General features: G+C 37.0%; 54 protein-coding genes, 2 tRNA genes, 1 other RNA gene and 1 riboswitch (2 of these 58 running past the window's edge). Of the genes, 14 read left to right on the forward strand and 43 right to left on the reverse strand.

From position 1 onward, the window contains the following. The 7 genes from AMET_RS15355 to AMET_RS15385 all read right to left on the reverse strand — a co-directional run. Positions 1–6, reverse strand: the 5' portion of a protein-coding gene (locus tag AMET_RS15355) for a peptide ABC transporter substrate-binding protein (RefSeq protein ID WP_012064227.1). Its footprint begins 1,620 nt before the window's first position; only the first 6 of its 1,626 coding nucleotides appear in the window; the start codon lies at positions 4–6; the stop codon falls past the left edge of the window. 161 nt (positions 7–167) lie between these two features. Next, positions 168–737 carry a lytic transglycosylase domain-containing protein gene (locus AMET_RS15360; protein ID WP_012064228.1) on the reverse strand — a complete coding sequence of 190 codons (570 nt, stop codon included), beginning with the start codon at positions 735–737 and terminating at the stop codon, positions 168–170. Positions 738–758: 21 nt separating this feature from the next. Next, the gene (coaE, locus tag AMET_RS15365; RefSeq protein WP_041720891.1) at positions 759–1,355 is read right to left on the reverse strand and encodes a dephospho-CoA kinase; all 597 of its coding nucleotides are present in this window, start codon (positions 1,353–1,355) and stop codon (positions 759–761) included. A gap of 14 nt (positions 1,356–1,369) precedes the next feature. After that, positions 1,370–4,063: a DNA polymerase I gene (polA, locus tag AMET_RS15370; RefSeq protein WP_012064230.1), complete on the reverse strand. Its 2,694-nt coding sequence runs from the start codon at positions 4,061–4,063 to the stop codon at positions 1,370–1,372. 218 nt (positions 4,064–4,281) lie between these two features. After that, positions 4,282–5,526, reverse strand: coding sequence for a DUF4349 domain-containing protein (locus AMET_RS15375; RefSeq protein ID WP_012064231.1), 1,245 nt, complete (start codon positions 5,524–5,526; stop codon positions 4,282–4,284). Next, positions 5,516–6,121 (reverse strand): RNA polymerase sigma factor, encoded by a 606-nt coding sequence (locus AMET_RS15380; protein ID WP_012064232.1) that lies wholly within the window; start codon positions 6,119–6,121, stop codon positions 5,516–5,518. The genes AMET_RS15375 and AMET_RS15380 overlap by 11 nt, the downstream gene beginning before the upstream one ends. A gap of 130 nt (positions 6,122–6,251) precedes the next feature. Further along, a complete protein-coding gene (locus AMET_RS15385; RefSeq protein WP_012064233.1) occupies positions 6,252–7,217 on the reverse strand; it encodes a metal-dependent hydrolase in 966 nt (321 codons plus the stop codon). Positions 7,218–7,365: 148 nt separating this feature from the next. On the opposite strand from AMET_RS15385, the gene AMET_RS15390 reads away from it, so the two are divergent. After that, positions 7,366–7,452: transfer RNA gene (locus tag AMET_RS15390), tRNA-Leu, on the forward strand. Between the two features lie 328 nt (positions 7,453–7,780). Here AMET_RS15390 and AMET_RS15395 read toward each other — a convergent pair. Then, entirely contained in the window at positions 7,781–9,163 is a 1,383-nt protein-coding gene (locus tag AMET_RS15395) for a hypothetical protein (protein ID WP_041720895.1), read from the reverse strand. Between AMET_RS15395 and AMET_RS15400 the strand changes: the two genes are divergently transcribed. Further along, on the forward strand, positions 9,142–10,713 hold the full coding sequence (locus AMET_RS15400; protein WP_012064235.1) for an IS1634 family transposase: 1,572 nt from the start codon (positions 9,142–9,144) through the stop codon (positions 10,711–10,713). The genes AMET_RS15395 and AMET_RS15400 overlap by 22 nt on opposite strands. A 13-nt stretch (positions 10,714–10,726) precedes the next feature. Here the strand turns inward: AMET_RS15400 and AMET_RS15405 are convergent, their stop codons facing one another. From AMET_RS15405 to AMET_RS15430, 6 genes are all read right to left on the reverse strand, one after another. Further along, complete coding sequence (locus AMET_RS15405) at positions 10,727–11,143, reverse strand: hypothetical protein (RefSeq protein ID WP_012064236.1); 417 nt, start codon at positions 11,141–11,143, stop codon at positions 10,727–10,729. Positions 11,144–11,571: 428 nt separating this feature from the next. After that, positions 11,572–12,021, reverse strand: a complete 450-nt coding sequence (locus AMET_RS15410; protein ID WP_012064237.1) for a hypothetical protein — start codon at positions 12,019–12,021, stop codon at positions 11,572–11,574. Beyond that, positions 12,021–12,416 (reverse strand): helix-turn-helix domain-containing protein, encoded by a 396-nt coding sequence (locus AMET_RS15415; protein ID WP_012064238.1) that lies wholly within the window; start codon positions 12,414–12,416, stop codon positions 12,021–12,023. The genes AMET_RS15410 and AMET_RS15415 overlap by 1 nt, the downstream gene beginning before the upstream one ends. Positions 12,417–12,445: 29 nt before the next feature. Further along, positions 12,446–12,859, reverse strand: coding sequence for a hypothetical protein (locus tag AMET_RS15420; RefSeq protein WP_012064239.1), 414 nt, complete (start codon positions 12,857–12,859; stop codon positions 12,446–12,448). Positions 12,860–13,586: 727 nt separating this feature from the next. Continuing rightward, the gene (locus tag AMET_RS15425; protein WP_157047268.1) at positions 13,587–13,832 is read right to left on the reverse strand and encodes a hypothetical protein; all 246 of its coding nucleotides are present in this window, start codon (positions 13,830–13,832) and stop codon (positions 13,587–13,589) included. 372 nt (positions 13,833–14,204) lie between these two features. After that, positions 14,205–14,654 (reverse strand): hypothetical protein, encoded by a 450-nt coding sequence (locus tag AMET_RS15430; protein WP_012064241.1) that lies wholly within the window; start codon positions 14,652–14,654, stop codon positions 14,205–14,207. Between the two features lie 108 nt (positions 14,655–14,762). On the opposite strand from AMET_RS15430, the gene AMET_RS15435 reads away from it, so the two are divergent. Further along, positions 14,763–15,653 (forward strand): cation diffusion facilitator family transporter, encoded by an 891-nt coding sequence (locus AMET_RS15435; RefSeq protein WP_012064242.1) that lies wholly within the window; start codon positions 14,763–14,765, stop codon positions 15,651–15,653. 71 nt (positions 15,654–15,724) lie between these two features. After that, complete coding sequence (locus AMET_RS15440; protein ID WP_012064243.1) at positions 15,725–16,627, forward strand: selenium metabolism-associated LysR family transcriptional regulator; 903 nt, start codon at positions 15,725–15,727, stop codon at positions 16,625–16,627. Positions 16,628–16,746: 119 nt separating this feature from the next. Here the strand turns inward: AMET_RS15440 and AMET_RS15445 are convergent, their stop codons facing one another. From AMET_RS15445 to AMET_RS15475, 8 genes are all read right to left on the reverse strand, one after another. Further along, positions 16,747–17,580: a DegV family protein gene (locus AMET_RS15445; protein ID WP_012064244.1), complete on the reverse strand. Its 834-nt coding sequence runs from the start codon at positions 17,578–17,580 to the stop codon at positions 16,747–16,749. Between the two features lie 88 nt (positions 17,581–17,668). Continuing rightward, positions 17,669–19,102, reverse strand: a complete 1,434-nt coding sequence (locus AMET_RS15450; protein WP_012064245.1) for an aminopeptidase — start codon at positions 19,100–19,102, stop codon at positions 17,669–17,671. A 104-nt stretch (positions 19,103–19,206) separates the two neighbouring features. Next, a complete protein-coding gene (locus AMET_RS15455; protein ID WP_012064246.1) occupies positions 19,207–19,860 on the reverse strand; it encodes a response regulator in 654 nt (217 codons plus the stop codon). After that, positions 19,860–21,023 (reverse strand): sensor histidine kinase, encoded by a 1,164-nt coding sequence (locus AMET_RS15460; RefSeq protein ID WP_041720902.1) that lies wholly within the window; start codon positions 21,021–21,023, stop codon positions 19,860–19,862. The genes AMET_RS15455 and AMET_RS15460 overlap by 1 nt, the downstream gene beginning before the upstream one ends. Positions 21,024–21,285: 262 nt before the next feature. Next, entirely contained in the window at positions 21,286–21,759 is a 474-nt protein-coding gene (locus AMET_RS15465; RefSeq protein WP_012064248.1) for a hypothetical protein, read from the reverse strand. Between the two features lie 227 nt (positions 21,760–21,986). Beyond that, entirely contained in the window at positions 21,987–22,436 is a 450-nt protein-coding gene (locus tag AMET_RS15470; RefSeq protein ID WP_012064249.1) for a chemotaxis protein CheW, read from the reverse strand. 132 nt (positions 22,437–22,568) lie between these two features. After that, a complete protein-coding gene (locus tag AMET_RS25100) occupies positions 22,569–22,739 on the reverse strand; it encodes a DUF896 domain-containing protein (RefSeq protein WP_157047269.1) in 171 nt (56 codons plus the stop codon). 94 nt (positions 22,740–22,833) lie between these two features. Further along, positions 22,834–23,625 carry a hypothetical protein gene (locus AMET_RS15475; RefSeq protein ID WP_012064251.1) on the reverse strand — a complete coding sequence of 264 codons (792 nt, stop codon included), beginning with the start codon at positions 23,623–23,625 and terminating at the stop codon, positions 22,834–22,836. A 190-nt stretch (positions 23,626–23,815) separates the two neighbouring features. Here AMET_RS15475 and AMET_RS15480 point away from each other — a divergent pair, with 190 nt between their 5' ends. Further along, positions 23,816–24,115, forward strand: coding sequence for a hypothetical protein (locus AMET_RS15480; RefSeq protein WP_012064252.1), 300 nt, complete (start codon positions 23,816–23,818; stop codon positions 24,113–24,115). Between the two features lie 52 nt (positions 24,116–24,167). Here the strand turns inward: AMET_RS15480 and hutI are convergent, their stop codons facing one another. The 4 genes from hutI to AMET_RS15500 all read right to left on the reverse strand — a co-directional run bounded on the left by hutI (position 24,168) and on the right by AMET_RS15500 (position 28,165). Next, on the reverse strand, positions 24,168–25,436 hold the full coding sequence (hutI, locus tag AMET_RS15485; protein WP_012064253.1) for an imidazolonepropionase: 1,269 nt from the start codon (positions 25,434–25,436) through the stop codon (positions 24,168–24,170). Between the two features lie 117 nt (positions 25,437–25,553). Then, positions 25,554–27,077 carry a histidine ammonia-lyase gene (gene hutH, locus AMET_RS15490; protein ID WP_012064254.1) on the reverse strand — a complete coding sequence of 508 codons (1,524 nt, stop codon included), beginning with the start codon at positions 27,075–27,077 and terminating at the stop codon, positions 25,554–25,556. A 278-nt stretch (positions 27,078–27,355) separates the two neighbouring features. Next, on the reverse strand, positions 27,356–27,601 hold the full coding sequence (locus tag AMET_RS15495; RefSeq protein WP_012064255.1) for a YkuS family protein: 246 nt from the start codon (positions 27,599–27,601) through the stop codon (positions 27,356–27,358). 105 nt (positions 27,602–27,706) lie between these two features. Further along, positions 27,707–28,165 (reverse strand): MarR family winged helix-turn-helix transcriptional regulator, encoded by a 459-nt coding sequence (locus AMET_RS15500; RefSeq protein WP_041720905.1) that lies wholly within the window; start codon positions 28,163–28,165, stop codon positions 27,707–27,709. Between the two features lie 226 nt (positions 28,166–28,391). On the opposite strand from AMET_RS15500, the gene AMET_RS15505 reads away from it, so the two are divergent. Beyond that, the gene (locus AMET_RS15505) at positions 28,392–29,315 is read left to right on the forward strand and encodes a M23 family metallopeptidase (RefSeq protein ID WP_012064257.1); all 924 of its coding nucleotides are present in this window, start codon (positions 28,392–28,394) and stop codon (positions 29,313–29,315) included. Positions 29,316–29,350: 35 nt separating this feature from the next. Then, positions 29,351–29,731: a bactofilin family protein gene (locus AMET_RS15510; RefSeq protein ID WP_012064258.1), complete on the forward strand. Its 381-nt coding sequence runs from the start codon at positions 29,351–29,353 to the stop codon at positions 29,729–29,731. Between the two features lie 49 nt (positions 29,732–29,780). Here AMET_RS15510 and AMET_RS15515 read toward each other — a convergent pair whose 3' ends face one another. The 5 genes from AMET_RS15515 to AMET_RS15535 form a co-directional block, all read right to left on the reverse strand. Next, positions 29,781–30,686 (reverse strand): diacylglycerol/lipid kinase family protein, encoded by a 906-nt coding sequence (locus AMET_RS15515; RefSeq protein ID WP_012064259.1) that lies wholly within the window; start codon positions 30,684–30,686, stop codon positions 29,781–29,783. Between the two features lie 28 nt (positions 30,687–30,714). Further along, the gene (pdxR, locus tag AMET_RS15520) at positions 30,715–32,199 is read right to left on the reverse strand and encodes a MocR-like pyridoxine biosynthesis transcription factor PdxR (protein ID WP_012064260.1); all 1,485 of its coding nucleotides are present in this window, start codon (positions 32,197–32,199) and stop codon (positions 30,715–30,717) included. Positions 32,200–32,427: 228 nt separating this feature from the next. Next, entirely contained in the window at positions 32,428–32,619 is a 192-nt protein-coding gene (locus tag AMET_RS15525) for a hypothetical protein (RefSeq protein ID WP_012064261.1), read from the reverse strand. Between the two features lie 27 nt (positions 32,620–32,646). Continuing rightward, positions 32,647–34,398: an aldehyde ferredoxin oxidoreductase N-terminal domain-containing protein gene (locus AMET_RS15530; RefSeq protein ID WP_012064262.1), complete on the reverse strand. Its 1,752-nt coding sequence runs from the start codon at positions 34,396–34,398 to the stop codon at positions 32,647–32,649. Next, entirely contained in the window at positions 34,395–34,826 is a 432-nt protein-coding gene (locus AMET_RS15535) for a 4Fe-4S dicluster domain-containing protein (RefSeq protein ID WP_012064263.1), read from the reverse strand. Before AMET_RS15535 ends, AMET_RS15530 begins: the two co-directional genes overlap by 4 nt. Positions 34,827–35,157: 331 nt before the next feature. Between AMET_RS15535 and AMET_RS15540 the strand changes: the two genes are divergently transcribed. The 4 genes from AMET_RS15540 to AMET_RS15555 all read left to right on the forward strand — a co-directional run bounded on the left by AMET_RS15540 (position 35,158) and on the right by AMET_RS15555 (position 41,790). Further along, positions 35,158–36,849 (forward strand): ABC transporter ATP-binding protein, encoded by a 1,692-nt coding sequence (locus tag AMET_RS15540; protein ID WP_242661307.1) that lies wholly within the window; start codon positions 35,158–35,160, stop codon positions 36,847–36,849. Between the two features lie 17 nt (positions 36,850–36,866). Beyond that, positions 36,867–38,942, forward strand: a complete 2,076-nt coding sequence (locus AMET_RS15545; protein WP_012064265.1) for an ABC transporter ATP-binding protein — start codon at positions 36,867–36,869, stop codon at positions 38,940–38,942. A 732-nt stretch (positions 38,943–39,674) separates the two neighbouring features. Further along, entirely contained in the window at positions 39,675–40,898 is a 1,224-nt protein-coding gene (gene arcA / locus AMET_RS15550; protein WP_012064266.1) for an arginine deiminase, read from the forward strand. Positions 40,899–40,983: 85 nt separating this feature from the next. Continuing rightward, positions 40,984–41,790: a histidinol-phosphatase HisJ family protein gene (locus tag AMET_RS15555; RefSeq protein WP_049765292.1), complete on the forward strand. Its 807-nt coding sequence runs from the start codon at positions 40,984–40,986 to the stop codon at positions 41,788–41,790. A gap of 129 nt (positions 41,791–41,919) precedes the next feature. Here the strand turns inward: AMET_RS15555 and AMET_RS15560 are convergent, their stop codons facing one another. Both AMET_RS15560 and AMET_RS15565 read right to left on the reverse strand, forming a co-directional pair. Continuing rightward, on the reverse strand, positions 41,920–42,162 hold the full coding sequence (locus AMET_RS15560) for a hypothetical protein (protein WP_041720907.1): 243 nt from the start codon (positions 42,160–42,162) through the stop codon (positions 41,920–41,922). A gap of 175 nt (positions 42,163–42,337) precedes the next feature. Next, a complete protein-coding gene (locus AMET_RS15565) occupies positions 42,338–42,973 on the reverse strand; it encodes a GGDEF domain-containing protein (RefSeq protein ID WP_012064269.1) in 636 nt (211 codons plus the stop codon). A gap of 342 nt (positions 42,974–43,315) precedes the next feature. Between AMET_RS15565 and AMET_RS15570 the strand changes: the two genes are divergently transcribed. Then, positions 43,316–44,860: a putative polysaccharide biosynthesis protein gene (locus AMET_RS15570; RefSeq protein WP_041720909.1), complete on the forward strand. Its 1,545-nt coding sequence runs from the start codon at positions 43,316–43,318 to the stop codon at positions 44,858–44,860. 21 nt (positions 44,861–44,881) lie between these two features. Here the strand turns inward: AMET_RS15570 and polX are convergent, their stop codons facing one another. The 8 genes from polX to AMET_RS15605 form a co-directional block, all read right to left on the reverse strand. Then, positions 44,882–46,609, reverse strand: a complete 1,728-nt coding sequence (gene polX, locus AMET_RS15575; RefSeq protein ID WP_012064271.1) for a DNA polymerase/3'-5' exonuclease PolX — start codon at positions 46,607–46,609, stop codon at positions 44,882–44,884. 113 nt (positions 46,610–46,722) lie between these two features. Then, positions 46,723–47,166, reverse strand: coding sequence for an MOSC domain-containing protein (locus AMET_RS15580; protein WP_012064272.1), 444 nt, complete (start codon positions 47,164–47,166; stop codon positions 46,723–46,725). 16 nt (positions 47,167–47,182) lie between these two features. After that, on the reverse strand, positions 47,183–49,108 hold the full coding sequence (locus AMET_RS15585; RefSeq protein WP_012064273.1) for a molybdopterin biosynthesis protein: 1,926 nt from the start codon (positions 49,106–49,108) through the stop codon (positions 47,183–47,185). A 48-nt stretch (positions 49,109–49,156) separates the two neighbouring features. Then, a complete protein-coding gene (locus AMET_RS15590) occupies positions 49,157–50,386 on the reverse strand; it encodes a molybdopterin molybdotransferase MoeA (RefSeq protein WP_012064274.1) in 1,230 nt (409 codons plus the stop codon). Positions 50,387–50,509: 123 nt separating this feature from the next. Continuing rightward, positions 50,510–50,626: riboswitch (molybdenum cofactor riboswitch) on the reverse strand. Positions 50,627–50,712: 86 nt separating this feature from the next. Next, positions 50,713–50,892: non-coding RNA, 6S RNA (gene ssrS / locus AMET_RS25105), on the reverse strand. Between the two features lie 165 nt (positions 50,893–51,057). Beyond that, on the reverse strand, positions 51,058–52,830 hold the full coding sequence (locus AMET_RS15595; protein ID WP_012064275.1) for an ATP-dependent metallopeptidase FtsH/Yme1/Tma family protein: 1,773 nt from the start codon (positions 52,828–52,830) through the stop codon (positions 51,058–51,060). A 247-nt stretch (positions 52,831–53,077) separates the two neighbouring features. After that, positions 53,078–54,115: a nucleoid-associated protein gene (locus AMET_RS15600; RefSeq protein ID WP_012064276.1), complete on the reverse strand. Its 1,038-nt coding sequence runs from the start codon at positions 54,113–54,115 to the stop codon at positions 53,078–53,080. A gap of 200 nt (positions 54,116–54,315) precedes the next feature. Continuing rightward, a complete protein-coding gene (locus AMET_RS15605; RefSeq protein WP_012064277.1) occupies positions 54,316–54,507 on the reverse strand; it encodes a hypothetical protein in 192 nt (63 codons plus the stop codon). Positions 54,508–54,793: 286 nt separating this feature from the next. Here AMET_RS15605 and AMET_RS15610 point away from each other — a divergent pair. After that, positions 54,794–54,869 (forward strand) — tRNA-Ala (locus tag AMET_RS15610). Positions 54,870–54,888: 19 nt separating this feature from the next. On the opposite strand, the gene AMET_RS15615 is transcribed toward AMET_RS15610, so the two are convergent. Continuing rightward, complete coding sequence (locus AMET_RS15615) at positions 54,889–55,845, reverse strand: RluA family pseudouridine synthase (protein ID WP_242661308.1); 957 nt, start codon at positions 55,843–55,845, stop codon at positions 54,889–54,891. 247 nt (positions 55,846–56,092) lie between these two features. Here AMET_RS15615 and AMET_RS15620 point away from each other — a divergent pair, with 247 nt between their 5' ends. Continuing rightward, on the forward strand, positions 56,093–56,899 hold the full coding sequence (locus tag AMET_RS15620; RefSeq protein WP_012064279.1) for an NAD(+)/NADH kinase: 807 nt from the start codon (positions 56,093–56,095) through the stop codon (positions 56,897–56,899). A 180-nt stretch (positions 56,900–57,079) separates the two neighbouring features. Here the strand turns inward: AMET_RS15620 and AMET_RS15625 are convergent, their stop codons facing one another. Continuing rightward, positions 57,080–57,671: the end of a dicarboxylate/amino acid:cation symporter gene (locus AMET_RS15625; RefSeq protein ID WP_330368602.1), read on the reverse strand. 644 nt of this gene lie beyond the right edge of the window; the window shows 592 of its 1,236 coding nt (coding positions 645–1,236); its start codon lies beyond the right edge, outside the window — the gene reads right to left on this strand; it ends in the stop codon at positions 57,080–57,082.

The raw sequence follows: 57,671 nt of genomic DNA on the forward strand, positions 1-57,671 counted from the left end.
AAACATTTTATGTCCCCCTCAAAATCTGCATTTTAGAAGTTTTTTTCCTCATTATTTTATTATAAACGATTTCAGTGATTCTTTGAACTATAAATCTAAATTTCAAGAAAAAGGTAGAATACTTTGATCCTTTTCTCATGGATAAAACCTTTATAAAGTCTTAGGCCCTACCGATAGATTCTTTTATAGATTTTGTAATCTCTCAGCACTTTTTTTGAGTAAAACCTTGTTTCTCCAAAGGGAATGTATTCTAGTGTCTCTCCATCTGGACTATACTCAGGGTTCCCTAGCCACTTAGTCACATTTCCATTACCAGCATTATATGCCGCCACAATTAATTCTAGTTTATCATCAAATTCTTTGTGTAAAATATTTAAATACCATGTACCCATTTGAATATTCAAATCTGGTTCAAAAAGCATCTCCTCTGTGTAGTTTTCGATTTCCAACCTTTCTGAAGCCCACTGCCCGGTAATAGGGGCAATTTGCATTAAACCCTTGGCATCTGCTCGTGAAATTGCTTCAGGATTAAATCGACTTTCATTGCGCATGATGGACACAACCAAATGGGGATCCACACCATAGTGGTCTGCATGCTTCTCTATTAATTCTTGATAATGAAAGGGGTAGGCAATCCGAAGAATCCAGTTGATACTGAGTACAGAAACCACTGCCATGATACAAATTAGTAGAATAACTAACAATACACGTAATTTTCTTGTAGCAATAAAAATCAATCGTAACCCCTCCGCATTAAATCATTTCATTTGATCCCATAACACTTTAACTTGTTTTTTTAAGTCATCTTGATTTCCAGAGTTGTCTATCACTTGATCAGCATGAGTCATTTTTTCTTCTATTGACATCTGCATTTCAATACGATTGATAGCAGCTCCTTCAGTTAAGTCATTTCTCTTCATTAAACGTTTTTTTTGTATTTCCTTTGAAACCGCAACGACCCACACCTCGTCTACCATCTCTGTTAGCCGAAGCTCAATGAGTAATGCTGCATCAATGATTATAACATAATTTTTCCTATTATTTTTATACCAATTTAATGCTTTTTTAATCTCTTCTATAATTTTAGGGTGTATCATTTCATTTAATTGCTGCATCGCTTGGTGATTATTAAACACCAGTGCCCCCAGTTTTTTGCGGTCTAGGGTTCCGTCCTTTAGAATCATTTCTGTTCCAAAGACCCTTTGAATTTCTTGAAGCACCGGTTCACCCTTTTCAGCCACTTGACGGGCAACAGTGTCTGCATCGATAATAATTGCTCCTAAATTTTTCAATATTTGTGAAACCGTACTTTTTCCAGTGGCAATCCCACCGGTTAATCCGATGATTTTTTTCATGCTCATTTAACCCCTTACTTCGCATCATACCAATTATTGGCATAGGCTAAATCTACTTTCAGCTGTACCTTTAGATTCATTGCTTCTTCCATAGATTCTCTTACTATTTTAATGGCTACCTCTACTTCATTGTCTGGCGCCTCTACAATTAATTCATCATGTACCTGTAAAATTAATTTTGATGTTAATCCCTGCTCCTTTAGCCTACGATACACATTGACCATGGCAATTTTAATAATATCAGCCGCACTTCCTTGAATCGGTGTATTCATGGCCATTCGCTCACCAAAGGATCTAATGTTGAAATTTCTGGATTTCAACTCTGGAAGATATCTTCTTCTATTAAATAATGTAACAACATAGCCCTGCTGGTGAGCCTGCTCTACAATCTCGTCCATATACCTTTTCACCGAAGGATATTTATCCAAATAGTTGTCAATATACTTTTTAGCTTTCACTCTGGTAATATTTAGATTTTGAGATAGTCCATAATCACTGATACCATAGACAATCCCAAAATTAACGGCCTTGGCACTGCTCCTCATGGAGTCAGTAACTTCCTCCATGGGTACATCAAAAATTTCAGCTGCAGTTCTTGTATGGATATCCTGATTTTTAAGAAAGGCATCCAGTAGATTCTCATCTTCACAAATATGGGCTAAGACTCTCAATTCAACCTGTGAGTAGTCTGCATCAATAAACTGATGATTTTCATTAGCCACAAACACCTTTCTGAGTCTTCTACCCATTTCTAGCTTGATAGGAATATTTTGTAAATTAGGCTCTGTACTAGAGATTCGCCCTGTTGTTGTAACCGTTTGATTGAAGTTGGAATGAATACGCCCTGTCTCAGGATTAATAATATTTAGTAATCCATCGACATAGGTACTCTTTAGTTTTGTGACTTGACGATATTCTAAAATCTTAGGAATAATATCATGTTGATCTTGTAACTTTTCCAACACTTCTGCATTAGTAGAATAACCGGTTTTTGTCTTTTTTATTGGGGGTAGTTCCAACTTTTCAAATAGCACTTCGCCTAATTGCTTAGGAGAATTAATATTAAAATTCGTTTCTGCCAGTTCATGGATTGCCTTCGTCAATAAATCGATTTGTTCACCAAACTCTATTTCTAATATTTCTAACATACTTCGGTCCACTTTGATTCCCTTATATTCCATGGCAGCTAACACCTCTACCAAGGGTAATTCCACTTCGTAGTACAGTTTCTCTAATTCAAGTTCTTGCATCTTGGCTTTAATTTCAGGATAGATTTTACCAATAACGCTGACTCTCTGGCACAGATATTTCATTAAGTCTTCCTTAGGGGCTTCTCCAATGGATATTAGATTTTTACCCTTTCCTCTAAGTTCTTCCTCTGACATCACCTCTTGCCCGATATACTGGGCTGCTAAATCCTTTAGGGCATAGCTAGATTTAGCAGGATCAATCAAGTATTCTCCTATCATGGTATCAAATGTGACATTTTTCATTTCGATGTCATGCACATAAAAGTGACGAATTTCATGCTTAATGTCGTGTCCAATTTTATGGATCTCCTCATCCTCTAATACCTCTTTAATTTGTATCAATAGAGCCTCTTTATCTGAAAAGTCCCGTACATCTATGTAATATAGTTTTTCACCATTAACACTAAAGGTAATGGCTAGGATATGATCTAGTACAATGTTTTCTTCTTCTGTTTTTGTTTGGAGTATCATCTGCTTGCCAGCTCTTACTTCATCGAAGGCCTTTTTAAGCTCATCTATATTGGTAATTTGGGCAATCTCATTGGTCATTTTTTCTTGTTTAACAACTACTTCACCGTCAACCTCTTCTTTGCGAGCGATGACTCTGCCAATCAAAGTATTAAACTCGAATTTTTTAAAGAGAGCTAATACCTTTTCTTCATCAATTGCGATCTTTTTTAGTTTTTCTAGCTCAATTTCCACAGGTACATTGGTCATAATCGTTGCTAAGCGTTTACTCATCATGGCTTGCTCTGTGTTATTCTCTACCTTCTCCCGAAGTTTTTGCGCTGAAATTTCTCCCGCATTTTGAATTAAATTCTCTACGGTGCCAAACTGCTTCAGCAATTTAATGGCCGTTTTCTCCCCCACACCAGGAATTCCAGGAATGTTATCAGAATTATCCCCCATCAGTCCCTTTAGATCAATAAATTGTTCAGGAGTCACTTCATATTGCTCCATAATCTTTTGGGGATCATATATCTCCAGGCTAGAAATCCCTTTTTTTGTAAAAAGGATTTTCACCTTTTCTGAAGCCAGCTGCAGCGCATCCTTATCACCCGTTACAATTAAACACTCAATGTCTTGTTCCTCGGCATATTTCGATAGGGTACCAATTAAGTCGTCGGCTTCAAATCCATCAATCTCAACGCGGTAAATATGAAATGCATCTAGTACTTCCTTTAGAGGTTCTAGCTGCTCTGCTAATTCCGGAGGCATTTTTTTTCGGCCTGCCTTGTACCCTTCGAAGCTCTTATGTCTAAAGGTGGGTGCTTTACGGTCAAAAGCCACACTAATATACTGTGGATCGTAGTCGTCCATTACCTTCAGCAGCATTGTCATGAAGCCATAAATGGCATTGGTATGTTGGCCTTCTTTATTGGTCAAAGGTGGTAGTGCATAAAAAGCGCGGTTAATGAGACTGTTCCCATCGATAATCACCATACGTTTTAAGTTCATGGTTGATCTTCCCTTCTATTTCAATATTAGTGTATCAATATTTTAACATGTCTTTCCTTTGTGGTAAAATAATTGCTTTCTTATTAGTATAAACCATTTCACCTTGGATTAACACCTATTTAAATAAGTAAAGCGCTCAAAATGAGCGCTTTTAGACTTTCCAACAGTCTTTCTTTTGTTCACTTTTCATCCTTCTTCAAATACTCAAAATGAGCACATTACTGATTTCTATTCTTTCTTTTTTTCAGTAATACCATTGCAACTGGTCCACCAATTAGACTTATGAAGAGTAAGGGGGGCAGTAACCCCATTAGTCCCACAAGGGTTACTTCAATAAAGCGTATTAATTGGTTTGTTGATCTCACTAATCGATTACTCATTTGAGACCAAAGTCCTTCATCTATGGATTGAATGTTTATTCTTTGGGAGTCAATCTCTGTGAGTGTCAAATCAATGGTTGCGAAATTAACACGTTGGTCATAGCTTTTTAACTGACTCCTCAACTGATTAATTTGCAGTCTTATTCTTGCTAACTCATTTTCAATCCTCATTAAATCCTCTATTTTCTCAGCCTTCTCAAAGAGTTTTCTTAATTGTGTCTCTTGAACCTGTAGGTTCTCTGCTTCTGCTTCAACATTTCTGTATCTATCCGTAATGTCCTCTTCATTGAATCCCTGTTCTTTGACCGCTCCCATGGTCTTTAATTCTTCGAAAACTGAGTCAAAGGTTACACTAGGAATTCTAAGTGTCATGTAGGTCTGCTGTTTCATATCTTCGTCCCTAGGTCCAGTTGAATAATAATGGGTGTTGGTATTCTCTACATATCCCTGGGTTGCCCTCACCTTTGCTAAAACCATTTCATAAACAACTTCCATCTTTTCTACTTCGATGGTTAGGTGTCCTCGTTGAATCCGCATTCGTTGCCCTATTTGTTGGTCAGTTGCATCAGAGACCTCATCTCTCATGACTTCCTCCTGGGCAGATTCAGTAGCAATTCCGTCACTAGGGGCTATCGCATTCTCCTGACCAGAGGTTAAGTTTATATCATTACCCGAACTACGATTATCCATGGCCCCATACGCCATATCTTCTGAGGAGCGAGTGCTCTTTTGTTGAAAGGAAAGGGGATTTTGATTGAGTGCAGTGATTGAGACTACCGCAACTGCCAATGCTGCCGCTAAGCCCATTATGATTTTCTGATTCTTAGTCCTTAACTTTAACTGTCGACTAACCTTTGGCACTTTTTCTTCCTTTAATCTGTCCCTAAAGGTTTCAGTAAAATTTTCTGGTAAATCGATTTCTTCAATCTCGTTAATGCTTTCTACTACTATCTTTAAGTTCTCAAAAACAACATTACATTGACTACAATTCTCTAAATGCAGTTCAAAGTTGCTTTTTTCTTCAGTTGTTAATGTCTCATCAATATAGCCAGATGCATATAAGTGAAAGTCTTTACAGTTCATGGTACCCCTCCTTTCCACGTATTTTTTCAGTAATGAGATTTTTTAGGTTACTCCGTGCTCGATTAATTCTTGATTTAATGGTTCCTTCAGCACAATCTAAAATTTCTGCAATCTCTCGGTAAGAAAAGCCCTCTATATCTCTTAAAATAATAACCTTTCTTTGTTCATAATTTAATAAATTAATCGCGTCATGTATGAGTCGTTGTACTTCTTTTTTCTCTAGCAACTCCTCAGGACCATTTTCATCATCATATACTTCTCTCTTGTATTGTCCCTCTTCTCCTTCATATTCCCGATCTAAGTAAACGACTTTGGTTTTTCTGTTTTTCCGAATGAAATCAACGCATGTATTGGTGACTATGGTGTAAAGCCATGTTGAAAAGCTACTCTTCTCCTGGAATCGATTGATGGCCCTATAGGCCTTCAGTAGCGCCTCCTGGGTGACATCATTGGCATCCTCTAAGTTCCCCAGCATACGATATGCAATGTTAAATGCCTTTTTTTGATGTTGCAAAATCAGCTTTTCAAAGCTTTCAGAATCTCCGTCCTTACTCTTTTCTATTAAAGTTGCCTCCTGTTGATTCAAAGTTTTCACTCCCTTCTCCCACACTCTCCTAATTAATTAGACGAAAAAATATCATTTCAGTTCCATTTTAGTTCCATTTCAATCTATTTTTTTCTCTTACTTTCATATTAGCACATCTACTTACTATACCCGAAAAAAATCAGTGAGCATCCACTGATTTCTTTGAATAAATCTCTATTGTGTTTTCTAGCTTAAAGGGATGAAAAATACTTCTCATGAGTTCATGATGCTCATCGTAGTAAAAGCTAACATGATGTTTAAACTCTTCTTTTACACGATATCTTAAATCCACCATTCTAACGATCACATCTCTGCTTTCCTCAATCAAGTCTATATGAAAGAAAGGCGTAAACCCTTTGAAGTAATCTGCTAATTCATCCTCAAGAGCCTTATTAATAATTGCATTTTGAATTTTTCTAAGTTTTTTAGGCGTATCGATTTTACCTGTTGATGGATTGACATCCCCTACAATATGATGGGAGCTGGTGTTGATAATATAATGCCATTTTAGTGGGTGCCATTCTCCTGGCATAACATCAACGCTTTTGATCCTATATCCTGCTTCATAATGCTGAGAGATGATTTGTTTGGCTTGTTTTCGATCCCAGCTCTTATAAAGAAGGTAGACCAACATAATACTTCCTAAGCCTCCATATTCTCCTATGCTCCTTGGTCTGAACATGATAATGTAGAAATTTAATATCGTCAGCACTGGATCATAAATCATCAATAGATTTAGAGAGTATTTTTTCCGTGTGAGGGGATAAAGTATCGAAGCCCCATAAGAATTGAAAATATCCAACACAATATGGGATAAGGAGCCCAGTAAGGTCCAAAAAAATACTTGATAGAAATAGAATTCACTAAAAAATAGTGAAAGTCCTGCAGTAATTACCAAGGTGGAAAATAATATTCCGGGAATCGAGTGACTTTCCACACGATGATGCTTTAAATAAACATAATCGCCTTTAATCCTTGTCATAATATCAAAATCTGGTGCGATTGCCCCAATGACTGCTCCTAGACATGCTGGATTGCTCAAACTAGGACTATACTTCAAGCTAAATGCAGCCAACCCCATTAACCCATGTGATAGTGGGTCCATCTACTTCACCCCTTCAATTTTCCAAGATACAACGCATTCATTATATCAAATTTATACGTAAGAAAGGACTTGTATATTTTTCAAACTCTTTTAGGTTGACTTTCATTTTCAAATATGATATTATAACTCTCGTAGCCTAAATATTCCTGCCGCGGTGGCGGAACTGGCAGACGCAGCAGACTCAAAATCTGCCGATGGTAACATCGTGGGGGTTCGATTCCCTTCCGCGGCACCAAATGTACGTACACAAAGAGTGCTTATCGACAAAAAATAGACCATTGAATGGTCTATTTTTTTTGTATATAGCTATTTCAAAATAATACATTTATTTCATCGGTTTATTTTATCATCCATATGTATATCATATTATATTATTCAATACTCTTAAAACATTAAAATATGGGGAACTAAAGATTGTATAATAGCTTTCTATTCTTTTCTATAGTTTCCTATAACTTTTGGATGGGTGGTAAGCGGGTGGCAGTGCCACCCATTTATTTTAGTTCATGTAACATAATAATTCTATTTGCCTTATTGGCGTTATTAAATTATTTAGAAATCAATTATCTCTCTAAAATTTGTCTACTCAGTCGATGTATTGAGCCAATTCTCTTTTCAAACATTAAGTCCCAGATATCTAAGCATTGTTGAGTAATATTATCATCCTCATAATTTAAACTCTCATCATATAAAGCTGAAATTAATTTTGAAATTTCATCATCTATACCCATATAATGATGATCTTCATCATCTAAAGGCCTCTGTAAAATATTATTGCTCATCTGAATAATAACATCACTAAAATCTATTACCGACATTGCATTTTCTTCTAAATAACTAATAAATGCATGTATAATTCTTTTACTCAATTTGGACTGCACCATTTCCAGAAGAAATTCTATATCTCTATCCAAATCAATACGATTATCATAAAACAATCTTACAAATGGAAACTCTAAATCTTGATCGCTTGAAAAAAAGCATCTTAGTAAACTTTTTACTTTTTTTGAATACTGATCTTTACTAAAGTATAAAATGGCCATTTCTATTATTGATTTAGCTTGATCTTCATCCATATTCTTAACATCTTCAACTTCTTGAGAAAACTCATCATATAGGATGTACATTTTTGATAAGCAATGTGCACCTATAGTTATCAATTCCTCATCATCTGAGTAATAACATCTCCTAATTACATCTAACACATCCTGTTTATAGTTGGAGTATAAGAGAAATAGAAATTGTTTTGACTCTGGATGCCCAGAAATTCTATAATCTTCTTTCAATAGGCAAATGACTTTTGGGGATGCCCAGTCCCTATCGATATTATATATTGGACACAAACATTCAATAGTCGCCATTTTAACTGCTGGATTAATGTCATTTATAAGATTGTCTACGACATCTTTAAATTGTACATATAATTCAGACCTGTCCCATAATAAAGCAGCAATTGCTGATGCAGCCTTTCCTCTAACACAATTTAATGAATTGCTAGACAGCATATCAAATGTTTTCATTTCTTTATCCACGGAAGACGAAACATCAACCTTTCCCTCTTCTGGATCTTTATGATTGAGCGCTATATCTTTCAAAACACTCATAATAGCTTCAGACCACTTATCGTCTTTTCTTTTCTCAATAATATCGCATATATATCTAGCTCTATATGACTTATTATCACCTGGATATTTTAACAATATTATCTCTATCAATTCAAATGGAACTTCAGGAAGCTTTTCGCTGTATGCTAATCCACTAAACAGAGAATCAATGTATACTTCATTAATTTCATCTCCTATATCCAGGACTAATAGAATAAATTTCTCAGGCTCTTTTGAAACTGCTGAATTAAAGTTTCGTGAAAATTCCTCTATAGCCTGTATTCCCGCGTGAATTATAACGTGGAATGGGGGCAAACTCAATGGGTCTAGTATATGTACCAAACAAAACGAATGGCACTACTTATGTGTATGATTCAACCAACTATTGGGATAAAGAAAAAAAGCAGTCTCGTAGTAAGCGTGTGTGTGTTGGCAAATTGGATGAGAACGGTAATTTTATTCCTTCAAAGAGATTGATGAATCCTGTCGTACCTCAACAAGCAAAACAAGGGCCAGTACCTTCAACAACGGTTAAACATAGCTACTATGGAGCCACCTATCTATTCGATGCTATTGGTGAATCCCTTGGCATTACAGCCGATTTGAAACGCTGCTTCCCGGAGATCTATAAGCAAATTTTGTCCATAGCCTATTTTTTGATATTAGAAGACCGCAATTCTCTGAGCCGTTTCCCCAAGTGGGATAAAACACATCGCCATCCTTTTGGTAATTGTATCCCTTCGCAAAGAAGCAGCGACATTTTTCATTCCATTACTGAAGAAGCTAAAGAACGCTTTTTTCATTTGCAGGGCAAGCGGCGCATGGAGAACGAATACTGGGCTTACGATACAACAAGTATTTCATCCTACTCAGAATCGCTTAAGCAGGTCAAATATGGTGTTAACAAAGAGCATGACCCACTGCGGCAGATTAACCTGGCTTTGTTATTTGGTCAAGAATCCGGATTGCCGTTCTATTACCGAAAACTTGCAGGTAACATTAGCGATGTCAAGACCGTTAAGAATCTACTTGCTGATATCGACCTTCTAGGTTTAGGCAAGGTAAAACTCGTTATGGACAGAGGCTTCTATAGCGAGAAGAACATCAATGCACTCTATCAAAATCATGTAAAGTTTTTAATGGCTACAAAAGTATCACTCAAATTTGTGCAGCAAGAGCTGAACAAGGTAAGGGACAACATCCGGACACGTGCCAATTACAACGCAACCTATCAACTCTATAGTCATACAACAACGACAGCATGGGATTATTCACAAGAACGACCCTATAAAGGAGATGTTATTAAAGACACGCGGCGGATGTACTTACACATCTATTTTAATGGAGAGAAAGCTCTCGAACATGAAAATCGTTTTAATGCCATGCTTGATATATTGGAGTCGGAACTCATATCTGGCAAGCGAAACTCAGAGCATGAAAAGCAGTATGCCAAATATTTTGAGATAGCGACAACACCGGTACGAGGAACCACAGTAACCGCTAAACAGGACATTATTAGTAAGGCAGAAAAAGACTATGGTTTTTTTGCTTTGATCAGTAATGAGATTAAAGACCCAATCATAGCGTTGGAAACCTATCGGAACAAAGACTTGGTTGAGAAAGCCTTCGGTAATCTTAAGGAGAGACTTAACCTGCGCCGTACAGCAGTGTCTTCTGAAAGTTCGCTTGAAGGAAAGCTATTCGTACAATTTGTAGCACTTATTTACCTTTCGCACATAAAGAAGAAAATGTCAGAAAAAGAATTGTACCAGAGCTATACCATGCAAGAATTACTGGATGAACTGGATGTCATCGAGGCATTCGAAAATCCCGGAAATGCATTGCGTGTTGGTGAGGTTACCAAAAAGCAAGAAGGCCTATATACATCTTAGGGAGTTGCATCAATCACCACGTTATAATTTTTTGGGAATTCAGGTTGTATATTTCTCTTTTGTTGCCAATAAGAAGAAAATGAATTTTATCAAGTATCTGTTCTTTTTGTTCTTTAGAGTCCGGAAATTGATGATAATCTGTTCTCTGTAAAAAATCTATAATCTTAATTAAATCATCAGAGTTTTCATAATCTAGCTCTAGTTCTTCACAATAGCTATAAAAAAAGTCTCTTAATTCTTTCCCAGAATCTCTTTGAATTTGATATTTTAAAAAATCATCTGGGTTTTCACTCGTATTTTTAGCCATTTTAATTAAGTCTTGTAACATGGTACAGGAAATAGGAGAAACTAATGAAAATTTATGATTACAGTTTCTTTCTAGCTGTATTTTGCTCTTCTTAATAATCCCTCTAGATTTTAAAGAAGACATATCCCAATATTCTTTACTGGCATTTCTTCCTTTACACTGTTGGGCTTCTCTGTATCCATCTTTCGCATTTATCCAAATGTCTACTCCTTCTTCATCATTTCCGATTGGTTCTATAATTACACTATCTATCTATCTCTTCATTAATAACTTTTAATAGTTGATGAATTACCCAGGCATTCTCATATCTATTTCCATACTTATCAGCCCTGCCACCCTTTGGATACGGCACATATATCCCCCCACATCTACTTGTATTTCTACACTATATCGCTCTCTTCAAGAGTAATTTAGAATTCATAGTTAATAAGTGTAATCTCTAATTCATGCATATCTTGCGGACTCTCAATAGCTATTTAAGACATTGTAAATTATTTTGAAAAGAAAGATATCAATAATTAAGCTTGATATCTTTCTTTTCTATGAGGCCCTTATTTTTCATTTTTCTTATCTTTTAGCTCCCGTAGCTTATGAACATTTATCATTGGCAATTTAACAGGGGGATTTAACCCAGACAAAGAAGATACAGATATTATATAAGATCGACTTAAGTGAGATAATGTAGCAATTCCATTTAACTCTAGCATATCTTCAAAGTGTTCTAGAGTTAATTTTTTAGGATTACCTATAAAAATACCTTCCATCTTAAGATTAATCTTAAATAATATTGAATTCTTAATTTTAGCTTTCACTATAATTATAAATTCAAGTAATCCAACATATCTTTCTTCATCTTCAATAATTTCTAGTATGTTATAATCAATATCATAATTCAGGTCAACTGTATTACTTCTAGTATCTAACGACTTTGTTTCTATTGAAAAATTAGATACCCTATTCCCAGCTAACTGAAAATCTGCTAGTACCTTTTTAGAATCCATTATGCACCCTCCGCAATTTGATCAATAATACCTTCATCGCTCATTTCTTCATTACCAGATTCTATTTTAGCATTGTCTGTATTCCATACTTGAGCTTCCACTCTTTCCTTCATTAGCACTTCAAATGTCCATCCTAACTTTTTTGAAATCTTCCACAATTGTCCAATAGTCGGATTATATTCGCCACTTTCTAATTTAGAAATCATAGCTTGTGATACTTTTAGCTTCTCAGCTAACTGTTTTTGAGTAATTTCTTGATCTATTCTATAATTAATAATCTTTAACGAGATATCTACCAAGATGTCATCTAATTCAAACTCTTCTTTAGTTTCTTCATCGGCCATTTCTTCAATTAATGTCCAAGGATTTTCTAACAACTTTCTATTAATATCCATTCTTATTCCTCCTTTTAAAAACTTCGTGTCTATCTCTTTAAACATGATATTCTTTCTTCTACTATGCCTATAGCATTATTATAGCTAGTTTTACTATTGTTTTTATTATCCTTTTCCTGAAATGCATATAATAATACTGCTATGTCACGATTGTTCAACTGTACGAAGGTAAATAGTATTCTTATGTTTTTTTGTCCAATTAACCTCATGGAAAATATATCCTTTGCATCAGTAAGCTTTTCAAATGTTTTATGTTTAGTACAGTTTTCTCTTAAATCCTCTAGCATCCTAAGACTTCTTCTATATTTTTTAATAAAATCTTTCTTATATCCACTTTCCTCTATCAACTCTCGTAATTCTTCATTTAATGTATTATAAACATAAATATATTTCGTCTTAAATAATTCAGGATATATAATATTAGATATTTTATCTATACTCATTATCTAGTATCTCCTTCTTAATGACATTATATAACTTATAGGTAATATATTCAACCTTTTTTCTTGTTTTTATTACTTATAAGTTATTTACTTATCTGTAAATTTTCTTATGTTTTATTTCTACATGATTTGATAAAAACCTCTTATTATTTTAATTTAAACCAGCATAAATCAAAATAGTAAGCTTTTCGAGAAATCACTTAAGATCTTGCGATTATAATGAACTTGAGTTCATATTCTACTTTGAAATTAATTTAATCATATTGGCTCGATATTTAAATCTTTCACCCCCCAACTATTCACTAACACTTAGTGAATAGTTGGGGGGTGTCTGTCTTACGGGTCTATAAATATCTAGCACAGGTCTATCTCCGTGGTTCAATTGGTTGGGCAGCTCCCTGCCCTACTTACATTGTGGATATGATGGACAGCCCTTTTCAGTTGTTTTTTTAGTAGGCTGACCACATCCCTATCGTGGTCTAGCTTTAGGGTCTTGTCTTGTCCAGCACCTCTACTCTTTCCACAGACTTCCCTTACTTATTGTCTATCTTCAGGGTGGTAAGACTGTTTTCAATGTCCTCAGTTTTATTGAGTATTAAAAAAGCAAGAGAAGAAAATCACTTCCCTTGCAGACATACAACCATTGTTTGTAGAGTTACATCGATTGCCCGTGTAGCTATTTTTTTCTATAATTTCATCTTTTATGTAGTATGGTTTATTGGTATCATTATAAAACCATTATAGCGAATTGGATAATATTTGTGACTGCTGCTGTTAATTCAACCGCTCCTGCTATTTTGGGAGATACACCTTGTAACCCATTAATAGCTGTTCTAACAAATCCCTTTCTAGGATTCTCTCTTTTTAGTTCTTCTTGAAGTACTTCAATATTATCATTGATGATTAATAAAGGGAAGTACCACCCTTTCTCCAAAACCTTTAACCATATCTTGATACTTATTAGAACGTGCATAAGACATCCCAATAGAAGTAACAGAAATTTTTTCACATTATAAAACCCTTCTCCATTAAGAGAAGGGTTCACGTTCGATAGATTACTTGGTGGGGTGACCCTCCCACATCTCTTTTAAGACCACCATAGGTAGCGTGACGGCTGCCTGTTCCGTCCTCAAATAATCCATCACTATTTACTATACATAAATGGTATTATTTTCATTCCTTTTTGTCAACTTTGTTAATCATTTTTTGGTATTCTATTAATGTTCCCGCTTCCGCGGCACCAAACGTACGCACACAAAGACATTATTTTTTTAACCATAAAATCCACTCACTAGTGAGTGGGTTTTATGCTATAATTATAACTTGAATGGAAATACTTGTGAGATTATATAAACTCAATTTTTTGAGGAATGATCCTGAGTAGATTTTCAAACCCTCTTTCAATGGTAATTTCCATTTCGGCTTCAAAATACTTTGCTTTGTTTTCTCCACAGTATTCTGGCTCTAAGGTTTTAAGAATTTCAATGAGGGTATTCTTAAACAATAGTCTATTTTCTACATTTTGAAGCTGAACACTTTGTGGAAAAAAATCTTTTAAATCACTGTTGTAAATCAATACGGTTGTAATAAAGGTAATAATGGGTATTCTAAAGAAGTCCACATGAGCTGCATCCATTCGGTAGCGTTGGCAGAGCTCAATAAAGGCTTCATCAAAATCAACCAGGGTATGATCTAGCTGATAATCTAAGTTTTCATTAAAGAACTGGTATAATCGAACAAAAAATTGTTTTTGTTTGATAGACCGATATTCATTAATATCGACTATTTGTGCCATACTAATAAGCCTCCTAATTTGTGAGTTTGTAAAAGTATTTACATATGAAGTAAAATGTATTCAAATAATATATAAGAGCAATGACCCCCAAGAAAAGGAAGGTGTCTCATGAACGATCGCGAACGCTATCGAGAAGCTCAAAAGGCTTCTATTATTAGTTTAATTGTTAATATTGTCCTGACAGGTTTAAAGATCATGGTTGGTTTAGCAGCAGGCAGTGCAGCTTTAGTAGCTGATGGATTTCACTCTGCTTCAGATTTAATTGGTACTCTTGTTGTGATGCAAGGGATTAAAATTGCCCATCAACCGGCGGACGAATCTCATCCATACGGTCATTACCGGGCCGAAACCATAACATCAAAAATATTAGCTATCATTTTAATTTTAACTGCCATGGGTTTAGGATATGAGGGGTTACAAGTCTTACGCAGTCCTGAACTCTCCCCTCCAGAAATGCTTGCCCTTTATATTGCCTTGTTTTCTGTCATTGCTAAGGAAGGCATTTATCAATATAACATTCGAATAGGCAAGCGTATTAAGAGCTCTGCCATTATTGCCGATGCCTGGCATGCTCGCTCCGATGCCTTTTCTTCCATTGCTGCATCAATTGGTATTGTCGGTTCTATTCTCGGCTATCCAATTATGGATCCCCTGGCTGCCATTTTCGTAGCTTTTCTGATTCTTAAAACCGGTGTTTCAATCTATGTTGATTCGATTAAAACACTAATGGATACAGCACCACCTAAGGAAATATTAGACATGATCGAAACAGCTGCTTTAGCAGCTGAAGGTGTTGAAGATGTTCATGATATCAAGGTGAGACAATATGGCTCTAAGTATCTGATCGATATTAAAATTTGTGTTAACCCATATATTACTGTGGAGGAAGGCCATGGGGCAGCTGCCAGGGCTAAATTGAGTATCATGAATGAGGTAGATGATGTCCAAGATGTCTTAATACATGTTAATCCCTGCTACAGTCGCCATAAAAGAGATTGAATATATCTCCCTATCATGGTAATATTGGGATATAAAATGAGACTTAATGATAACATTTCGGGGGGATTAGCATGGACTTCAGACAATTAGAATCTTTTATCGCCATTTCAAAATTCAAAAGTTTTTCCAAAGCAGCTGATAGTCTTTATTTAACCCAACCCACAATTAGCAGCCATATTGCTAACCTTGAAACAGAGTTAAATACGATTTTAATAGACCGCTCTAATAAGAAAATTTCCTTAACCAAGGCCGGCATCATCCTATTTGATTACGCTTTGAATATGATTAATATTCGAGACATAGCGAAATTCAAACTAGGCGAATTCAAAGGAAAAATTGTTGGCAACATTGAACTGGCATCTAGTACAATTCCAGAACAATATATCATTCCAGAGCTTATCTCTGTTTTTCATGATTCCTATCCAGATGTGACTTTTAGTGTCCGTCATTATGACTCTGCACAAGTGGTGGAGGGAATATTAAAGGGCGAAATTGATTTTGGTATGGTTGGGGCTAAACTACCCAATAACCAGCTACACTATATTGAACTTTTGACAGATGAGGTTGTCTTGGCAATGCCTTATGACCATCCCTATGGCGATCCTTCGATACCTCTTGATCTTAAAAAGCTCCTAGAGGAAAATTTTATTTTTAGAGAAAAAGGATCCGGCACAAGGGCCTTACTAGAGCAAGGCTTAAATCAATTTAAACTTGACACAAGTGATTTAAAAATCGTGGCATATATCGAGAATACAGAGGCGATTAAGCAGTGTATTAGAAGAGGATTAGGTCTCTCTTTTTTATCTAAAAAGGCAGTGAAAGATGAAGTAGCCCACGGGCTATTACGAGCCCGGGCTATTCCTGAGCTCAAACTTCATCGGAATTTTTACTTTGTTTATCACAAGCATCGCTCTCCTTCTCCACTGGAGATAGAATTCCAAAAATTTGTTTGTCAATATTATAATAAGACTTAAAATGAAAAAAGTGCTCACATGAGAAGCACTTTTTTTATTTTTAAAATTCTATTTTCATTTTATATAGCCATGAATGTTCTTTATTTAATCCATGGTATACTTCACTTATCCATTTACCTTTAGAAGCAGATTAGAATGCCTCCAATTCCTGCATGGGTCCCGATTACAGGTCCCATGGTGGTAACTAATACTTCAGCGGGATTGAACTTTTTAATGATTTCTTCCTTCAAAATCAGGGCATCTTCAAGACAATCGCAATGCGTAATCCCGATTACCCGATCTTTATAGTCAATATTCTTCTTTTCTATCTCTTCTAATAAAAACTTCATCCCTTTTTTCTTCCCTCGTATGTTTTTAAGAACTCTAACGTAACCCTCTTCAACATGTACAATTGGTTTTAAGTTCAGCAGGTTGGCCACAAACTCCTTGGGCTTGCTTACTCTACCACCCTTTACAGCATTTTCTAATGTCTCTAGATAAACAACGACTCGTGTTTGTTCACGATACTCATTCAAACGTTCTATTATGGTATCCATGTCCAATCCTTGCTCTACAAGATGACATGCTTCTAACACCTGTGCACCCACTCCAAATGATCCACTTAGGGTATCAAAAGTTTCGATTCGTCCCTCTTCCTCCCCAACCATTTCCTTAGCCATCATTGCGCTATGACATGTACCGCTTAATTTAGAGGAAAGATGGATACTCAGTATCTGTCCATATTTTTTTATATTATCCTGATATACATCCACAAAGCTTTGGGGAGAGGGCTGGGACGTTTTGGGTAGTCCCAAAGATGTTTTCATTTTTTCATAAAATTGTTGATGAGTAATGTCAACGCCGTCAGAATAATTTTTATCGTCAATTTCTATTTGTAAGGGTACAACATCAATATTATATTTTTCAATGAGTTCCCGTGGTATGTCACAGGAACTGTCCGTAACAATCTTCATAATAAATTACCTCCCTATCTCTTATTACAATTATTTCTACAAAATTTGTTGTACTCTTCTAATTATTTATGAATTTATAAGCGTTTAATTAGATTCGTGTGATTCCCTGATAAAAGGCCTTGTATGCTTTGTAAGTCATATAAAGATCTACCTTGCTGATTAATTCAATCGGTGCATGCATACTTAACATCGGTGTGCCACAATCTACAACCTCTGCTCCATAATTAGCTAATATATATGCGATGGTACCACCACCACCTTGGTCAACCTTTCCTAGCTCTCCAACCTGCCAGGTGACATCACTGCTATTAAATATCGATCTCACTTCTGATAAAAATTCAGCATTGGCATCATTAGAGCCTGATTTTCCCTTTACACCAGTGTATTTTGTCAGGGTCACACCTTTACCAATAAAGGATGCATTGCGTTTGTCTAATACATCAGGAAAGTTAGGGTCAAAGCCAGCTGTCACGTCACCTGATAGCACCTTAGAATTGCTCATAGATCTACGCAAACCTAGATAACTGGTTGTTCCTTCTAAATTCAGTAGCTCTGCCACAACATTTTCAAAGAACATGGATTCCATTCCTGTATTACCCATGCTCCCCACCTCTTCTTTATCAACAAAGAGCCCAACAATTGTATCCTTCGGATTTGAGATTTCAAGAACAGCCTGGCATGCAGCAAAGGAGCAAACACGATCATCATGTCCATGGGCTGCAATCATGCTTCTATCCAGTCCTACATCTCTAGACTTTCCGGCTGGTACAATTTCAATCTCAGCCACTGTAAAGTCCTCCTCGTCTATTCCATACTTTTCATTTAATAGATCCAGTATATTTAATTTTACTTTCTCGTCAATGTCATCCCCTTGATAGGGAATATTACCAATAATCACATTAAGTTCTTCTCCAGTAATACCTTCCCCCATTTTTTTAGCCATTTGATCCTTGGCCAAATGTGGAAGCAGATCTGAAATATAAAAGACCGGGTCTTGGTCATCTTCTCCAATCACAATTGAAAGCTTTTCGCCATTTTTCTTAATCAAGACACCATGTAATGCCAATGGTGTCGCTACCCAGTGATATTTTTTCACGCCTCCGTAGTAGTGTGTTTTTAAAAGTGCTAGACCCCCCTCTTCATAAAGGGGAACTGCCTTTAAGTCTAGCCTTGGGGCATCCAAATGGCTCCCGATAATCCTCATACCCTTTTCTAGTCCTTCATTTCCAATCACAAATAAAGCAACGGCCTTGCCTTTGTTTTCTGCATAAATTCTATCTCCAGGCTTAACAATTCCTCTGCCCATCACTTCATCTAATGAAACAAACCCCCGCTCTCTCGCCTGGGCAATGATTTCATCTACACATTCTCTTTCCGTCTTCCCCTGATCCATAAACTTTTTATAGATTTCACCAAACTCAAAAACCCGCTCTAGCTCGCCATCCGCCAATTGTTCCCAAGCATTATAAGACATTTTAGTCAACTGCTCTTGTCGTTTTTTACCTGATATTCTTTCCGCCATAAAGATCACTCCTTGAATATAGTGTGTTGGAATACTTATAGATTGCTTTCATGAAGCCTTTACTCTCTTTTATTGTCAAGAAGGGTATAAATCATACTTGTCCACTATATTTTCTTTATATTATGCTTATAAGCGTAGATTGCCGCTTGTGTTCGATCATTGACATGAATCTTCTTGAATATGTTAGACACATGATTTTTAACAGTTTTTTCACTAATAAATAAATTACTGGCAATCTCTTTATTGTTCTGTCCTTCTGCAATCAATGTAAGTACTTCATATTCTCGTTTTGTTAATTTCCCTTCTCTAGGCTCTTTATCATGATGATCGTCTCTTCTATTAAATTCTTTGACTAACTGTGAGGCCAGGCTTGGATGAATATAAGACTCACCCATTGCCACATCGCGAATGGCCTTAATTAGGCTATCACTTTCTGCATCCTTAAGTACATAACCATTTGCACCTAAATTAATGGTTTCAAATAAGTATTCACGATCCTCATGAAATGTAAGCATAATCACTTTAGTTGTTTTATCCATATCTTTTAACCTTCTTAGGACCTGGATCCCATTTAGTTTTGGCATATTAATATCTAATAGGATCACATCTGGACAGACTTGCTTTACTTTTTCCAGTGCTTCTTCCCCATCACCAGCTTGACCAATTACTTCCATATCCTTTTCTAGTTCTATTATTTGCTTTAGTCCTTGTCTCATCAAAGAATGATCATCAACAAGTAATATTTTAATTTTTTTCATTAGAACCCCTCCTCTACTTCATTCGAAATATAAATCATTAACTTTGTCCCTTGATTTATTTTGCTTTTAATATTAATTTTTCCATCTAAGAGCCCAACACGCTCCTTCATATTCAACAAACCAAATCCACCCTCATAATTTTGTGGTACTTTAATATTTTCGGTATCAAATCCAATGCCATTATCTTGAACATGTAATCGGATATCAGTTTGGGTAATTTCAATTTTTATATTAATGTTAGTTGCTCTTGCATGTTTTCTAACGTTATTTAAAGCCTCCTGAATAATACGGAAAATCGATAGATTTTTAATGGAGTCTTTAATCGGATCTTCAGACAATATGTTTAATATCATATTAATCTGAGTCTCTTCTTCAAAGGTTTCAACATATCGCTTCAAGGTCGGAATCAGTCCAATATCATCTAAGGACATGGGTCTTAGATTATAAATAATTTTTCTGATATCCTTAATACCATCTCGTAGTATCTTTTTTAAATTTTGAATTTCTTCTCTACTTTTTTCTAGGTCAATATCCATTAGTTTTTCGCATATCTCTGCCTTAATCACAACATTGGCCAAAGATTGAGCTGGCCCATCATGGATTTCTCTAGCCACTCGATGTCGCTCCTCTTCTTGCACTCGAATAATTCTTCGCCCTAAAAATTGCTTTTCTTGCATATCTTCTAATGTATGGGATATATCCTGAAGGTTGCCACTTAAAAAGTCAAGTGCAATACCAATTTTAAAGGCAAGGTTTTCTGCCCTTTGTAATCCTTCGTAGGCACTTTTCAGTCTCATTTCTAAATCTGAACGTCTTTTAATCAGATCCTTTTCTTCTTGTCTTTTTAAAATCAAATGAATTTGGATGGCATTTGCCTTTTCATAGGCTTCTTTTATATCCTCCTCTGCATACTTAGAGAATTCTTTACTTACTAAAACCAGTTTTCTTCTACTTTGTCGTTCTAATAATTCTAGGTGATCCACTTCTTTTATTAAGTGGCTAGCCTTTTCCTTCATTTCTTTTAATTCCTGCTGTAAATCATGGCATTGTTTTCTGGCGTTTTCTGCAATCTCAAAGACCTCAGATTTCCCATCTTCAATGGTATCCACTGTTTTTTGTAATATTTCGTTTATTTTTTTTGGACTAAACTGATCGTTTGACATCTTATCACACTCCATTCACAACACCTACATAATTCGCCATAATGAGACATGTTTCCTTTATTTATAGATAATATTTAAAAATATCAAGCATTATAGTAGGATTTACCCATATCTTATTATAATACGTAATTAAACATAAATCTCAGTAATTTAGTAATACATCAAAACAGAGGATTTACAAGCACCACAGAACAAATTTACCTTGACAAATAAATAAGAGAGCCCCAGGGGCTCTCTTATTTATCTTATTGTCCCATTTCACTTACTTAATTTCATAATCAGCTAGATACCATTGTTGATTTTTTCTTCTCATCTGGATCTCATAGGTTACTTCTTCAACATAAACATCTTCATAGCTTTCTACTTCCCAAAAAATCGTCACTTCGCCAACCATATTATGTGCCTTAAGCTGAGTGACTGTAAATTCTTTAATCTCCATATATCGAATTGCTTCGTATGAAGTGGGTTCTCTTAATATTTGTTCAAAAATATTTAAGTCCATTGTCAGTAGTGGATCAACCATTAGATTCTTTAAGTCTCTTTCAAATTCTTGCTTTGTACCATACTGTCCATGGATGATCCCATTCCAAATTTCTGTTCGTTTCTGAAAAACAAACTCAAATTCCTCTTGAATGTTTTCAATTGCCCCTCCATTTGGGTCTAAGAATGCAAAAATTTCGTAATCATTAACAAATAATAAAATAATAAGCAAAAAAAATATTATCCCCTTTTTCATTGGTCTCCTCCTTTGTTAGATGAAGTAAAACATCAATCATAAGTTGATGATGGTATGTTTTCTCCAGTAATCCATTGATAAAAGTGTCTATCTAGATTATAAACGAAGGGGGCCGAAAAATTTAGTTCTTTATGGAGGACAAATCAAAAACCACTCTACATATAGTGCCTTTTTTTGATTTACCTCTACAATATACCATATATTGTAGAGGTATATGCAAGCTTTCGCTATAGTGACTTGACTGTTTCTTTTTCTTCTTCATTTAAAACTTGCTTTAAGTCTAGTAAAATAATCATTCGTTCTTCTAATTTACCAATACCACTGATAAATTTATGCTCAATACTTGAGAGCAACTCTGGTGTTGGATCAATATCCTTTTCATCAATGGTTAATACTTGAGATGCATCATCTACTAAAAAGCCGACCTGTCTCTCTTCTAAATTAATGATGACAATTCTTGTGTCACTTGTTACCTCATGGGCAGGTAAGTCAAATTTCTTTCTTAAATTAATAATAGGTGTGACACTACCACGATAATTAATAATTCCCTCTACAAATTTTGGAGCATGAGGTACCTTTGAACTTTCTTTGTATTCACCAATTTCTTTAACGTACATAATATCGACACCATATTCTTCTGTGTCTAATTTAAAAATAACATATTGATTTTCTGCCACATAAACTCCTCCTCGTTATCTACGGATTCTTCTCTCTATATCTTATTCTATATATTCCTTTGTTTTCCTGTCTAATTCTACAAATTAAGACAAAAAAACAAAAAAAGTAGAAAGAGGCATTGCTTCTTTCTACTAATCAACGATTTCAATACAATCCAACTTTTGCTTAAAGGATTTTCTAAAAGAATTAATATATTCTTTTCTTAAAAGTGCTCGTTCCTCTTGCTCAGCTACTGTCAAATCTCTCTCTTTAGAAATCTTAGCCAACACATTAATACGAGCTATTTTTTCCGCTGATACCATTTTCATAACACTCCTTACTCTCTTCAGTTCTTTATCTACTCCTTAGTGTACCATAAAAATACCCTTTGCTAAAGGGGTATTTTAAATTTCCTCTCTAGTCCTCTTCTTTATCTAAACCTCCTTCGGATTCCACATTGCTAGGCATTGCCTCTTCTTCTTTGCTTTGGCCTTGAATATTTCCTACGGCCTTAATAATTTGCATCATTTGCATTAATGAGTCTCGTTGCTCTGGTTCAACCAAAGGACTGATCATTTCAATTAAATCAGTTTCATCAATCTTTCCCTTGCTCTCAATGGATGTAATTAATTTAAGCATACTCATCATCTTTCTTAGTTCCGTTGTTCGGACTTTCACATCACCCTCTAATAGATGTTCAAATGCCTCAACATAGCCTTGTATTTCTCCAATCACATTGCCGCTTCCGCCACCCTGTTTCATTTGTGACAGTTTATCTGAGGTTGCTCTAAGCTTCAAATCTAAATCTACGGCTTTATGTACTGCTCTTCTCTTATCTTCTTCAATAAACTCACTTAAATCCATCAACATATTTCTTTTCCTATCTTCAAAACTTAAGGAATGATATTGTACACCTGCGTTTTGATGTTGAGGGCTCTCTGATAGTCTTTTCACATTGGCAATAACCTGCAAAATAATTTCTGCCCGATGCACAATCGACTGTTCCTCAGGTACCATATATCCTTTAATGCGATTTAATAACCTTGCCTTTTTCTCCAAAGTACTGACGTCAACTTCTCCCATCTCCAATTTACCCGTGCCCCTTTTAAATAAAAAGAGACCAGACATCAAAAATAAAAACCAAGTCCATGGCTGCTGACTTTGATCTATTTTCTGAGACTCATTGTTTTGTCTCTGATATTCACTCATCGGATTCCCCCTCTATCCTTTTATACTTAATGTATATTCAATTACCTTGAATTTATTAAGACTTTAAAATTCTTTTTCTTTATCACTTATTTTAGTATCATATTTGCCCTCCCTTGCATACTTTATAAGGACGGTATTTGTCATATGGTTAATTTATATAAAATTTCAATCTATTACAGGAGGGAAAATAATGAATTCTAAAAAACTCAATGATCTTTTAAAAGCAGCCAGGTCCGGGGACTATAAAAAGCTACAAGAAGTAAAAGAGATGGCTTCCGAAGAAGATTATCAAAAAGCAGTGGAACTCTTTAATCAGTATGGCGATAAATCTGAAGAGGAAATCATGCAGGAACTAGGTAAGCTGAGGCAAATTGTTCCAAATCAAGAAGAAATCATAAAATCAATCAAGCCCTTCCTCAATGCAGAGCAGCTAGAAAAGCTAGATCGTGTTTTAAACTATTTAGAAGAAGTGGAAGTCGAGGAAGAATAAGGCACACTAAAAAAAGTGCTACAGAATTGACTGTAGCACTTTTTATGTTTTCCTATATGACCCTGCCTTTATCTACTACCAGTTTGCCATTTTTCAGCACTTTATCCACATGGTTAATCCCAAAGTGGTATGGAATATAGTTAATATTCGGTGCATTAAAGATAACAACATCAGCTTTTTTCCCAACCTCTAGACTACCAATGTCACCCTGACGATCCACCGCAGCAGCCCCATTAATTGTTACCGCAGTGAACACTTCCTCTGGTGTCATTTTCATGGCCAGGCACCCAAGAGTCATTATAAACTGAATGTTCTCTGTTGGACAGCTTCCAGGGTTATAGTCTGTTGAAAGCGTAATGGGAACGCCATAGTCAATCATTTTTCTAGCCTGTGCATATTTCCCTACCATTAGGTTAAAGGAGGTTCCAGGAAGCAATGCAGCGATCACCCCTGCCTTTGCCATTTTCTTCATGTCCTCTTCACTAGTCACCATTAAATGCTCTGCAGTTATTGCACCCATTTCAGCAGCCAACTCTGCACCACCTAGTGCTTCAATTTCGTCGACATGGATTCTCAACTTTAATCCAGCCTCCCTTGCTGCCTCTAGCACCCGTCTTGATTGTGCCACAGTAAATACACCCTTTTCACAAAAAACATCACAGAACTCTGCCAGGCCTCTTTCCACAACAGCCGGAAGCATTTCATCAATGACAATATCCACAAATACATCTGGATCTTCCTTATATTCCATTGGGATGGCATGTGCTCCCATGAATGTAGGTACCAAATCACAAGGATGCTCCTTATTGAGCTGCCTAATGACTTCTAATTGTTTTAATTCGGTTTCAGTGTTCAGTCCATAGCCGCTTTTCACCTCTACAGTTGTGACCCCGAAGGACAGCATCTGATCTAGGCTTCTTTTTCCCTGTTGCATTAATTCCTCTACTGTGGCTTTTCTCGTTGCTTTAACTGTGCTTAAAATCCCTCCCCCTTGGGCAAGAATATCCAAATAAGGGACCCCATTTAACTTTAATGCCAATTCATTTTCCCGAGAACCACCATGTACTAAATGCGTATGGGGATCAACCAAACCAGGGGTCACGGTTTTTCCTTTCCCATCTATGACCATTGTATTCTTCCCAATTTTCAAGTTCTCCTCCATTAGACCACTTCCAACCGCAACAATTTTATCGCCTTTAATTGCAATCCAGCCGTCCTCTATCAAGTGAACCTCTCGCATATCCTTACCCCTTCGTGGTCCATTGCTTCCTTTCATTGTAACCATCTGAGAGATGTCTTTAATCAACACATCTACCATCATACATTTTCCCCTCCTCATATATAAAATCTGCCTCTCTTTAGCAAAATTTCATCTCGGGGGTATCCAATCCCCACCTGACTTTTCGATGTTTCAGCTTACTAAAATGAGTTCACGTATCTACAGTATTGATACCACTTTTTCCACTTCATCAACAATTTTATGGTTAAAAACCAGTTCCGCACAACGATTCATATCTACATACATCACACGATCCTCGTCTAAATGTGCTACGCTTTTTCTGATGGTGTCATATGCCCTACGTGTTCCTATTCCTAATTCATATCCGTCGTAGAATTCAACAGCTTGACTGGCAGCCATGAGCTCTACACCTAAGACATTAACAGTATTTTCATAGATTGAACGTGCTTTCCGTGCTGCAATTGTTCCCATAGAAACATGATCTTCCTGATTAGCAGATGATGGAATTGAATCAACACTTGCAGGATGTGCCAATATTTTATTCTCAGAAACTAAGGAAGCAGCCGCATATTGTGTAATCATAAATCCTGAATTTAGCCCTCCTTTAGCCGTTAAAAAGGCCGGGAGTCCACTTAGCTGTGGGTTCACGAGTCGTTCGATACGTCTTTCAGATACATTGGCTAGCTCAGCAATAGCAATTCCTAAAAAGTCAAAGGTTAAGGCCATAGGCTGTCCATGGAAATTGCCTCCAGAGATCACCTCATCTTCCTCTGGAAAAATCAATGGATTGTCAGTGGCTCCGTTAATTTCAATATTAACTTTGTCCACAGCATACATAATGGCATCTCGACTGGCACCATGAATCTGAGGAATACATCTTAAGGTATAAGCATCCTGTACCCGCACTTCTCCTTGACGTGTTATCAAAGTACTTCCTGCCACAAGATTCACGATGTTTTGAGCAGTTTGTTGCTGCCCTTGATGGGGTCTAACCCGATGTACCTTATGATCAAATGCATCAATAATTCCCCTTTGGGCTTCCAATGTCAATGCTCCTGCAATGTCAGCTAACTTGATTAGTTTTTGACAATCATAGATTAACAGTGCACCAATAGCCGTCATGACTTGGGTTCCATTGATCAATGCCAACCCTTCCTTTGCACTTAATACAACCGGAGGAATTCCCGCTTTCTCCATTGCTTCCTTACCCGACATTTTATTTCCTTTATATGTTGCTTCTCCTTCTCCCATCATCACTAAAACCATATGGGCAAGGGGCGCTAAATCTCCGCTAGATCCTAATGACCCTTTTTCTGGTATAATAGGATGCACGCCTTTATTTAACATGTTTATTAATGTCTCCAATGTATTTGGACGAACACCTGAGTATCCCTTGGCTAAGGCGTTGGCTCTTAGTAACAGTACGCCTCTAACCACCTCTTCTTTCAAAGGCTCTCCCACACCGCAGGCGTGACTAATGATTAAGTTTCGTTGTAGCATTTCAGTTTGATCCTTTGAAATAGCCACATCACTAAACTTACCAAATCCAGTTGTAATCCCGTAGACAACCCGTTCCTCCTCCACATAACGTTCCACTACTTTCCGTGTATTGGCTACTCGTACCATGGCTTCAGGCTCAATTGTAATGGAGCAATATTCTCTAGCAACCATAATCATTTCTTCTAGGGTCAAATCATTTCCATTTATACTCACTTTTTTCACGATAATCCCTCCAAACTTTATTTGCTAAATGCATAATTGAAATATTTTTGATATATTTTAAATATTCTAGCTTAACAGACGATTTTCCTTCTTAATTTCAATTTTTTTATAAGTCTTCAAATTATTTTAGTAGTTTATCTGATTAAAGCTTTGCCGTGCTAATAGGTATTATGTACGATGCCCATGTTGATTATTGATTTAATGGGTGAAATGTAAAAACAAAAATCCAAGCAGATATGCTTAGATTTTTGTTTTTGTATTTAATTATATTTAGTTTGTTATTCGAAGCTTCTTTTTATTCGATCATAGATTTGTTCTGCTGATTGTCCCCTAGCAGTAATGACAGGAGCCTTGGTTACAGCGTTCTCCATGCCTAGCATATTACTATCTTGTCCTGTTACGATCACAGCATCATAGCTATCTAAGTTCGCATTTTCACGGAGCTCCTCCACTTGAAATCCTTGTTCCTGCAAATATGTTTTCACATCGCCTAATGAATTTTCTATAGCCACTTTTCTTTTCACAAAATACACCTCCCAAAATTTAATTCATTTTTAGTTTGATTCTCGTTTTATTATTGAACTTTGGGAGGTATATTATTCAGTTTAGAATCTGCCACGCTAAAGGATTTACTTTTCTTCCATATTATCTAGAGATTTTTGATAGATCAAAGAAATTCCTTGTAAAACAGAATCTCGTTGTTCTGAGGAAACATCTAGCAACACTTCTTCTAAATAATTTCTTCTGGCATGAAGCACTTGGTTAATGATTTCATGTCCATTATCTAGAACTACAATACGCACAACTCTTCTATCCTTTTCATCACGTGCCCGTTTAACTAGGTCATTTTTTTCCATCCGGTCTACTAAATCAGTAATTGTACTGCAGGCTAAGAACATTTTATTGCTTAGTTCTCCAATTGTCAGACTATCCTCACTGATTAAATATTGTAACGCTTGAAATTGAGGAGGCGTAATTTGAAAATCCGTTAGAATTTCACGCCCCTTTTGCTTAATAACAGTACATAAGTATCTTAGTTCTTTTTCTATTTCTATGATTCGCTCATCATGTTCTTTTTTATTCATCATTACCTCCTACATGGATTAATCGAAATTTGTATTTTCCATCTTCTCTATAGCTCTATATTACCACAGATACGCAATTTTAAAAAATGAGTAGCCTCTCTCAATCAACTCTTTCTCCATTTCTCCGTATGTTCACAACTTTTTCTAGAAAATTTTAGGTGAAAAGCAGGTTTTTAGATTTTTTTATAGAATCTTTTTAGGTCAGACTTATTAACGAAAGGATGAGATCATGTTGTTTGGAGAATTTAAACATTTCGCGCGCCCAAAAAAGAAAAAAATCACATTAATAGTCATCCCGGATGCAACAAAAGAGGTCAAGCAATACGCCTTATCCCTTTGGGTCCCACCATTGATTTTCTCAAGTTTCATCATTCTGTTAATCTGTACTGTTTTATTTTCCAGTGTCATTAGACAAAACAATCTGGAAGCTGCCAGTTTTAAAAACGAAATCCATTCTTTAGAGGAGATCAATTTTGTCCAAGCTTCAGAAATGGCCCTCTTACAAGAACAATCCTTTCAAATCCAAGAAAGGCTTTCCGGTCTAGATGATCTTCAAAATAAGGTTTTAGATATGGTTGGACTTGAAACAGATCATGTCACCAGTGAGCCTGAAGTTTCTTTTATGGTTTCCAGATCCGACCTACGAACTTCCTTTACAAGCTACACCTCCGATGAACTGGAGCATTTAGAACAATTGATTGAAAGTCAAAAGGAGAGTATGCACAGCTTAATCGACAACGTAGAAGAGCAGTTACAGTATATCGACGCAGTTCCTAATCTCATGCCTGCTACAGGTAGAATTTCCTCTTCCTTTGGATATCGAAACAGTCCCTTTGGAAGTCGAAGGGAATTTCATCAAGGAATCGACATTGCTAACCAATCAAATACAAGTATCCTTGCCTCCGGTAGTGGTATCGTTACTTATTCAGGATACAATGGTGGCTATGGTAATATGATTATTATCAACCACGGATATGGTTATACATCAGTCTACGCACATAATAGAGAAAATCTGGTGTCCCAGGGAGATTCAGTAGAAAAAGAGGAATTAATTGCTAAAATGGGAAGCACTGGACGTAGTACTGGCCCCCATCTCCACTTTGAGATCCGCTACAATGGGACGCCCGTAAACCCACTTTCCATAATTAAATAAGTACTTTATTAAATTACGCCATAAGGAGGCACTCTATGTTTAGTAAAAAGCAGGAAGTTCAATATGAAAAATTTGATACACTCATCGGCAAAAATACTTCATTTGTGGGAACCTTTCATGCAGAAGGCACCGTTCGTATCGATGGTAAGATCGATGGTGAAATCAATGTCAAAGGCGATATTTTCCTTGGTGAAACCAGTCTGATCACAGGTAATGTTAATGGTAGTAACGTTTTATTAGCTGGAAAGGTAGAAGGGAATGTTCATACCTCAGAGCAGTTAAGAATCACTGCTACTGGTATACTTTGTGGCGATATCGAAGTTAAATCATTTATTGTGGATGAAAATGCACAATTTCATGGAAATTGTAAAATGATTGAAACCCAAAGTAAAAGTCAGGAAAAACAGAAAGCCTAGGATAGTGGTCCTAGGCTTTTTCCATCGTATCATCTTACTTTAGTTGACTTTAATAATGTACGCCTTCAGGTACAAGGATTGTCAACGCTTCTTTGTTTACTTTGAATGTCATGGGCAGTAGCTCTCCCTCTTCCCCATCAATGTCAATGTGTAAGGGCTCCTTGCTGTGTATCCTTATCTTTTCAACTTGAATGTATTTTAAGATAGGTTGCTCTTTTGGTCTCCCAGTTATGGCGTTAAAAAAAAGCTTTGTCACATCTAAAACTTGACCTCTTTCTACAATTAAAAGGTCAAACTTTCCATCATTAAGTCTAGCATTGTGGGCCACATGTTTAAACCCTCCCACATTAGGGCTATTTGTCATGAAAAAGAATAATACTTCCTTTTCATATATTTCCTCTCCAATCTGAAACTGAATGTCTAAAGTCTCAAACAATTGTTTTGGAAATTCCTTGATTCCCTCCATATAATAAGCAAGCTTCCCAAATACTGTCTTGGCTTCAGTAGAAACATTATGGGCCACATTGGGTAATAATCCTCCTGCAATCACATTAATAAAATAGCGCTCTCCTGCTTTTCCTACGTCAACATTGAGACGATGTCCCGCTACAATCATACGTGCAAAGTCTTCTGGTTTTTTAGAGATTTGTAGGTGACTGCCAAAGTCATTAACCGTCCCAGCGGGATAAATGGCTAAGGGACATTGCTTTTCACAGCTCATCATACCATTGACCACTTCATTGACAGTCCCATCACCACCAACCGCAACAATAAGGTCCCATCCTTCTTGACAGCTTTGGTAGGCTAGCTCCTCGGCATGACCTGGTCCTTGTGTGGCAACAGAATCAACTTCCTCATGATATTGTTTTACTAAAACCTCCACCAACCTAGGTATATTTTTTTGAACCATTTGTCTTCCTGCTTTAGGATTGTAAATGATCTTAATTTTTTTCATTGTTTCCCCCCTGATTAGCTCCTCGGCCTTATAAAATCGGTTTATAGTGTTCAAAGGATTCTTTCTTTTTACTTTCCTTTATTAATAGCTTTGAGATTATTTTACCCAATTTTTCAATACCCACCTCAATCTCATCCTTAGATACCGCAGCAATGCTTAATCTTAATTGTCCAAAATCTTCTTTTCCTAGAAAAAACAGATGCCCAGGTGCAAATACAATATTTTCCTTTAATGCTTCTTCATATAATTTCTTAGGAGAAATGCCTTGGGGTAGTGTCAACCAGAAGTTGACCCCCCCTTTAGGGAGTAAACACTGTACTTCCTTGGGCATCTCTCTCTTTAGACTTTGAACCATACAATCAAAGCGTTCCTTGTATTGCTCTTCCATGTAGGATAAATGCCCTTGCCATATGCCCTTCTCAAGATAGAGGGCGAAAGCTCTCTGCAACAGCCCTGGTGTTGAGATATCCGATGAATGCTTGGCTACAATCAGTTGATCATAGAACCGTGATGGGATCACAAGAAAGCCTAATCGCAATCCAGGCATAAATATTTTAGAAAAACTTTTAATATAAATCACCTGCTGATGTACATCTATGGCTTTTAATGTTTGATTATTCATAGAATAAAAGTTCAGCTCACTTAAGTAATCATCCTCTACTACCACCACTTGATACTTCCTGCAAATCTCAAGTATTTTCTGTTTCTTCTCTCCACTATAGGAGATACCCGTTGGGTTTTGAAAGTTGGGCATGATATAAATTAATTTGGGTCTATGGATAATTATTTTCTTTTCTAGCTCTTCTAATAGAATCCCATCTTCCTCCAAGGCGATATCAACAATTTTAGCTCCCCTAGAGCGAAATGCTGCAATGGCACCAGTATAGGAAGGACTTTCTACAATAACCGTATCACCGTAGTTCAATATCCCTTTAGCAATCAGATCAATTCCTTGCTGGGCTCCAGAAATTACTTGTATATTATCAATTTCCGTATCAATTCCATAGGATTGTATGTATTTTTTTAATATTTCACGCAAGGGGTAATATCCTTGGCTTTCTTGATATCCGAATGCATACCCTTTATCACGATCTAGTACTTCATTCAAAACTGCCTTGAAGTCTGCAACAGGAAAGAGTTCTGGCATAGGTGTGGCACTTGCAAAATTGATCATATTTTCCCCTACCTGTATATACCCTTGATCAATTAATGAAAACCCCTCTTCCTCTGGGACCCCTATCATTTTTTCCTTTGACCCTAAGATTTGCGGGGAAACATAGGTGCCACTTCCTATTTTTTTATATACAAATCCTTCTTTTTCAAGAATGTCATAGGCATTAACTACCGTAACCACATTGATACTTAATGCTTTAGCTAGCTTACGAATAGGCGGAAGTCGTTGATCTCCCTTTATATTATCCTTTAAAATAAGTGTTTTCAATGCCTTATATAGCTGAATGTAAAGGTGTTGAGAATCTTCCTTATCTAATTTTATTTCTCCATAGAACTCCATATACATTCCCCTTATATTTTTGTTTCGATACAATTGTATTATATCATAAAACAAACAGCTTGATACACCCTTGATAAAAATATAGCAACACTCCCTGAAGTCGTTATTCTATACGCAAGAATGCCCAGCAACCGCGACGTAAATCTTACGCAAGGGTGCTAGGCTCCTGGAGCAATAAAGAAGATGAGGGTTTTCCATCAATCTCAAGTATGGTTGTGGTGCCTGCCTTTATTCTTGTCTATATTTGTCTGCTAAGGCCTGAAGCTTATGTGCTTGCATGCCACTCTCTTCTGCAAAGGATTTAAAGGCTTCCAATACCTCTTGGTCTTCAACATGCTTTGAAAACATTTCAAAATCTCTCACCATCTCCTGTGCATCTAAAAGCTTCTTTGTGATTATGTCTCTAGTATTCATGTTCATTCTCAACACCTCCTCACTGTTAGTTTGCTAATTATAATAAGAATTATGCAGTTTCTCTACCTCATGTTGATAAATCATCAGCATCTCTTCTGCCTTTTCACGCTTCAATTTTTTCCCCGCAGCTTCCGTCTCAAAAAAACGTTCTGGAATTTCAATCTGATCTAATGAAAATCCCATTTGCTTCTTTAATTCATTTTTCTCTAAGAATGTTTTAATGGCCATCTCTTTAAGCTGTTCTTCATTATATTGATAACCAATACTCTCTAATGCTTGGACAATCGTTGGATAATCATATATCTTTCTGGCAAACAAACAGATAACAAGACTGTTGAGTAGATTTCTATCAATTTCTTCTTCTATTAGCTTTTCAACCATTTGCTTTATCTGGGAATCATCCATTTCTTGATCAACTGCATATCCTGCATTATCCAGATGGGAATGTCTAGCACCCACAGCCTGACCAACGATATTGCCATACCCCGTATGATATCCTGCCACTTCATTTTTTCCTAAAACCATGGCATATTCTCTTCCACCGTATAATTTAGACAAAAAATCAGTTCCTTCTTTTGCTGATTCATAAAAAATATTGGGTTGCGTGACTAAGTAGCTAATCATTTTTTCATAGATCCTTACTTCTCCAAAATGTGGGACCACAATGGTCTCTTCAGCACTTAATCGTTTTTTATCATAGGCTTCAGTCATCCAAGCAAGAAGCACTCCCGTTGTAATGGCATCGAGACCAGCTTCCTCAACTGACTGAATCAATGTTAACACACCATCTAGATCCAGTATTCCCAACATAGTCCCCAGTGCATAGATTAATTCATGATCATAGGAAATTGTACTACTTCCATATTCATGAGGTTCTCCAAATTGTTTCCGCAAAAGTGCAATATGGATGCATCCAATGGGGCACCCACTACAGGCAATTTTTTTGATTAACCGCTCCTTTGCAAAGCGCTCTCCACTAATTTCATTGGCGTGAACCGACTGATTCCTTTGAAGATTGTTAAAGGGTAGTGCTTTCATATCATTCAACACATTAATATTAATCGAAGTTCCTATTCCATGATATTTTTCCATTAAATCCGTTTCCGTTACCTTGTGATAGATTTCTTGGTACACAGCTCGATATTTTTCTTTATGTTCAATGGGATGTCCTTTTTTTCCTTCTACAACAATGGCTTTTAGACCCTTACTTCCCATAACGCATCCCAGTCCCAATCTTCCAAAATGCCTAAAGCTATCTACGGTAACAGAGGCATATTTCACACCCCGCTCCCCCCCTGGACCGATTACCATGATGGATCGAATCCCCCACATTCCCTTCTGCTCATGTAGCAGTCGGGTTGTTTCATCTATTTTCAAACCCCAAAGGGCTGATGCTTCTTTAAAGTGTACCTTTTCCCCATCTATATGAATATAAATGGGTGTTTGGGAGCTTCCTACCATGACAATGGCATCTATCCCTGCTCCCCCCATGGCCATAGCTAATCTTAACCCGCCATAGCTCTCCCCTAGTTCTCCTGTCAAGGGAGACTTGAACATGGTACAGGCCTTGGTGACAACTGGAAATATGGTATTCATGGGTCCTTTTGTCACGATAATTGGCTGCTCAGATGCCAATGGTTCTCCCCGTAGTTTGCAATATTCCTTGAGAAGCTGGGTTCCCAAAGAAACACCCCCTATATAATCCATTAGATCCTTCCTAATCAATAATTGACTGGTTCTACTACTTAAGTCAATGTACAAAAGACGGATTCCCTCTTCTCTCATATCCTTGCCTCCATGGAAATGACTTGATGTGGACATCTTCTAGCACATATGCCACATTGCCGACAGATGATTGGTTTTTTTGTCTCATAATCAAATTTTATTGCTTGGGCAACACAATTCAATTGACATTTTCTGCAGCCTGTACACTTTTCTTCATTAAAATGTACGCCTCCACCTTCTCTGAACTCCAAGGCCCCTTCAGTACAGGCCTGTGCACAGGAGGGAATCATACAGCCATGACAAATGTTCACCACAACTCGTCCCTGATAGCCTCCACTTGTTTTAACCGTCAAGGCACTTTTCCCTATAAAAAAATCTTCATAAACCGAAGTCGAACAGGCTAACATACATGAGTAACAGCCAATGCATTGCTCAATTGCGTTAATCTGTAATCTTTTTGTATTTTCTTGCTTTCGTGTCTGTTCCATCTGTTCTCCCCCATTTCTTTAGCATTAATGTTGATATCTTCATTGATAAATGAGTATACAACATATATTTTTGTTATATAATGAATCTTATAGATTATTTATATAATTGATAGTAGACTTACTTATAAATGGGTAGTCATATCAATAGCATTTCATTCCACTATTATTTCCGAGGTGTTTTCGATTATACCTCAGTACAGAACAAAAATGACAGAGGAATTGTTTTGCATACATTAAAAAGTTAGGTAATCTAAATTTTATCGAGGTGAATGATATGTCAACTTTTAGGGCTTTAAAACCATTTATTATCAAAAATAAGTGGTACTATATCTTGGGAATTTTGTGGCTTTTATTCGTAGATGGTCTTCAGCTTTTAATTCCAGAAGTATTACGTCATTTCACAGACCGTCTTTCTGCAAACCAATTAGCTATTGGTGACCTCTTCATGTATTCACTTTACTTAGTTCTCATTGGTGTGGGAATTGCTTTCTTTAGATTTCTTTGGCGGATTTATATTATGGGAACTTCCAGAAAACTAGAATATGAGTTAAGGAACATGCTCTTTTCACACCTACAGTCATTATCCTCTAATTATTACAATCACCATAAAACTGGAGATTTAATGGCCCATGCCACCAATGATATCAATGCAGTACGAATGGCCCTAGGTCCAGGAATTGTGATGGTTACTGATGCTGTATTTATGACAGTCATTGCCATTAGTATGATGGCCCTGACGACAGATGTGCGTCTAACAGTTTTTGCCCTTCTGCCTCTTCCTTTTTTAGCCATTACCATCGCTAAAATGGGTAAGGTAATCAATCATCGCTTTAAGTCAGTTCAAGAGGCCTTCTCCTTTATGACGGATACTGTGCAGGAAAATCTAGCTGGGATTCGTGTTGTGAAATCCTTTGTTCAAGAGGATGCGGAAATCCATAAATTTCAAGAAAAAAATCAGCTACATTTTGATCGTAATATGAACCTCGTTAAGCTCTTTGGTCTGTTTCATCCCTTTGTTCAGTTTATCTCATCATTGAGCTTCTTAATTGTTATTTTTTATGGGGGTAGGCTAGTCATCTATGGTGATATCTCTTTAGGAGATTTTATTGCTTTTAATACATACTTAGGCCTTCTGATCTGGCCCATGATGGCTATGGGATGGGTGATCAATATCCTCCAAAGAGGAGCCGCTTCCATGGAGCGCATCAACAAAATTCTCAATTCAAAACCCGAGATCACAGACCAGCCCCAGGCTCAGCCCTTAGAATTCGTTCAAGGTAAAATTGTGTTTGATCGTGTGTCCTTCAAATATCCTAAAAGTGATGAGTATGCTTTAAGGGATTTTTCTTTAACCATAGATTCAGGCAAGAAAATTGGAATTATCGGTCGAACCGGTAGTGGCAAAACCACCATCGCTAGTTTACTACTTCGTCTATACGATATTGATGAAGGAAAAATTTTGATCGATAACCGCCCCCTTGCTGATATTACTTTAAAATCCCTACGGGATACCATTGGGTATGTTGATCAAGATAGCTTTCTATTTTCCACCTCCATTTCTGAAAACATTGCCTTTGGCAAAGATAGCTATCTACAAGAAAAAGTAGTCCATGTAGCTAAAATTGCTCAGGTCCACAATAATATTATGGATTTTCCTAAGCAATATGAAACATTTGTCGGTGAACGAGGTGTCACCTTATCAGGAGGCCAAAAACAACGTATTTCTATGGCTAGGGCCCTGATAAAGGATCCTAAAATTCTTATTTTAGATGACTCACTTTCAGCCGTGGACACTGATACAGAAGAAAAGATTTTAGCTGGTCTAGCTGAAGAAATGAAAGAAAAAACCAGTTTAGTGATTGCCCATCGGATTTCAACCATCAAAGATTGTGATGAAATCATTGTTTTAGATGAAGGTAAACTAGTGGAACAAGGAACCCATGACCAATTAGTAAAGAAGAAGGGTCTCTATTATGAGTTATACCAGAAGCAACTACTAGAGGAAAAACTAGCAGAAGAATAATAACTGGAGGTGTATGCATGAGTCAAAATCATCAAGAAGATAATTTGGGTAAAGCCTATGATAGTCGTTTGATGGCTCGCCTATTGAAATATGCCAAACCCTATTGGGCTTTGCTAATGATTTCCGTGCTATTATTAGTTTTTATTGCTGGAGTTGATTTAGCACGACCTTATTTAATTAAAATTGTCATTGATGACCACATCAATGTATATAATACCCCTGTCTTGGTTTTCAATGAATCTCCAGATGATAACCAGGCGGTATTACATGAAGGTAAGTATTATCTAAGGATAGATGACTCAGCACACTTAGAGCAGGGTCAAGAAACAGCACACTTGGTCCGTTATGAACAAAATACCTACTTAGTAGAAAATTATGTTTCATTACAGGGAAAATCTCATAGAATTGACTCTGTTGATGACGAATATATTCTTCATGTAGAAGAAAATCAGACATATCCAGCCCAGCGATTATCTAGGGAGGAAATCAGTCTCTTTAGAAATAGTGATTTTATTGCAATACGTCAATTGAGCATCATTTTTTTGGCGATTATTACATTGGGGTTTTTACTGAACTTCATTCAAGTTTACATCCTCAATTATGCCAGCAATAAGATTATCTATGAAATCCGTCAGCAGCTCTTCAGTCATCTACAGAGCATGTCCTTAGGTTTCTTTGACAAGAACCCCGTGGGTCGGTTAGTCACAAGGGTGACAAACGATACAGAAACACTTCATGAAATGTATACTAACGTCTTAGTGAATTTATTTAAAGATATCTTTTTATTGACCGGTATTGTCATTATTATGCTCCGAATGAATGTTAGATTAGCACTGATTTCCTTTACGGTGGTGCCCATCATCCTATTATCAGCTAACTTATTTCGTTCTAAAGTACGAGAGGTCTATCGTGAAGTGAGGGTCAAGATCGCTGGGATCAACTCTAGTTTAAACGAGAATATTACAGGAATGAAAACAGTCCATATCTTCAAGCGAGAACAACAGCAATTTGATGAATTTGATAAGATCAACGAAGAGCATTTAATTGCTAATAAAAAACAAATCTTTATTTTTGCTATTTTCAGGCCCTCCATGGAAATCATTCGTTCCCTTGGAATGGCTCTGATCATTTGGTACGGTGGTGCCCAAGTGGTTGGCGGAATCATGGAGTTTGGGGTTTTGTTTGCCTTTATTAATTATTTAAAGCAATTTTTCCAACCCATTAATGATTTAACGGAAAAATATAATATTCTTCAATCAGCCATGGCCTCTTCAGAGCGAATTTTCGCTTTACTAGACACTGAGCCTGAAGTTACCAATGCTGAGCATCCCGTGGAGATCAAAGGATTACAGGGTGAAATTGAATTCAAAAATGTTTGGTTTGCTTATCATGATGAGGATTGGGTTCTAAAAGACATTAGTTTTATCATTCGCCCTGGGGAATCCGTTGCCTTCGTAGGGGCAACAGGTGCAGGAAAATCCTCTATCATGAATCTCATTAACCGCTTCTATGACATTCAAAAAGGGCAAATTTTAGTTGATGGAATTGATATTCAGGATATTCCACTAGATCAATTAAGAAAAAATATTGGTATTGTATTGCAGGATGCATTTATGTTTTCAGGGACCATCAGGGATAACATTGCCCTAAATAACCGTTCCATTTCTCAAGAGGAAATCGAAGCAGTTGCCCAATACGTAAATGCCCATCATTTCATCGAAAGGCTTCCTGGAAAATATGATGAACCCGTTACAGAACGAGGCTCTACACTTTCTTCTGGTCAGAGACAATTATTAGCCTTTGCCAGGGCACTGGCCTTTGATCCATCAATTTTAATATTAGATGAAGCAACATCAAATATCGATACAGAAACCGAGGAGTTAATTCAGGATGCAGTGACAAAGTTAATCAAAAACAGAACAACCATCGCTATCGCCCATCGCTTATCTACCATCCAAAACTGCAATAAAATAATCGTTCTCCACAAGGGTCATATTCGTGAAATGGGAGATCATCAGTCCTTATTGCAAAAGCAAGGAATCTATTACAAGCTCTATCAGTTGCAATATAAAGAAAGCTTATTGCCTTCTTAATAAAACTCGGCTACAATGAAAAGGATTTTCAAGTTCCCTCTTCATTGTAGCCGAGTCTGTTTTATGGTTTTTGCAGGATGACTTTCATCATCCTTCTTTATTTTGCTATTTTTCTTGCTTTTTTGACTTTTAACACTTTTTTACGTTTTGCCTGATTTGCTATTCAACGGTGTATCTGGTGTATTATAAAATTTATTATTCATTTAGCCCCTCTTTTGCATCGCTTTAATGCACAATTCACTTCAATAAAGAATATTGATGATTGCAATCTTGCATATATTGTTTTTAACTGTTTTTTCACCCATGCATAAAACTTCTACCTAATGGTAGAAGTTTTTATATTTTTCATCTAGTTAATTGCATAAGTCATTTAGTTTTCCTGCGGTAAATGCTTTTCGTACATGTCACATTCTTCCAGGGTGCAAGAACTTAATACACAGTGTAAACAGGTCAGTACGTTGCATTGTCTCATTTCTTCCAAATTATTATCGATTCTTTGCTCGTTACTCATAAAACACCCTCCTCTTCTTTTTTATATTATATGTAACTTTATTATAAACTATGTGCAGTTATCTGTCAATTGCAATTTAAAATTATTTTAAAATCATTTTATTGTATTTCCAAAACTTTGAATTTTAAACAATCCCACTTTAGGCATAATAAGTTGAAATATTCGTCAAACTAAGAAAGATGCAGACAATCTACTTATTATGATTAGAAAGGACTGATAAAATGAGTTCTCAACAGCCCATCCATGTTTACAATGAAATTGGACAATTAAACAGTGTATTACTCCATTGTCCAGGGGCAGAAATAGAAAACATTGTTCCCGATTACCTTCGTCGACTTCTTTTTGACGAAATTGCATACTTAAAGCAAGCCAGAAAGGAACATGCACAATTTGCAGAAATCTTAGAAAATGAAAGCGTAGAAGTTCTCTACTTAACAGATCTTATGGCAGAGGTTTTAGCAGATTCTCAGGTACGCCAAGGATTTTTAGAAGACTTTATGGAAGAAGCCCGGGTGGGTACCGAAGGGTTAAGGGAAGCTTTACGAAACTTTTTTTCAGCCATGACACCTCAGGAAATGATTCGAAAATGCATTTCAGGGGTTCGAACCGATGACCTGTCAGACATCAAACCCAAATCCCTTGGTGATATGGTTAAGAACCCGTATCCCTTTTACCTTGATCCTATTCCCAATCTTTATTTCCAAAGAGATCCCTTTGCTACAATTGGAAGCGGGGTTACTTTAAATGTAATGGACAGTATCACAAGAAATAGAGAGACACTTTTCCCCAAGTACTTATTTGACCATCACCCCCGATTTCAAAATATCCCCAGATGGTACAATCGAGACAAAAGCCATCCTATCGAAGGTGGTGATCAGTTGGTTCTATCAGATAAGGTAGTGGCTATTGGTTTAAGTGATCGCACAGATGCCGTGGCTATTGAAAGAGTTGCCCGTAATTTATTTAAATCTGATGAAAGCTTCGAAACCGTATTAGCATTTGACATTCCTAAAACAAGAGCTTATATGCACTTAGATACTGTATTTACAATGGTGGATCACGATCAGTTTACGATTTATCCTGGAATTGAAAGTCCACTGGATGTTTATAGTTTATCCAAGGGAAAAAAAGAGGACCTCACCATGAGCTATGAGCCTGGCAAGCTTTCTTCCACCTTAAAAAAATACCTAAACCTGCCTGCTGTGAACCTCATTAGATGTGGTGACGGAGACTTAATTGCCGCAGGGCGTGAGCAATGGAACGATGGCAGCAATACCCTAGCCATTGCACCAGGTAAAGTCATTTGCTATGATCGAAACTACGTCACTAATGAAGCACTACGAAGGAGTGGTGTAGAGGTATTAGAATTTGAATCCTATGAATTATCTCGAGGACGAGGTGGTCCCCGTTGTATGAGTATGCCCCTCCATAGAGACAAGCTTTAAATATGGCGGTTTTGACATTTCTCTAAATAGAAGTTAAAATAGATGGAGAATCATGGAAACTACTTTACGTTTGGAGGCGATACTTATGTTTGATTATCACATGCACAGTCACTTTTCTCCCGATGCCTCTATGGCCATGGAGGATGCTATCAAAACTTCGATTTCAAAGGGTTTAACAGAAATTTGCTTTACGGATCATCTGGATTATGATTATGATGGACAGGGCAATGACATTTCCTTTGATTGGCCATCTTATTTAGAGCACATAAACAAACTGCAGCAAAAATACAGTGGTCAAATTGTTATCAAAAAAGGTGTAGAATTTGGATTACAGCCCCATATTTTAGATAAATATGAAAAAGATGTCTCAAACCTTGATCTTGATTTTATAATTGCTTCCATCCATAGTGTTGAAAAACACGACCTTTATGAGGGAAATTATTTTGATGACAAGGACCAGAGTAAAGCGTATTTAAATTACTTTCAAAGTCTATATGACATGCTTCATCACTATGAGCAATATAGTGTTTTAGGCCATTTAGATGTGATTAAGCGTTACGGTCATTATGATATCCTATTACCCTTCGAAGCATTTGAGGAAGTGACAAGGGCTATTTTGAAATTAGTCATTGAAAAAGGACGGGGAATTGAATTAAACACATCGGGGATTCGCTACCAGCTAGGAGATTATCATCCCTCCCTTGATATTTTAAAAGTTTATCGAGAATTAGGAGGAGAGATTATCACCCTTGGCTCTGATTCTCATACACAGAATCAAATTGCATTTGATTTCCCCAATGCACTGAAGGCTTTAGAGTCCATCGGATTTAAGTACATTTCAAGCTTTGATAAAATGAAACCAAGCTTTCATAGAATTGATCATCTCTTATAAAATAACAACACAGTGTACAGACTATTCAAAAGTCTTTAGATTGAAAAACCAAAAAAACCCAGCCACCGAAGCGTATATACTACGCAAGGGTGCTGGGTTTTTGAAACAAAAATAACATGAGAAACTTACTTACATTTGAAGTACGTTAATCACCACTGGTGTATCATTCTGGCAGTGAGGACAATAGAATAAGTGAACACATTGGTCAGAGTCCACCCCATCATTTTTCTTGGTAATTTCTTGGCTTAGATAAGGGCTATAATCATCAAAATAATCTTGGATAGCACCTCGAGCCTCCATTCCTTGGTGACAAGTATCACACTTCACCACATAACTGGCCAACCCATTGCAAATAGGACATACTAATGCCATCTTCCTTCCTCCTTTACCCACTGGCCTTTCTAATTCTAGGGATTGTCTCAGAATTATCTATTCATCTACTTTCTTTTAGTATTGTTTGTCATAGGCTTTTATTCAATCCCCCAAAAAAAAACAGATCACAAGGATCTGTCTTGGTAATATTAGCTAATGATCATTAACGTACTCTCTAGGACTTATTACCTTGGTATTTGGTAATTAGATTATCTAAGGCTTCCCTTAGAAGCAATGCTTCTGTCTTTTCAGTCCTTTGGGAAAGCTTATTTAGGGATTTTAATTGACTTTTCATGTAGTACACCGCCCGTTGCTCCATTTCTTCGCTTTCTGCAATCACCACACGATTTTTTCCTTCTTGCTTTGCTTGCTTCAAAGCGCTAAAGGCCCTCTCAATCAACACTTCTTTATTTTGTCCGTGTTTTGGAAAAGCTGCGATTCCCGCACTCATCTTCAGGCGTATTTCTCGTTTACCATCCTTCAGTTGAAAGGGTTTCCTTTCAATGTGCTCCCTGATTTCTTCTACAATAACAGCAGCTGTTCTGATATCAATATGATCTAAAAGAATATTAAAGTCATCTTTTTGAACCCAGCAAAGCATATCAGTTGCCTTTAAGTTTTGTTTCAGCACATATGCCATCTTTTCGATTACTTCGTCACCTATCATCTCTCCGTAATACCGATTAACCGCATCAAAATTATCGATATCGATTCGTGCAACGACAAAGCGTTCTGTAGAACCCTCCAGCTTGTCTCCTACATACTTTACAAATTCATCATAGGTCATAATTCCCTCTATTTTATGAATCATTGTTTATGCCTCCTTCTCCCCTTATATTTCTTTTTCTTCGATAAACAAACTAAGGACTGACTCAAAAAGTTAAAGTACAAACTTTTGGTCATCTACCTATGAATTAAGTTTAATTTGCTTCTCATTTTAATATAGTACCCATTGGGCTGGCTTATTCACAACAAATTTAAGTAACATGATAATTGCTTTTGATTCTCTCCTTGTATTAAATGTAATAAAACGTCCTTTCTCAGAATATTTATTGAGTATGGCGTAGATTGATAACATCCACCCTTTTGTGAAACACCTGAAATGAACATTATTTCATCTTTACAACCTAAACCAAGTATTGGAGGTGATCCTTTGAAAAAGTCCTCTTTTTTATTCGGAATTATTCTATTAACCATCGTAAACTTCATTGTTCGTTCAATGGGCTTCGTCTATCGAATTATTCTTTCACGTTTGATTGGAGCTGAAGCCATCGGACTTTATCAAATGGTTTTTCCATTCTTGATGGTATTAATTGCAATTCCAACAGCAGGAATCCCAGTAGCCGTTTCTAAAATGGTTGCAAAGGAGAATTCCTTAAGAAATCACACTGGCATTTATAAAATCTTAACCATTGCCCTAGCCATTGGGGGTACCTTATCCTTATTTTTATCCATTTTCGTTTCCCTGAGAATTGAATGGATTACCACAGAGGTCCTTAAAAACCCCCGACTCTATTATTTGATTCTCTTTTGCATACCCTCTATTTCACTCATTAGTTTTTCCAGCATCATTAGAGGATTTTTCTACGGTCTTAAGGACATGCAGCCTGCGGCGACAGCTCAAATCATAGAACAGCTCACACGAATTATCTTTGTGCTGGGATATCTATATTACCAAAGGCCTTCTAGTCCAATTATGTCAGCGATCATTGCAATTATTGGCATCTCAATTGGAGAATTTTTTGGATTATTGTATTTAATTCTACGATTTCAAATTAAAAAATTTAAAAATGTCCCTAGGGTCATCATGGGACCTACAGAGTCCATGCCAGCAATATCAAAATCGCTTCTTTTTATTGCCGTACCCCTAACCTTAAGCCGCTTGATTTCTACATTGATGCAAACAGTTAATGCCGTATTAATTCCCCAACGACTGATTGTGGCAGGTTATTCTTCCATAGAAGCTGTTGAAACATTCGGAAAAATATCCGGAATGGCTATGCCCTTACTTTTTTTACCCTTTACCGTCACCAGTGCATTGGTCATTAATTTGATTCCCAATGTATCTGAGCAAATGGCCCTCAATAATGTAGATGACGTCACCTATAAATCCAATTTAGCCATAAGAATGACCCTGTTGGTTGCCATTCCAACCATGGTTGTCTATGCTATATTTGGTAACCATTTAGCTGAGCTCATCTATAATCACGAGGAGGTCGGGCGTTATTTATCCATCATCAGCTATGGTACCCTCTTTTTGTGCATGCAGCATACCATCTCTGGTATCCTGCATGGATTAGGCAAGCAGGTGGTCACCACCATCAATTATATGCTTGGTATGAGCATTCAGCTCTATTGCACCTATATATTGGTTCCAAATCCTAAGTATGGGATTAATGGATTCTTTATTGGCTTTTTACTTTCTACTTTCATTATCTTTGTGTTAAATACGATTTCTCTTCATCGGATTATCAAACTCAAGGTGCCTTTGATTCAATCCGTTATCAAGCCTGGTATTTGTGCACTTTTTATGATTATGACAATGAATTACAGTTATCACTTTGTTTATGGCTTCATGCATTCCAATACCTGGAGCACCCTATTGGCTTCCACCCTAGGAATCCTAAGCTATGCACTAGCCCTATTGGTTACCAAAACACTAGAAATTCGAACGTTAATGAACATATTTAGAGGATAAGCAACATCTTATCCTTTTATCCTAGGAGTGTGATCCTCTTTTAAAGTAATCCAACACAACCTCCACAGGTTTGGTATTGATGATGTCCTTAGGCTCTAGCCAGCCCTTTCTAGCAATACCAACCCCATACTGAACATCATCTATTCCACTTGTTCTGTGGGCATCAGGCTCAATCACTAACTTCACCCCTTGCTCTTTGGCGTAGCGACACATTCTCCAATCCAAATCCAAACGGTGTGGGTTGCTATTAATCTCGATGGCCACATCATTTACGGCACAGGCTTCAATGATTTTTTCTAGATTAACAGGATAGGACTTCCTTGATAAAAGCAATCGCCCCGTTGGATGCCCCAATATCCTCAGGTACTTGTTTTCTATGGCTTTGATAATTCGCTTGGTCATTATCTCTTCTTCCATATTAAATTGAGAGTGAACTGAACCAATCACATAATCAAAGGAAGCCAATACTTCATCTTCATAATCTAAGGATCCATCGGGGAGAATATCTGATTCAATCCCTTTCAATATGGTAATTTCAGGATATTCCTCTCTGAGGACTTCGATTTCTTGATGTTGTTTTTGTACCTGCTCTACCTTTAGTCCCTTGGCATAAAAGGCAGTTTGACTGTGATCTGATATGCCTATGTATTGGAATCCTTCTTTTATCGCTGCTTGTACAATCTCTTCAATAGAATTAACCCCATCACTATAGTGACTATGCACATGAAAGACACCCTTAATCTCTTTTCTTTCAACTAAATTGGGTATCCTTCCAGCCTCAGCTGCTTCGATTTCTCCCATCCCCTCCCTGAGTTCCGGCGGAATATATGAAAGCTTCAACACATCAAATAGCGCTTTTTCATCCTGAATTGGTAATCTCTCTTCCCCTTTAAACACACCGTACTCATTGACTTTTAGCCCCATAGTCTTAGCACGATGACGGAGGGCCGTATTGTGATCTTTACTTCCTGTAAAGTGATGCAGCGCACTGGCATATTCGCTTTCATCTACCACTCTTAAATCCACATTGATTCCCATATCTAATGACACACTGCTTTTTGTTTTTCCCTGGGCAATCACGTCTGTCACACCTGTCAAGGAAGTAAAAAATGCCATAATATCTTCACGATCCTGTTCCAAACAGCAACCAATGATATCAATGTCCTTTACAATTTCCTTTCGTCTACGAATGCTCCCGGCTAAACTGACCTTTATCATTCTAGAATGTTGCTGGAGTTCTCTAAGCAGCTGATTCCCTAGTGTTAGTGCAGTGGACACCAAATGTTGCCCCCGGTGTTTTTTTATGTGATCTATGCCAGATAAAATTTTATTTTGCGTCTTTTCTCCAAATCCCTTTAAATCAATTAATCTATTTTCCAAGCAAGCGTATTCTAGCTCTCCTAATGTTGTGATGGATCGTTTTTCATAAAGCTCCTTTACTTTTTTCGGGCCAATACCAGGGACTTTTAAAATTTCAAAGAGTCCTTCAGGCGTTTCATCTTTCAAGGCTTCATAGTATGCTAAGTGCCCCTCTTGAACTAGCTCAGTGATCTTTTCAGCTAAAGCTTTTCCGATTCCCTTTACCTTGTGAATTTCCCCGCTGTTGACTAGCTCTTCAATGTCTTCTTCTAACAATTCCAGCGCTCGAGCTCCATTATAATATGCTCTGACCTTAAAGGGGTTCTCTCCCTTCAGCTCTAAAAGCATCCCAATTTCCTCCAATATATTGGCAATCTCCTTTTTATCCATCTTTTCACTCCTTCACCCTTTGCTTCATTTTACCTGTTTCAACTATTATTGACGATTTCCTTCCTAAAAATCAGCACAATCAAAAAAAGCGTCGAAGACGCTCTTTTTATAGGTTATCTATCTTCTTCTATTATTTCGATTGTATCCCCTGGTAAAACAAGTCCACCCTGTATCACCCTTGTAAAAATCCCTTCTCGTGGCATGACACAATCCCCCACTGTGTGGAAAATAGCACAGCGTTGATGGCATTCCTTCCCTATTTGAGTCACCTCTTGAATGGTCACCCCTATCTTAAGCCTGGTACCAATGGGAAGCTCGTATAGGGTGATCCCTTCTGTTGTAATATTTTCAGCAAAATTCCCAGCTTCTAATTCTTCCATACCCAGGGCCTTAATCTTATCAATGCTTTCCTGACCCAATAAGCTTATTTGTCGATGCCAATCACCAGCATGGGCATCCCCTTCCAAACCAAAATTTTCGACGAAGGTCCCCTTTTCAATTTGTTCTTTTGGAATTCCCTTTTCTTTACTGATATTAATCGCCACTACCTTTGCCATAATGATTCCTCCTCAACTATATTTTGACTACGTTTCCAATTTCACTGGTATCATATCCACCTAAAGCGTTGACTTGAGCTAAAAACGTTTCTTTTTTTATGGTTTCGATTAAACTTTGTATCCTTTGATCTCCAAGCATCTCTGCGGGTAAGCAGAGGTCATAGTCCTCCCAGGCAATTGGGATAAAGTCCAATCCCATAGCTTTAGCTGCAGAATAAACTCCAAGTCCAGTATCGGCACTGCCACTGGCTACAGCCATGGCCACAGCCATATGAGTCGTCAATTCTCGATCATAACCAACAATGCCCTCAGGATCAACTTCTTCCTCTTTCAAGAAGTACTCTAATAGAATACGGGTTCCTGCTCCCCTCTGCCGATTAACAAAGCGGATGTCCTTACGAACCAAATCCTTTATCCGATTTATATTTTTAGGATTCCCCTTAGACACCATAAGTCCCTGACTTCGCTTAACAAATTTAATTATCATCATCTCATGAGAGCCAATATATCGCTTCACGTAGGCTTCATTATACTCCCCACTTTGTTCATCTAACAAATGTATTGGGGCCATATGGCATTCTTTTTTCTTTAGGGCCATGATACCACCCAAGCTTCCCACATGGGCTGAGGATAAAAATAAATCTGGTTGTGTTTGATGTAATTGGTTAGCTAATAAATCCATGACAACATCGTGACTTCCAATGGATACAATGGTCTGCTTAATTTCCTCTATGGGTTTTAGTAGTTGAATATCCACCTCACTCCCCGCCTCATACCCTTCTCTTCTTTGGGGCACGATTAAGATGCCGTCAGCCTTGACTAAGGACATAGTCGCGCCGGCACCTCTATCTAATGGTGTGGCAATCATTTTCTGTCCCACAAGCCCCAACTTCATTCGTATAAACTCTTCATGCTTTAATGAAGAAACAACACGTCTAGATAAAATAGCCTTTGTCATGGATTTTTGTTGTGGAATCTGGCGATGATAGACATCTAGAAGTGGCTTGACAAAAAACTCAAATACAAAATATGCCGACACCGGATATCCTGGAATTCCTATAACCGGTTTATTGTCTACAATGGCTAAAATCACAGGCTTTCCAGGCTTAATAGCAACACCATGGGCAATGACCACTCCCATCTCCCTCAATACATTAACAGTATAATCCTTTGAGCCCGCTGATGAACCTGCATTGATTAAAACACAATCGTTTTCTTTTAATGCCTTTTTAATACTCTCTTTCAAGATATCAGGATCATCAGGAGTAATTCCATACAAGTTAGCCACTCCATGACCCTCTTCAACAAAAGCCTTAAACATCGTCCCATTGGATTCAATGATTTTCCCTACCATTAGTTCATCATTTACAGAAACAATTTCTGATCCAGTTGGAATGATTCCCACACTGGGTTTAGGATAAACCGACAAGACCTGCATGTGTCCAGCCATCAATGCCCCCATATCCATAGGTCTAATTTTATGATTGGCTGGTATAATCAATTCTCCTTCAATAATATCCTCCCCGATGGGACGTATATGCTGCCAAGGCTTAGCTGCTTCATGAATTTCAATTGTATTCTGATCTATTTCCACAATATCTTCAATCATGATGACCCCATCATAGGGTTCTTGAATCACACCGCCGGTATTGATATATATAAAATCCCTCGGGGATATTAACCGTATCGGCTCTTTTTCAGAGACACCGTAGGTTCTACTGCAGATGATCGCCACGCCATCCATGGCAGCAGCGTTATAGTTTGGAGAAGACTTTTTAGCAAAAATAGGATCTGTTGTAATCCGATTTAAACTCTCTTCTACAGAAATCTCCTCTTTTTTTTCAGGGATTCCTCCGTGCTCTTCAATGGCTTTTAAATACATCCCTCGGACCTCTTCCAAAGGAATACTAGTCAAATATAAACTTCTTTCTTTCTTTTCCATTCAATTGCCCCCCCAATTGCTTTAGTAAATTACATCTTTTGATAATAGCTAAAATAAATACACCTTAACAGCATCACCTAGGCTCACACCTTCCTGATTTAAAGCAAGGCAGATGTATCCATGGGCCTTTGTCATTGTGGTCAGCATGCCAGATTTTCCATGGACAGGATACACTCTTTTCTCCCCATTTTCCTCCTGTATGACTACCATGACATAATGCTCTCTCCCTGGAGCCGAGGGAATGTTGACTGCAACCGATCCTTCAATATAAGGCATATGCACTTTTAAGCCATAAAGGAAGTGGATGAATGGTCGCACTAAGGTTTGATAGACCACCATGGCCGATACAGGTTGCCCTGGCAAGCCAAAAATCGCTTTATCTGATATCTTTCCCCCAATTGTGGGTTTACCAGGCTTCACTGCGATTCCATGGAATAACACACCGGGATTTCCCAAGGCATCAATCACATCTTTTGTCACATCCTTAGTCCCCATAGAGCTCCCTCCAGAAATTAAGATCACATCACTTTTTTGCATCAATTCTTGAACTTTATTCTTTAATGTTTCTATCTCATCTTTAACAACGGCAGTGGCCACAATTTCGCAACCATCTTCCATAGCCGCTATTCCTAAGCTATAAGTATTCATATCCTTTATTTGCCCCAATTTCAATTCTTCTTCTGGTCCAATAATTTCATCCCCAGTAGAGATGACACTCACTCTAATCGGTTGATAAACATCAATTTCCGTAAATCCAATACCAGAGAGCACCCCTATATCCTGAGGCCGAAGACGATGTCCCTTTTTAAAGATTAGTTCGCCCTTCGACAGATCATCTCCCTTTTTCAGTAGATTTTCTCTAGGTGCAACAGAACTTTGAATGCCCACTGTTTTCTCATCTAAAGCCTCTGTATACTCTACCATGACAACTGCATCACAGCCTTCAGGAATCATTCCCCCAGTAGGCACATAGCAACTTTGCCCTCTTTGTAAATGCAATGAGGTCCCTTGACCCATTTCGACCTCTCCAATCATGTCTAGAAAGCTCGGTAAAGATTCACTGGCCCCAAAGGTATCTCTAGCCACAACAGCATACCCATCAACAGTAGAGCGGTCAAATCCCGGCACATCGATAGGTGCTGTGATGTCCGTAGCAAGGACCCTCCCCCCCCCTTTAAATAACGGTACCTTTTCACTATCCAAGGATGTTTCTTTGAAATTTTCAATGACAATCTGTTTTGCCTCTTCTAGTGTTACAGTATCTAATAACTCAATCATTTGAATATCCCCCCCGTCAAATTCGTCTGACGCTATGGCGTCGACTCATATCCCACTTAAATACAAAAAAGCTAATCCAAAAGGATTAGCTTTAACACAAATATGAATTCGTTAGTTAGAATTCTTATGTAAAGCAAATTTCCTTTTCAAGTTCGGGAGGCAAGAGAATTTCTTCATTTACCCAGAGGTAAGTCATCGTAGCATCGCCTTAGATAATCTCACTCGGAAATTCGTAACATTCTATTAAATTCATTATTATCGTACCACATTTGGTCAGAAAATTCAATTTTTATTAAGACAACAAAAACCTCCTATAAATAGGAGGTTTTTAATCCAAGATGCCGTCAGATGCAAAATTCACACCCGCACCTCACTCTAGGTGGGTGACTTGCCTTACTCTTCCTAAGTCCACTCGACGGTGGCATGTAGTCCAAGTAAAAACTTAGTCTCCCGGATGTTTACTGTCGGTTGAATTTTACGATTCAAAACGTACATCTCAGAATGTCTTTAACTTATTATACACCAAAACAAAGAAAATATAAAATGAACTTTTTGCCTTTTAAGGCTGATTTTCCTTCAAAACATTCCTTGCTTTCTAGCTTCCACGGAATCCCTGCATTATAAGACTTTTTTTACTTATAGGATCAAAATTTTATCTTCGAGTTCATTCATTACATAGATTGAAATCCACTGAAAATCTCATTGATTTCATCTTCTTTTAATGTTTCCTTTATTAATAGGTCCTCCGCCACAGCCTCAACAATGTTAAGGCTCTTCTCTAGGAGCACCTTTGTTTCATCGTATAAACGCTTCATATTTAACTTTGTTAGTTCCATTACTCGTTGGTCACAAGCACCTTGTCGACCAAATAAAACATCATAATTAATCATACCTACTTCATCATTCATCCCAAATTGTTTGATCATTGCACCTAGAATTTCTGTTGCCTTTTGAATGTCATTACTGGCTCCTGTTGTGACAAAATCTGGTCCAAAAACAATTTCTTCTATGATTCTTCCTGATAAAGCAACTTTAATACTATTTACCATACTATTTTTAGTATGATACATTTGATCTGGAGGAATATTCATACTAAATCCACCAGCTCCTTTGGTGCTTGGTATAATCGTTACCTTTGTCACTTTATTTTGGGGACACAATAGCTTTGTGGCAACAGCGTGACCTGCTTCGTGATATGCAGTAATCTTTCTATCAATTGGCTGAATATTACTTCGATCCTTCTTCTCTTCTCCAGCTACCACTGTGTAAAAAGCCTTATCTATATGTCCTTCCGTAATAAAGTCTGCTTCTTCTCTTGCTGCATAAATAGCTGCTTCATTCATTAAATTTTCAAGTTTGGCACCACTGAAATAAACAGTTTGTTGTGCAATTCCTCGTAAGCACACCTTTGGATCTATAGGTCTATTTTGAGTATATAATTGTAGAATATCCTGTCTTGCTTTCAGATCAGGTAGTCCTATCTCAATTTGACGATCAAATCGTCCAGGTCTTAGTAGTGCATCATCAAGTATATCCAGACGGTTAGTTGCCGCCATTACGATGATTCCTTCGCTACCTTTAAATCCAGACATCTCAGTTAATAATGCATTTAGTGTCCTGTCGGATTCATCGCTACCACCTAAACCTCCACGATCTCTTTTCTTTCCAATGGCGTCAATTTCATCAATGAAAATGACACATTTTCCTTTGTCTTTTGCCTTTTTAAATAAGTTACGGATTCTACCAGCACCTAATCCTGCATATACCTGTACAAAATCCGAACCGGAAACAGCTAAAAATTCAACTCCCGCCTCACTGGCCAGAGCCCTTGCTAATAGCGTTTTTCCCGTTCCTGGAGATCCATATAAGATAACCCCTTTAGGCATTTTTGCACCATAACGGCTATACTTCTCTGGATTCTTCAAGAAGTCTACAAGCTCCATGGCATTTTCCTTCGCCTCTTGATTCCCTGCAATATCTGCAAATCGAATCGATGAGTCTTTTTGAGTAGAAAACTCAACATCAGACATCTTGTCGTATTCCTTAGAGGTTTGTGTCGCATTTTTCTTAGATAAAAAGATGGCGACCCCAATAAATCCACCTATCAAAACAACAAATGTAATTACTTGAACAACAGAATATTGGTCTGTTGTTTCTCTGACCTGTATTCCATGTAATAACAAATTTTCTTTCAAACTGTCAGTTCTTGGATGGTCTGTTATAAACTGTTTTCCATCCTCAAAGACTCCTGTCAATTTAGGACCTTCCGATAGATTGACGGTTCTAATTTCTCCTGCCTCTGTACTTTCTAAGAAAGCAGTATAACTAATCTCCAGTTTATCCTCATTAAAATATTGAGTATAAACGGCATAACCAATTGCACTCACAACAACAATAGCAATACCAAGTACTATAATCAATTGTTTTTTAGTTAGTTTTAACATAAAAAAACCCCCTTTCAAAAGTTAGTTAAAAAACTTGGTATGTAAGGGGTGTTTCATTTAACCAGATATATTATGTTAACACATTCGACATCAAAGCAAAAGTTTGTTTCATGGCCTCTATATTCTATTGATACAGATTATAGGGGTAATGCTTATTCATACGCTGTCATACTTAGATTTTCACACCTTATATTTTGATTCAAGGAATGCAATCTCATTAACAATATCTAAAATCACGATTCATGTTCTATTTTTCTACGAAGTTTCGTATGTTTTTAAGCACAATATTAATGGTTCCGTCTCCATTTCGTTGAACAGAAAATTTATGTGGATCATTAAAGATATCTCGTTCATTTCGAATATCAAAACCCGTATCAGTCTTGATGGCCTTTCTTTTAAGCTTTTTCTCTACCCACTCCTTGTTGACTTCAAATCCCGTTACTTGAAATCCTTCATTGTTTAAATGCTCTATATAATTATTTTTCATCTCTTCATTATCATCTGACATCGCTTCTGCAAACTGTCTCACATTAATTTCTTCTTCTTTGTTTAAATGTGTAGCTAATACATCCCTGGCTGTAGCAGCATGTGCTACATCTTGTCTCAATTCATTTCTTACAAATTTTTCGGTCATACTCCTAAACATTTTTGTTTTATCTTTACTATCCACAAGGATATTACAGTTTAAAAAATCCTGAGCAAAAAAATGGGCCACATCTTGTTCGCTTCCCTTGGCCTGTTGTTTGTCCAAAAGAACTAAATCGTATTCATCGTTAGCCTCATATCTTTTAATAAATGCGCATTTCTGTAAACGTTGCGCCATTCCTGGCAAACCAGTCTCATGGGAAATAATCGAAACCTTAAATCTATCATCCACATATTCAATATCATGAACATAGGACTTGCGATAATCCATTTTTAAAATCCCCACATATTTTTGTGAATCTACAGAATACGAGCAAATAACTAGATCACAAGAAGATGTGTTTGCATTGACTTTCATAGCCCGAAACAGATGCTGAGCAATGATTTTACTACTTTCAACAAAGCTACTCTCATGATAAAGTATTTGGTCGCAGCTGTCCCTCACAATATTTGGTCCCGTAATAAACTTAGCAATACGATTGTCATCATCCTTTAGGGAACGCACAATATGTTTTTCTATTAATTCGTGGATCTCCTCCGTTATCTCTTGCTGAAAATCTGTCAGAAGGGGTTCCTCTGCTGTTTTATCTAATACATGAACAATTATAGAATGTAATATAACACTACTTGTCTCTCTCATTTAAAAACTCCTTTTCTTATGTCATCTATCCTATAATATCAAACTTTCATCTTTCTTTATAGTGCAATATACACACATAGAAAAGATACTAGCTCCCTAGTATCTTGTAGTCCTCAATATTCTCTGTAATTCCAATGGTCTCACCATAGACTTTTTTGAGGACGGCGCGTTCACCCCCGTGCCTTCCATTAAAAAACTAATCATCTTTTTTTGTTATTAAAATAGTTTAAATACATTTCTTTGACTTTAATTTCTTTTTCAAATCGCACTTCATCAATGAGCCCTCTCTCTTTATGGTCCTTTAATAGGGCGATTAACTCACTAGATAAAAAAGCCAGATCCTCTTCAATTTTTTCTATTTGTTGTTTATCTACCACCATATCAGTTTCCACTGCGTTCCCCCCTGCCTTTAGGATTATGTTTTTCTATGCATACTCCCTGAAGTTCTCCACAAATTGCTTTCTAATTGAGGTTCCTCTCTGATTGTTTCCCTATCATATACTATTCTATACCTGTTAAATTATTCCTTCTATCGAATTAGTATTATTTTCATATTTTTAATTGCTTTTTTCTCAGTAATTCGACTAATACAGTCTCAATTTCAGTATATTTTTGAAAAGATAGATAATATTTTTTATATTGACTTTTCAGATGAAACATAGTATATTTACTATAGTCGGGGCATTAGTTCAGTTGGGAGAACGCCACACTGGCAGTGTGGAGGTCAGCGGTTCGAGTCCGCTATGCTCCACCATTTTTTTTTGCTTTTTTGCCTATCTTAGTAGTTCATCCTTCAACTTATTTCTTAGCTCATTTAAATCCTTTGGTAATGATGCCCTCACCTCTATTTTTTCCTTATACCGTGGTTGTAAGAAACTTAAATAACTTGCATGTAAGGCCTGTCGTCTAATAAGCTCTGTATCCACATAGCCATATAAATGGTCTCCTAGCATGGGATGTCCTATAGATTCCATATGCACTCTAATTTGATGGGTTCTACCAGTCAATAGCGATACCTCCAACATAGTTGCATCCGCATATCTTTCCAAGACAGTAAATTTTGTTAAGGACTGCTGTCCACGATCATCTACTACTCTCTTTATCGTCTCGTCGCTTGACCGATAAATTGCCCCATCAATCTCCCCTTCATTTGCCACCACAACCCCTTTAACAAACGCAACGTATTTTTTAGTTATTTCGTTGGCTTTCATCTGTTGAGACATAATATGATGTGTGTAAGGATTTTTCGCTATGACTAGTAATCCAGAAGTATCCATATCTAATCGATTGACAAAGCGTATTCTACAGGCGACACCCTTTTTCTCCAAATAATTTTGGGCTGCATTAGCAATTGTATCCTTTGGATGACTTTTCGTCGGATGAGAAACAATTCCTGGTTCCTTATTTATCACAATGACATCGATATCTTCATAAACTACATTGAAGGGTATTTCTTGCGGTTCAAACTGACTGGCTTCCTCAGTCATATCAATCTTGATCCAATCTCCCTCACTAAGCAATTCATGATATTTAGCATATTGTCCATTTATTAAAATTCGTTTACTCTTCTTGAGCTTTGTCAATAAACGACTGGATAGATCTAACCTATTTTTTAGTGTCTCCTTAAGCGGTTGCTGATCATCTTCTGCCTCCACTTCATATGTTATCATACGCTCATTTTGTTCATTTGGCACTAGCATGGATTCACCTCGTCTCATTTTGATCTGCATTGGTAATTGTATTATAAAACACAAAGCGCTTCAACCTTCTTTTTTCGATATCTTTCGATATCAGGAAGGATTTTCTTAATGTATTTAGAATTATACATAAGTGGGCTATTCAGTGCATAATTTAAATTACTTTTATTATGTGTTGATTAAATGTTTAAAAACCACCTAATGGTGAAATACATATAGATAAGAACGTATCGTTTATTATCATTGTATTGCTAAGACTCATTATATAAGGAGAATGTTTATGGCACTTAATAAAATTATCAATATTATTTATAATGACTCTAAATTTTCTGTGGATACAGCAACTTACTTAAAAAAGAGGTTAATTTCCTTAAATTACCATGTCAGTGATACCTTTGATTATACTGCTGAACTGACAATATGCATTGGGGGAGATGGCTCTTTCTTAAAAGTACTCCATGATTATGGATTTCCTGACATTCCTATTATCGGGATTAATACCGGTCATCTAGGCTTTTTCACAGAAGTTGATCCTGATCAAATCGACGAATTTTTAGACCAATATGTGGCTCAAGAGTACACTATCGATGAGATTAATCCCATTGAAGCCATCATTTGTACAAGAAATAGTTGTATAGAAGCAATGGGTCTTAATGAGATCGTCATTAAAGGTGATAAATCCAGAACCATCCACCTAGATATTTACGTTGACAATCATTTGATCCAACGTTTTAGTGGCGACGGTATTTTAATTTCCACTTCCACTGGTAGTACAGCCTACAATTACTCAAGTGGCGGTAGTATTGTGGATCCACGAATCGATGTACTTCAAGTGACGCCATTGGCTCCTATCAACACCAATGCCTATCGCTCCTTTACTTCAAGTGTCATTCTACCTGCTGACGCTGTCATTAAAGTGAGTCCAGAATATCGTTTCGAAAACTCAATTGTAATCGTAAGTGACGGTGTAGAGCATCATCATGATGCTATTATAGAAGTTGTTTTAGAGCTCTCTGAATTAAAAGTTAAGATGCTTAGACTTAAAAACTCAGAGTTTTGGAAAAAAGTAATTGAAAAATTTCTTTAGTAACGATGGATTGAAGAACAGTTTAACCATAAAAACTCAAAAAAGAAATGAAGGTCGCTAAATTGCGACCTTCATTTTTGATTGTTTCATTATTGACTTGCTGTGGAGAAAATCCTACATAAAAAGCTGGGAAGAATTGTTTAAAGCATCTCACAGGACTCAGACCTGTTTAAGAAATTTCTATACAGTTACTTCTTCCCTTGGCACATCTAATTCATTCTCAGTTGCAGCAATTACAACAGCACATGAAGCATCTCCTACAATATTCACTGTTGTTCTGGCCATGTCAAGAACTCTATCTATACCAGCAATCAATGCCACACCCTCTAGTGGCAACCCTACTGAAGTCAACACTAAGGATAGCATAATGAGACCCGCTCCTGGTACACCTGCGGTACCAATTGAAGCCAAGGTTGCTGTTAAAATAATGGTACCAATTTGTCCTCCCGTCAGTGCTACCCCATAAACCTGTGCTACGAATAAAGCACATACCCCTTGATAAAGAGCAGTACCATCCATATTTATGGTTGCACCTAATGGCAACACAAAACTGGCAATCTTATCTGAAACTCCTAGACCTTCCTTACATGACTTCATGGTTACAGGTAGTGTACCTGCGCTACTGGTGGTACTAAAGGCAGTAATCGCAGCTGGAGCAATTGCCTTGAAAAATTTCATAGGGCTTATCTTTCCAACAACGGAAACCGCTGAGGAATATACCAAAACAGCATGAATAATACAACCGAGATATACTGCTATTACAACCTTAATC

The organism is Alkaliphilus metalliredigens QYMF (assembly GCF_000016985.1).
Taxonomy (GTDB): domain Bacteria; phylum Bacillota; class Clostridia; order Peptostreptococcales; family Natronincolaceae; genus Alkaliphilus_A; species Alkaliphilus_A metalliredigens.

Excerpts from the sequence above, each read along its gene's own strand:
- coaE (WP_041720891.1), bottom strand. The coding sequence starts at position 1,355 with ATGAAAAAAATCATCGGATTAACCGGTGGGATTGCCACTGGAAAAAGT.
- polA (WP_012064230.1), bottom strand. The coding sequence starts at position 4,063 with ATGAACTTAAAACGTATGGTGATTATCGATGGGAACAGTCTCATTAAC.
- AMET_RS15375 (WP_012064231.1), bottom strand. The coding sequence starts at position 5,526 with ATGAACTGTAAAGACTTTCACTTATATGCATCTGGCTATATTGATGAG.
- AMET_RS15385 (WP_012064233.1), bottom strand. The coding sequence starts at position 7,217 with ATGGACCCACTATCACATGGGTTAATGGGGTTGGCTGCATTTAGCTTG.
- AMET_RS15400 (WP_012064235.1), top strand. The coding sequence starts at position 9,142 with ATGGGTCTAGTATATGTACCAAACAAAACGAATGGCACTACTTATGTG.
- AMET_RS15405 (WP_012064236.1), bottom strand. The coding sequence starts at position 11,143 with ATGTCTTCTTTAAAATCTAGAGGGATTATTAAGAAGAGCAAAATACAG.
- AMET_RS15410 (WP_012064237.1), bottom strand. The coding sequence starts at position 12,021 with ATGGATTCTAAAAAGGTACTAGCAGATTTTCAGTTAGCTGGGAATAGG.
- AMET_RS15415 (WP_012064238.1), bottom strand. The coding sequence starts at position 12,416 with ATGGATATTAATAGAAAGTTGTTAGAAAATCCTTGGACATTAATTGAA.
- AMET_RS15420 (WP_012064239.1), bottom strand. The coding sequence starts at position 12,859 with ATGAGTATAGATAAAATATCTAATATTATATATCCTGAATTATTTAAG.
- AMET_RS15425 (WP_157047268.1), bottom strand. The coding sequence starts at position 13,832 with ATGCACGTTCTAATAAGTATCAAGATATGGTTAAAGGTTTTGGAGAAA.
- AMET_RS15430 (WP_012064241.1), bottom strand. The coding sequence starts at position 14,654 with ATGGCACAAATAGTCGATATTAATGAATATCGGTCTATCAAACAAAAA.
- AMET_RS15435 (WP_012064242.1), top strand. The coding sequence starts at position 14,763 with ATGAACGATCGCGAACGCTATCGAGAAGCTCAAAAGGCTTCTATTATT.
- AMET_RS15440 (WP_012064243.1), top strand. The coding sequence starts at position 15,725 with ATGGACTTCAGACAATTAGAATCTTTTATCGCCATTTCAAAATTCAAA.
- AMET_RS15445 (WP_012064244.1), bottom strand. The coding sequence starts at position 17,580 with ATGAAGATTGTTACGGACAGTTCCTGTGACATACCACGGGAACTCATT.
- AMET_RS15450 (WP_012064245.1), bottom strand. The coding sequence starts at position 19,102 with ATGGCGGAAAGAATATCAGGTAAAAAACGACAAGAGCAGTTGACTAAA.
- AMET_RS15455 (WP_012064246.1), bottom strand. The coding sequence starts at position 19,860 with ATGAAAAAAATTAAAATATTACTTGTTGATGATCATTCTTTGATGAGA.
- AMET_RS15460 (WP_041720902.1), bottom strand. The coding sequence starts at position 21,023 with ATGTCAAACGATCAGTTTAGTCCAAAAAAAATAAACGAAATATTACAA.
- AMET_RS15465 (WP_012064248.1), bottom strand. The coding sequence starts at position 21,759 with ATGAAAAAGGGGATAATATTTTTTTTGCTTATTATTTTATTATTTGTT.
- AMET_RS25100 (WP_157047269.1), bottom strand. The coding sequence starts at position 22,739 with ATGGTATCAGCGGAAAAAATAGCTCGTATTAATGTGTTGGCTAAGATT.
- AMET_RS15475 (WP_012064251.1), bottom strand. The coding sequence starts at position 23,625 with ATGAGTGAATATCAGAGACAAAACAATGAGTCTCAGAAAATAGATCAA.
- AMET_RS15480 (WP_012064252.1), top strand. The coding sequence starts at position 23,816 with ATGAATTCTAAAAAACTCAATGATCTTTTAAAAGCAGCCAGGTCCGGG.
- hutI (WP_012064253.1), bottom strand. The coding sequence starts at position 25,436 with ATGATGGTAGATGTGTTGATTAAAGACATCTCTCAGATGGTTACAATG.
- AMET_RS15500 (WP_041720905.1), bottom strand. The coding sequence starts at position 28,165 with ATGATGAATAAAAAAGAACATGATGAGCGAATCATAGAAATAGAAAAA.
- AMET_RS15505 (WP_012064257.1), top strand. The coding sequence starts at position 28,392 with ATGTTGTTTGGAGAATTTAAACATTTCGCGCGCCCAAAAAAGAAAAAA.
- AMET_RS15510 (WP_012064258.1), top strand. The coding sequence starts at position 29,351 with ATGTTTAGTAAAAAGCAGGAAGTTCAATATGAAAAATTTGATACACTC.
- AMET_RS15515 (WP_012064259.1), bottom strand. The coding sequence starts at position 30,686 with ATGAAAAAAATTAAGATCATTTACAATCCTAAAGCAGGAAGACAAATG.
- pdxR (WP_012064260.1), bottom strand. The coding sequence starts at position 32,199 with ATGGAGTTCTATGGAGAAATAAAATTAGATAAGGAAGATTCTCAACAC.
- AMET_RS15525 (WP_012064261.1), bottom strand. The coding sequence starts at position 32,619 with ATGAACATGAATACTAGAGACATAATCACAAAGAAGCTTTTAGATGCA.
- AMET_RS15530 (WP_012064262.1), bottom strand. The coding sequence starts at position 34,398 with ATGAGAGAAGAGGGAATCCGTCTTTTGTACATTGACTTAAGTAGTAGA.
- AMET_RS15535 (WP_012064263.1), bottom strand. The coding sequence starts at position 34,826 with ATGGAACAGACACGAAAGCAAGAAAATACAAAAAGATTACAGATTAAC.
- AMET_RS15545 (WP_012064265.1), top strand. The coding sequence starts at position 36,867 with ATGAGTCAAAATCATCAAGAAGATAATTTGGGTAAAGCCTATGATAGT.
- arcA (WP_012064266.1), top strand. The coding sequence starts at position 39,675 with ATGAGTTCTCAACAGCCCATCCATGTTTACAATGAAATTGGACAATTA.
- AMET_RS15555 (WP_049765292.1), top strand. The coding sequence starts at position 40,984 with ATGTTTGATTATCACATGCACAGTCACTTTTCTCCCGATGCCTCTATG.
- AMET_RS15560 (WP_041720907.1), bottom strand. The coding sequence starts at position 42,162 with ATGGCATTAGTATGTCCTATTTGCAATGGGTTGGCCAGTTATGTGGTG.
- AMET_RS15565 (WP_012064269.1), bottom strand. The coding sequence starts at position 42,973 with ATGATTCATAAAATAGAGGGAATTATGACCTATGATGAATTTGTAAAG.
- polX (WP_012064271.1), bottom strand. The coding sequence starts at position 46,609 with ATGGATAAAAAGGAGATTGCCAATATATTGGAGGAAATTGGGATGCTT.
- AMET_RS15580 (WP_012064272.1), bottom strand. The coding sequence starts at position 47,166 with ATGGCAAAGGTAGTGGCGATTAATATCAGTAAAGAAAAGGGAATTCCA.
- AMET_RS15585 (WP_012064273.1), bottom strand. The coding sequence starts at position 49,108 with ATGGAAAAGAAAGAAAGAAGTTTATATTTGACTAGTATTCCTTTGGAA.
- AMET_RS15590 (WP_012064274.1), bottom strand. The coding sequence starts at position 50,386 with ATGATTGAGTTATTAGATACTGTAACACTAGAAGAGGCAAAACAGATT.
- AMET_RS15595 (WP_012064275.1), bottom strand. The coding sequence starts at position 52,830 with ATGTTAAAACTAACTAAAAAACAATTGATTATAGTACTTGGTATTGCT.
- AMET_RS15600 (WP_012064276.1), bottom strand. The coding sequence starts at position 54,115 with ATGAGAGAGACAAGTAGTGTTATATTACATTCTATAATTGTTCATGTA.
- AMET_RS15615 (WP_242661308.1), bottom strand. The coding sequence starts at position 55,845 with ATGCAGATCAAAATGAGACGAGGTGAATCCATGCTAGTGCCAAATGAA.
- AMET_RS15620 (WP_012064279.1), top strand. The coding sequence starts at position 56,093 with ATGGCACTTAATAAAATTATCAATATTATTTATAATGACTCTAAATTT.